The 57,671-nt window shown below is 34.0% G+C and carries 59 protein-coding genes (2 of these 59 only partly in view); 37 read left to right on the top strand and 22 right to left on the bottom strand.

Going from position 1 to position 57,671, the window contains the following annotated elements; translation table 11 throughout:
- On the bottom strand, positions 1–229 hold the 5' end (the start) of the coding sequence (locus FNW38_RS01660) for a Glu/Leu/Phe/Val dehydrogenase dimerization domain-containing protein (RefSeq protein WP_143387700.1). It extends 998 nt beyond the left edge of the window; 229 of the gene's 1,227 nt are visible here — the first part of the coding sequence; its start codon is at positions 227–229; its stop codon lies off the left edge, out of view.
- Between the two features lie 67 nt (positions 230–296).
- Entirely contained in the window at positions 297–1,367 is a 1,071-nt protein-coding gene (locus FNW38_RS01655; protein WP_143387698.1) for an anhydro-N-acetylmuramic acid kinase, read from the bottom strand.
- Positions 1,368–1,599: 232 nt separating this feature from the next.
- Between FNW38_RS01655 and FNW38_RS01650 the strand changes: the two genes are divergently transcribed.
- The 9 genes from FNW38_RS01650 (at position 1,600) to FNW38_RS01610 (ending at position 8,447) form a co-directional block, all read left to right on the top strand.
- Positions 1,600–2,739, top strand: a complete 1,140-nt coding sequence (locus FNW38_RS01650) for an acyl-CoA dehydrogenase family protein (protein WP_143387696.1) — start codon at positions 1,600–1,602, stop codon at positions 2,737–2,739.
- 100 nt (positions 2,740–2,839) lie between these two features.
- The gene (locus FNW38_RS01645; RefSeq protein ID WP_143387695.1) at positions 2,840–3,517 is read left to right on the top strand and encodes a Crp/Fnr family transcriptional regulator; all 678 of its coding nucleotides are present in this window, start codon (positions 2,840–2,842) and stop codon (positions 3,515–3,517) included.
- A gap of 106 nt (positions 3,518–3,623) precedes the next feature.
- Positions 3,624–3,989, top strand: coding sequence for a YHS domain-containing (seleno)protein (locus FNW38_RS01640; protein WP_235891375.1), 366 nt, complete (start codon positions 3,624–3,626; stop codon positions 3,987–3,989).
- Positions 3,990–4,142: 153 nt separating this feature from the next.
- Complete coding sequence (locus FNW38_RS01635; protein ID WP_143387693.1) at positions 4,143–4,532, top strand: DoxX family protein; 390 nt, start codon at positions 4,143–4,145, stop codon at positions 4,530–4,532.
- Position 4,533: 1 nt separating this feature from the next.
- Positions 4,534–5,022, top strand: a complete 489-nt coding sequence (locus tag FNW38_RS01630; RefSeq protein ID WP_143387691.1) for a DinB family protein — start codon at positions 4,534–4,536, stop codon at positions 5,020–5,022.
- Positions 5,010–5,720, top strand: a complete 711-nt coding sequence (locus FNW38_RS01625) for an NRDE family protein (protein ID WP_143387690.1) — start codon at positions 5,010–5,012, stop codon at positions 5,718–5,720. The genes FNW38_RS01630 and FNW38_RS01625 overlap by 13 nt, the downstream gene beginning before the upstream one ends.
- Before the next feature lie 11 nt (positions 5,721–5,731).
- On the top strand, positions 5,732–6,766 hold the full coding sequence (locus tag FNW38_RS01620; protein WP_143387688.1) for an ATP-grasp domain-containing protein: 1,035 nt from the start codon (positions 5,732–5,734) through the stop codon (positions 6,764–6,766).
- 4 nt (positions 6,767–6,770) lie between these two features.
- Complete coding sequence (locus FNW38_RS01615) at positions 6,771–7,412, top strand: hypothetical protein (protein WP_143387687.1); 642 nt, start codon at positions 6,771–6,773, stop codon at positions 7,410–7,412.
- 57 nt (positions 7,413–7,469) lie between these two features.
- Positions 7,470–8,447 (top strand): M28 family peptidase, encoded by a 978-nt coding sequence (locus FNW38_RS01610; protein ID WP_143387684.1) that lies wholly within the window; start codon positions 7,470–7,472, stop codon positions 8,445–8,447.
- 6 nt (positions 8,448–8,453) lie between these two features.
- On the opposite strand, the gene FNW38_RS01605 is transcribed toward FNW38_RS01610, so the two are convergent.
- Positions 8,454–9,023, bottom strand: coding sequence for a GNAT family acetyltransferase (locus FNW38_RS01605; protein ID WP_143387683.1), 570 nt, complete (start codon positions 9,021–9,023; stop codon positions 8,454–8,456).
- 132 nt (positions 9,024–9,155) lie between these two features.
- On the opposite strand from FNW38_RS01605, the gene FNW38_RS01600 reads away from it, so the two are divergent.
- Genes FNW38_RS01600 through FNW38_RS01590 form a run of 3 tightly spaced genes read left to right on the top strand, consistent with a single transcriptional unit; the run spans position 9,156 to position 10,846 of the window.
- Positions 9,156–9,833: an SDR family NAD(P)-dependent oxidoreductase gene (locus tag FNW38_RS01600; protein ID WP_143387682.1), complete on the top strand. Its 678-nt coding sequence runs from the start codon at positions 9,156–9,158 to the stop codon at positions 9,831–9,833.
- 30 nt (positions 9,834–9,863) lie between these two features.
- Positions 9,864–10,217, top strand: coding sequence for a four helix bundle protein (locus FNW38_RS01595; protein WP_143387680.1), 354 nt, complete (start codon positions 9,864–9,866; stop codon positions 10,215–10,217).
- Positions 10,218–10,243: 26 nt separating this feature from the next.
- On the top strand, positions 10,244–10,846 hold the full coding sequence (locus FNW38_RS01590; protein WP_143387679.1) for a SprT-like domain-containing protein: 603 nt from the start codon (positions 10,244–10,246) through the stop codon (positions 10,844–10,846).
- Between the two features lie 14 nt (positions 10,847–10,860).
- Here the strand turns inward: FNW38_RS01590 and FNW38_RS01585 are convergent, their stop codons facing one another.
- The 5 genes from FNW38_RS01585 to FNW38_RS01565 all read right to left on the bottom strand — a co-directional run bounded on the left by FNW38_RS01585 (position 10,861) and on the right by FNW38_RS01565 (position 15,194).
- Positions 10,861–11,622, bottom strand: a complete 762-nt coding sequence (locus FNW38_RS01585) for an ABC transporter ATP-binding protein (protein ID WP_143387677.1) — start codon at positions 11,620–11,622, stop codon at positions 10,861–10,863.
- Positions 11,619–12,368 (bottom strand): MlaE family ABC transporter permease, encoded by a 750-nt coding sequence (locus tag FNW38_RS01580; protein WP_143387675.1) that lies wholly within the window; start codon positions 12,366–12,368, stop codon positions 11,619–11,621. Before FNW38_RS01580 ends, FNW38_RS01585 begins: the two co-directional genes overlap by 4 nt.
- Positions 12,369–12,436: 68 nt before the next feature.
- A complete protein-coding gene (locus FNW38_RS01575; RefSeq protein WP_143387673.1) occupies positions 12,437–13,285 on the bottom strand; it encodes a glycosyltransferase family 2 protein in 849 nt (282 codons plus the stop codon).
- A 59-nt stretch (positions 13,286–13,344) separates the two neighbouring features.
- Complete coding sequence (locus FNW38_RS01570) at positions 13,345–13,899, bottom strand: methyltransferase domain-containing protein (protein WP_143387671.1); 555 nt, start codon at positions 13,897–13,899, stop codon at positions 13,345–13,347.
- A 236-nt stretch (positions 13,900–14,135) separates the two neighbouring features.
- On the bottom strand, positions 14,136–15,194 hold the full coding sequence (locus FNW38_RS01565; protein WP_143387669.1) for a 3-oxoacyl-ACP synthase III family protein: 1,059 nt from the start codon (positions 15,192–15,194) through the stop codon (positions 14,136–14,138).
- Between the two features lie 375 nt (positions 15,195–15,569).
- On the opposite strand from FNW38_RS01565, the gene FNW38_RS01560 reads away from it, so the two are divergent.
- On the top strand, positions 15,570–17,018 hold the full coding sequence (locus FNW38_RS01560) for an IS1182 family transposase (protein ID WP_143387668.1): 1,449 nt from the start codon (positions 15,570–15,572) through the stop codon (positions 17,016–17,018).
- Positions 17,019–17,247: 229 nt separating this feature from the next.
- Here the strand turns inward: FNW38_RS01560 and gcvP are convergent, their stop codons facing one another.
- A complete protein-coding gene (gene gcvP / locus FNW38_RS01555; protein ID WP_143387666.1) occupies positions 17,248–20,097 on the bottom strand; it encodes an aminomethyl-transferring glycine dehydrogenase in 2,850 nt (949 codons plus the stop codon).
- A gap of 136 nt (positions 20,098–20,233) precedes the next feature.
- On the opposite strand from gcvP, the gene FNW38_RS01550 reads away from it, so the two are divergent.
- Entirely contained in the window at positions 20,234–21,046 is an 813-nt protein-coding gene (locus FNW38_RS01550) for a hypothetical protein (protein ID WP_143387665.1), read from the top strand.
- A gap of 126 nt (positions 21,047–21,172) precedes the next feature.
- Entirely contained in the window at positions 21,173–22,288 is a 1,116-nt protein-coding gene (locus FNW38_RS01545; protein WP_143387663.1) for an ATP-binding protein, read from the top strand.
- Between the two features lie 157 nt (positions 22,289–22,445).
- Here the strand turns inward: FNW38_RS01545 and FNW38_RS01535 are convergent, their stop codons facing one another.
- The 4 genes from FNW38_RS01535 to FNW38_RS01520 form a co-directional block, all read right to left on the bottom strand.
- Entirely contained in the window at positions 22,446–23,153 is a 708-nt protein-coding gene (locus FNW38_RS01535; RefSeq protein WP_143387661.1) for a YqjF family protein, read from the bottom strand.
- Positions 23,154–23,229: 76 nt separating this feature from the next.
- Positions 23,230–25,257, bottom strand: coding sequence for a M3 family metallopeptidase (locus tag FNW38_RS01530; protein WP_143387659.1), 2,028 nt, complete (start codon positions 25,255–25,257; stop codon positions 23,230–23,232).
- Between the two features lie 296 nt (positions 25,258–25,553).
- A complete protein-coding gene (purE, locus tag FNW38_RS01525) occupies positions 25,554–26,039 on the bottom strand; it encodes a 5-(carboxyamino)imidazole ribonucleotide mutase (protein WP_143387658.1) in 486 nt (161 codons plus the stop codon).
- Between the two features lie 92 nt (positions 26,040–26,131).
- Complete coding sequence (locus FNW38_RS01520) at positions 26,132–27,289, bottom strand: 5-(carboxyamino)imidazole ribonucleotide synthase (protein ID WP_143387656.1); 1,158 nt, start codon at positions 27,287–27,289, stop codon at positions 26,132–26,134.
- A 217-nt stretch (positions 27,290–27,506) separates the two neighbouring features.
- On the opposite strand from FNW38_RS01520, the gene hpt reads away from it, so the two are divergent.
- From hpt to obgE, 4 genes are all read left to right on the top strand, one after another.
- A complete protein-coding gene (gene hpt, locus FNW38_RS17680; protein ID WP_144064334.1) occupies positions 27,507–28,037 on the top strand; it encodes a hypoxanthine phosphoribosyltransferase in 531 nt (176 codons plus the stop codon).
- Positions 28,038–28,052: 15 nt separating this feature from the next.
- On the top strand, positions 28,053–28,625 hold the full coding sequence (locus FNW38_RS17675; RefSeq protein ID WP_144064335.1) for an adenylate kinase: 573 nt from the start codon (positions 28,053–28,055) through the stop codon (positions 28,623–28,625).
- A 223-nt stretch (positions 28,626–28,848) separates the two neighbouring features.
- Complete coding sequence (locus FNW38_RS01510; RefSeq protein ID WP_143387654.1) at positions 28,849–30,123, top strand: hemolysin family protein; 1,275 nt, start codon at positions 28,849–28,851, stop codon at positions 30,121–30,123.
- An 84-nt stretch (positions 30,124–30,207) separates the two neighbouring features.
- Positions 30,208–31,209 carry a GTPase ObgE gene (gene obgE, locus FNW38_RS01505; RefSeq protein ID WP_143387653.1) on the top strand — a complete coding sequence of 334 codons (1,002 nt, stop codon included), beginning with the start codon at positions 30,208–30,210 and terminating at the stop codon, positions 31,207–31,209.
- Between the two features lie 71 nt (positions 31,210–31,280).
- Here obgE and FNW38_RS01500 read toward each other — a convergent pair whose 3' ends face one another.
- Both FNW38_RS01500 and FNW38_RS01495 read right to left on the bottom strand, forming a co-directional pair.
- Positions 31,281–32,273, bottom strand: a complete 993-nt coding sequence (locus tag FNW38_RS01500; RefSeq protein ID WP_143387651.1) for a glycosyltransferase family protein — start codon at positions 32,271–32,273, stop codon at positions 31,281–31,283.
- Between the two features lie 100 nt (positions 32,274–32,373).
- Positions 32,374–33,189, bottom strand: a complete 816-nt coding sequence (locus FNW38_RS01495; RefSeq protein ID WP_143387649.1) for a UDP-2,3-diacylglucosamine diphosphatase — start codon at positions 33,187–33,189, stop codon at positions 32,374–32,376.
- Between the two features lie 153 nt (positions 33,190–33,342).
- Here FNW38_RS01495 and FNW38_RS01490 point away from each other — a divergent pair, with 153 nt between their 5' ends.
- From FNW38_RS01490 to FNW38_RS01460, 7 genes are all read left to right on the top strand, one after another.
- Positions 33,343–34,029: a tetratricopeptide repeat protein gene (locus FNW38_RS01490; protein ID WP_317129730.1), complete on the top strand. Its 687-nt coding sequence runs from the start codon at positions 33,343–33,345 to the stop codon at positions 34,027–34,029.
- Positions 34,030–34,093: 64 nt separating this feature from the next.
- The gene (locus tag FNW38_RS01485) at positions 34,094–35,449 is read left to right on the top strand and encodes a UDP-N-acetylmuramate--L-alanine ligase (RefSeq protein WP_144064336.1); all 1,356 of its coding nucleotides are present in this window, start codon (positions 34,094–34,096) and stop codon (positions 35,447–35,449) included.
- 10 nt (positions 35,450–35,459) lie between these two features.
- Positions 35,460–37,136 (top strand): hypothetical protein, encoded by a 1,677-nt coding sequence (locus FNW38_RS01480; RefSeq protein ID WP_143387645.1) that lies wholly within the window; start codon positions 35,460–35,462, stop codon positions 37,134–37,136.
- Positions 37,137–37,277: 141 nt separating this feature from the next.
- Positions 37,278–37,736: a GNAT family N-acetyltransferase gene (locus tag FNW38_RS01475; protein WP_143387644.1), complete on the top strand. Its 459-nt coding sequence runs from the start codon at positions 37,278–37,280 to the stop codon at positions 37,734–37,736.
- An 11-nt stretch (positions 37,737–37,747) separates the two neighbouring features.
- Positions 37,748–38,443 (top strand): RadC family protein, encoded by a 696-nt coding sequence (radC, locus tag FNW38_RS01470; protein ID WP_144064337.1) that lies wholly within the window; start codon positions 37,748–37,750, stop codon positions 38,441–38,443.
- Positions 38,444–38,452: 9 nt separating this feature from the next.
- On the top strand, positions 38,453–39,142 hold the full coding sequence (locus FNW38_RS01465; protein ID WP_144064338.1) for a YjjG family noncanonical pyrimidine nucleotidase: 690 nt from the start codon (positions 38,453–38,455) through the stop codon (positions 39,140–39,142).
- A gap of 89 nt (positions 39,143–39,231) precedes the next feature.
- The gene (locus FNW38_RS01460) at positions 39,232–39,993 is read left to right on the top strand and encodes a hypothetical protein (RefSeq protein ID WP_144064339.1); all 762 of its coding nucleotides are present in this window, start codon (positions 39,232–39,234) and stop codon (positions 39,991–39,993) included.
- Positions 39,994–40,053: 60 nt separating this feature from the next.
- Here the strand turns inward: FNW38_RS01460 and FNW38_RS01455 are convergent, their stop codons facing one another.
- Entirely contained in the window at positions 40,054–41,331 is a 1,278-nt protein-coding gene (locus FNW38_RS01455) for a replication-associated recombination protein A (protein WP_144064340.1), read from the bottom strand.
- Positions 41,332–41,577: 246 nt separating this feature from the next.
- Here FNW38_RS01455 and FNW38_RS01450 point away from each other — a divergent pair, with 246 nt between their 5' ends.
- Entirely contained in the window at positions 41,578–42,357 is a 780-nt protein-coding gene (locus tag FNW38_RS01450) for a rhomboid family intramembrane serine protease (RefSeq protein WP_144064341.1), read from the top strand.
- A gap of 33 nt (positions 42,358–42,390) precedes the next feature.
- Here the strand turns inward: FNW38_RS01450 and rlmB are convergent, their stop codons facing one another.
- The 6 genes from rlmB to FNW38_RS01420 form a co-directional block, all read right to left on the bottom strand.
- Positions 42,391–43,143, bottom strand: coding sequence for a 23S rRNA (guanosine(2251)-2'-O)-methyltransferase RlmB (gene rlmB / locus FNW38_RS01445; RefSeq protein WP_144064342.1), 753 nt, complete (start codon positions 43,141–43,143; stop codon positions 42,391–42,393).
- A 66-nt stretch (positions 43,144–43,209) separates the two neighbouring features.
- Positions 43,210–43,707: a lipid-binding protein gene (locus tag FNW38_RS01440; RefSeq protein WP_143387632.1), complete on the bottom strand. Its 498-nt coding sequence runs from the start codon at positions 43,705–43,707 to the stop codon at positions 43,210–43,212.
- A 10-nt stretch (positions 43,708–43,717) separates the two neighbouring features.
- The gene (locus FNW38_RS01435) at positions 43,718–44,455 is read right to left on the bottom strand and encodes an immunoglobulin-like domain-containing protein (RefSeq protein WP_143387630.1); all 738 of its coding nucleotides are present in this window, start codon (positions 44,453–44,455) and stop codon (positions 43,718–43,720) included.
- A gap of 8 nt (positions 44,456–44,463) precedes the next feature.
- The gene (locus tag FNW38_RS01430; RefSeq protein ID WP_144064343.1) at positions 44,464–45,897 is read right to left on the bottom strand and encodes a SusD/RagB family nutrient-binding outer membrane lipoprotein; all 1,434 of its coding nucleotides are present in this window, start codon (positions 45,895–45,897) and stop codon (positions 44,464–44,466) included.
- A 10-nt stretch (positions 45,898–45,907) separates the two neighbouring features.
- Entirely contained in the window at positions 45,908–49,114 is a 3,207-nt protein-coding gene (locus FNW38_RS01425; RefSeq protein WP_143387626.1) for a SusC/RagA family TonB-linked outer membrane protein, read from the bottom strand.
- A gap of 84 nt (positions 49,115–49,198) precedes the next feature.
- On the bottom strand, positions 49,199–50,734 hold the full coding sequence (locus tag FNW38_RS01420; protein WP_235891089.1) for a BamA/TamA family outer membrane protein: 1,536 nt from the start codon (positions 50,732–50,734) through the stop codon (positions 49,199–49,201).
- Positions 50,735–51,088: 354 nt separating this feature from the next.
- On the opposite strand from FNW38_RS01420, the gene rpsL reads away from it, so the two are divergent.
- From rpsL to rplV, 10 genes are all read left to right on the top strand, one after another.
- Positions 51,089–51,472, top strand: coding sequence for a 30S ribosomal protein S12 (gene rpsL, locus FNW38_RS01415; protein WP_007136570.1), 384 nt, complete (start codon positions 51,089–51,091; stop codon positions 51,470–51,472).
- Between the two features lie 73 nt (positions 51,473–51,545).
- Positions 51,546–52,022: a 30S ribosomal protein S7 gene (rpsG, locus tag FNW38_RS01410; RefSeq protein ID WP_035668130.1), complete on the top strand. Its 477-nt coding sequence runs from the start codon at positions 51,546–51,548 to the stop codon at positions 52,020–52,022.
- A gap of 10 nt (positions 52,023–52,032) precedes the next feature.
- Positions 52,033–54,189 carry an elongation factor G gene (gene fusA / locus FNW38_RS01405; protein WP_143387622.1) on the top strand — a complete coding sequence of 719 codons (2,157 nt, stop codon included), beginning with the start codon at positions 52,033–52,035 and terminating at the stop codon, positions 54,187–54,189.
- A gap of 11 nt (positions 54,190–54,200) precedes the next feature.
- Complete coding sequence (rpsJ, locus tag FNW38_RS01400) at positions 54,201–54,506, top strand: 30S ribosomal protein S10 (protein WP_011963470.1); 306 nt, start codon at positions 54,201–54,203, stop codon at positions 54,504–54,506.
- A 155-nt stretch (positions 54,507–54,661) separates the two neighbouring features.
- Entirely contained in the window at positions 54,662–55,279 is a 618-nt protein-coding gene (rplC, locus tag FNW38_RS01395; protein WP_143387621.1) for a 50S ribosomal protein L3, read from the top strand.
- Complete coding sequence (gene rplD, locus FNW38_RS01390) at positions 55,279–55,908, top strand: 50S ribosomal protein L4 (RefSeq protein WP_143387620.1); 630 nt, start codon at positions 55,279–55,281, stop codon at positions 55,906–55,908. The genes rplC and rplD overlap by 1 nt, the downstream gene beginning before the upstream one ends.
- A 6-nt stretch (positions 55,909–55,914) precedes the next feature.
- Complete coding sequence (rplW, locus tag FNW38_RS01385; RefSeq protein WP_104000023.1) at positions 55,915–56,205, top strand: 50S ribosomal protein L23; 291 nt, start codon at positions 55,915–55,917, stop codon at positions 56,203–56,205.
- Between the two features lie 6 nt (positions 56,206–56,211).
- Positions 56,212–57,036 carry a 50S ribosomal protein L2 gene (gene rplB, locus FNW38_RS01380; RefSeq protein WP_059114053.1) on the top strand — a complete coding sequence of 275 codons (825 nt, stop codon included), beginning with the start codon at positions 56,212–56,214 and terminating at the stop codon, positions 57,034–57,036.
- A 6-nt stretch (positions 57,037–57,042) separates the two neighbouring features.
- Complete coding sequence (gene rpsS, locus FNW38_RS01375) at positions 57,043–57,321, top strand: 30S ribosomal protein S19 (protein WP_007136562.1); 279 nt, start codon at positions 57,043–57,045, stop codon at positions 57,319–57,321.
- A 6-nt stretch (positions 57,322–57,327) separates the two neighbouring features.
- Positions 57,328–57,671: the 5' portion of a 50S ribosomal protein L22 gene (gene rplV / locus FNW38_RS01370; RefSeq protein ID WP_035668120.1), read on the top strand. It continues 70 nt past the right edge of the window; only the first 344 of its 414 coding nucleotides appear in the window; the start codon lies at positions 57,328–57,330; its stop codon lies off the right edge, out of view.

The raw sequence follows: 57,671 nt of genomic DNA, 5'->3' as shown, positions 1-57,671 counted from the left end.
TAGCACCGCCGATAGCAGGTCCTGAAACTGAAAATTTCACTTCCATTGTTTTTGCCAAAGATAAAACTTCATTCATATCTAACCCTTTTCTCATACGAGTTCCACCGCCAGCAGCACCACCACGAAGAGAATTAATTACAGTCCAACCTTCGGCTTCTGTTTCGGCATCTTTCCAATGGAAAACTATCTCAGGTTCTTTATTTTCGAATTTCTTTAATAAATCTTTCATTTGTTGCGATATGTTTAATTTTGACAAATATAAAAAATAGAATAATGCGAATTATGTATTTTTAATATTATTTTGAGTAATAAATATTTCCAGAGCTATGATCCATTTCAGAACCCGTAACACTGCTCAAAACATTGATTTCTCCTCGCAATTTTAATACACCAAGCAACGCAAAAATCAACGCTTCTTTGAATTCCAGAATTTTAGTTGAAGGAATTATGATTTTCATTTCCGGTAAATAGTACTGAATACGTTCGATAAGAAAATTATTGTAAGCGCCGCCACCAGTTATGAAAAGACTTCCTTTTTTATTTGGCAAAGCCAAAGCGATTTGCTGTGCTACATGTTCAGTGAAAGTGCATAATTTGTCTTCAATAGCAATTTCGAAACTTTCGATTAAAGGTAAAACGATTTCTTTTACAAACTCAAAACCTAATGATTTCGGGTATTTCTTTTGATAAAAATCTAAAGCATTTAACTCATTTAGTAAATTAGTATCGATTTTTCCAGTTCTTGAAATGTTACCTTTATCATCATAATCTAATCCCAATTGATTAGCATAAAAATTCAAAACGGTGTTAACTGGTGAAATATCAAATGCAATTCGTTGCTTGTTTTGTTCAAAAGATACATTCGAAAAACCGCCTAAATTCATGCAATAATCATATTGAGGAAATAAAATTCGGTCGCCAATAGGAACCAAAGGAGCACCTTGACCACCAAGTTGAACATCCTGTACTCTAAAGTCGCAAACTACCGTTTGGGGAATTAAAGAGGCCATTTCGGGTAAATTACCAATTTGGAGTGTAAAACCATTTTGTGGTTGATGCAAAATAGTATGTCCATGGGAACAAACGGCATCCAGGTTTTCGATTTTATGTTTTTCGATAAAATCTGTAATAATGGAAGCGAGAAGTTGCGTATAGTTCTGATTTAATTTTTCGAGTTGTTCTTTAGAATAATCTACCGCAGATTTTAGGCTTTTTATCCAACTTGAACTATAGGCTATAGTTTCACTTTCAAGAATTTCGAAAGTCCATTTATTGTTCTTTACACTAAATTGAATATGTGCTAAATCGACTCCATCAAGCGAAGTTCCTGACATTACTCCGATAACGTTATAGTAATCTTCTTTCATTGAATAAATTTATAAATCAAAATTGATAATTTCATAATAAAAAAGTATCTTTGGATGCTTTTTTTAAATAAAAAGTAATTTAATGTGTGCAACTCAAAATAATCATCAATTTTAAAACAAAAAGTAAAAAATATAAAAAACTTTCTTAAGCTGTAAATTTAAGGATTGTAATTGAGTAATTTTACTTTTATTTGTAGAGTTGAAATTTTAATAAAATAAACGATATATAGTTATGGATTTTAATCTAACCGAAGAGCAGTTAATGATTCAGCAAGCAGCTAAAGATTTTGCTCAAAACGAATTATTGCCAGGTGTCATAGAAAGAGATGAATTTTCTAAATTTCCAACGGAGCAGGTGAAAAAAATGGCTGAGCTTGGTTTTTTAGGAATGATGGTGGATCCTAAATATGGTGGTTCCGGATTGGATAGCATTTCTTATGTTTTGGCGATAACTGAAATTGCAAAAATAGATGCATCTTCTGCAGTTGTAATGTCTGTAAATAACTCTTTAGTTTGTGCAGGTTTAGAAAAGTATTGTAATGAAGAACAAAAAATGAAATATTTAGTTCCTCTTGCCAAAGGAGAAGTAATAGGTGCTTTTTGTTTGTCTGAACCTGAAGCGGGTTCTGATGCAACTTCGCAAAAAACGACTGCAATCGATAAGGGAGATTATTACTTATTGAATGGAACCAAAAACTGGATTACTAATGGATCTTCAGCTTCAACATATATTGTAATTGCTCAAACCGATATTGAAAAAGGACATAAAGGGATTAATGCTTTTATTGTTGAAAAAGGTTGGGCAGGTTTTGATATCGGTCCAAAAGAGAAAAAAATGGGAATTCGTGGTTCGGATACCCATTCTTTAATGTTTAATGATGTTAGAGTACCAAAGGAAAACCGAATCGGAGCAGATGGATTTGGATTCAATTTTGCGATGAGTGTACTAAATGGCGGAAGAATAGGAATTGCTTCCCAAGCATTGGGAATTGCCACTGGTGCTTATGAATTGGCCTTAAAATATTCACAAGAACGTAAAGCTTTTGGAAAAGAAATTTTCAAACATCAAGCTATCGCTTTTAAATTAGCGGATATGGCAACTCAAATTATGGCTGCCAGAATGTTGTGTTTTAAAGCCGCTTCTGAAAAAGATTTAGGAATGGATATTTCTCAATCTGGAGCAATGGCCAAGTTATTTGCTTCCCAAACTGCGATGGATACTACTATTGAAGCAGTTCAAATTCATGGTGGAAATGGCTATGTAGCCGAGTATCATGTGGAGCGCATGATGCGTGATGCTAAAATTACTCAAATATATGAGGGAACTTCTGAAATTCAACGTATAGTAATTTCAAGAACACTAGTTTCTTAAATAAAATTTTATAGCTATTAAAACCCTTTCCAATTTCGATTGGAAAGGGTTTTGTTTTTCAAATCGTTTTTTTAATATATTTACTGAAAGATTTACTTTCATGTACGAAGATTTAAAATATTGGTATTTGCGCGATTATAAATTGTTTCGGACTTTGAGTTTTGGACAAATCAAGCAATTGTGCATTATTACCGGTTTTAAAAAAGCCCAGAAAGGCGAAATTATTTATTTTTTCTCTTCAGATGTGCCAAGAATTTTTCTGCTGAAAAAAGGAAATATTAAAATCGTAGCAGTTGATGAAGACGGAAATGAAACTATAAAAGATATTATTCAAAAAGGGGATTTATTCGGAGAGCTGACTTTAGAAACCGATGATCAAACGAATGAATATGCAAAAGTACTTTCTGATGACGTGGCTATTTGTAGTTTTCTAATGGCTGACTTTGAAGATTTATTGTTGCGAAATCCAAGTTTGGCACTTTCTTATACCAAATTTGTGGGTTTAAAAATGAAACGGATCAAGAACAGTTATTCTAATTTGATTTCTAAAGATGCCAAAACCAGATTGTTTCAGTTTCTAAAAGATTGGGCTGAAAAAGCAGGTAAAAGGATAGGGAATAAAGTAGTGATTGAAAATTATCTGACACAAAACGATATTGCACAGATTATTTGTACTTCAAGACAGACTGCGACTCAATTACTCAATGAAATGGAAACTAACGGAACACTGATTTATAACCGAAAAGAAATCATTATTTCGGATATCTCAAAACTGTAGTTTCAATTATTTCGTATCTATTGTAAAGTAGCTGACAAATGGCTTTTTTGATTCTAAATATCTTTGTTTAAGAAATAAACGAAGTTTCTTTTTAAATTAAAATACAATGAAATCGAAGATTCATGAATGCCAAAAAAGCAATTTTAAATTGTGGCGTAAAAAACAAATTCTCTATATGTTCGTTAGTATTATTTCATTAACAACAGTTGCACAAAACGAAAATAGTCGATTAACTCATTTCAATTTAGAACGTAAAGTTGCCTTACAAGGTTACGACCCAGTCGCTTATTTTAAACAAGGTAAAGCTGTGAAGGGGAAAAAAGAATTAACGGCATCGTATGAAGGGATTACATATAATTTTTCGATACCAGTAAATAGAGAATATTTCTTGAAAAATCCTTTAAAATATGAACCACAATTTGGAGGCTGGTGTGCTTATGCGATGGGGATTCCGGCGAAAAAGTGGAGATAAACCCACAAACTTTTAAGATTGTTGACGAAAAATTATATTTATTTTATAATGCTTATTTCAATAATACATTGAAAAGTTGGAATAAAGACCAAGCTGATTTAAAGTCAAAAGCAGAGAGTAATTGGAAAAAAATAATCAAATAAAACTGGAATCATGAAAACAACTATTTTATCTTGGGTTTTACGTATTACAGTGGCAGTAATTTTGTCACAAACGTTATATTTTAAATTTACTGCCGCCGAGGAAAGTATTTATATTTTTACTGCTTTGGGAGTAGAACCTTATGGAAGAATTGGTACTGGAATTTTAGAATTGATTACTGTAATTCTAATTTTAATACCCAGAACTACATTGTTTGGAGCATTATTAGGTTGCGGAATAATGGTTGGTGCTATTTTTTCACATCTATTTGTTCTTGGAATTGAAATAGAAAATGATGGTGGAACGCTATTTGCGTTGGCTAACATAATCTTATTTAGTTGTCTTACTTTAATTTTTTTAAATAAAGATAAAATACCAAATTTGTTAAAATTAAAACTCTGATATGCTGATACCTTCTATTAATAATAGTCTAAACGAATTGATTAATTTGCTCAATCAATTATCTGAAACTGAATACTCAAATTCATGTGCTGAATTGAGCAATGCCAGTATTGGTGAACACACGAGGCATATTATAGAAATGTTTCAGTGTCTTGAAAATCAATACGATTTAGGGATAGTGAATTATGATAAGAGGGAGCGTAATGTTTTGATCCAGAACGATGCAAACTTTGCAATTCAGCATATTTTAACTATTCAAAACGATTTAGAAAAACAGAATAAAAATATTGAGTTGCAACAGATTATTGATGGAGAGGAAATTCGAATTCAAAGTAACTATTATAGAGAGTTGCTTTATAATTTGGAGCATTGTATTCATCATCAGGCGCTGATAAAAGTAGCTATTTTACAATGTGAAAATGTCATTGTTGATGAAAATTTTGGTGTCGCACGTTCTACAATCGAATATAGGAATCAATGTGCACAGTAAGTTTTGTCAATGTCAATGATACAATTATCATTACCTCAAATCGAGATGAAAAAGTAATCAGGCCAAGTGCAATACCACCTAAAGATTATACCATTAACGGAAAAAATCTAATTTTTCCAAAAGATTCAAAAGCTGGAGGAACTTGGTTTGTTGTCGATGCAAATGGGGCAGTTTTGGTTTTATTGAATGGAGCTGACGAAAAACACAAAGTAGAACTTCCTTATAGAAAAAGTCGGGGTTTGATTGTTTTGGATATTATTAGTAGGGTGTCACCAAAGGACTTTTGGAATGAAATTGATTTGGAAAATATAGAACCTTTTACATTGGTTTTATTCCAAAATATGGAGCTGTTTCAATTGCGATGGAATGGTAATCAGAAAGAAGCGACTTCTTTAGATATTCATAAAAATCACATTTGGTCTTCGTCAACCTTGTATCCGGTTGCAATTCGGGAAAAACGTTCCGATTGGTTTTATACTTTTTTGGATGCAAATCCAGAAATTTCAGAAGCCGAGATGCTTCATTTTCATCGCTATGCCGAAGAGAAAAACCAAGTAAACGGATTGGTTATCAATCGAAATGACGAAATGAAAACCTTGAGTATTACCCAATCTGTAATCGAAAAAAATAAAGTCGCTATCTTGCATTGCGATTTGATTACACAAAAAGATTATAGGACCTCATTTATCACTATTTAAAATTTTCTCAATTGAAATTACTTTTTCATAAGATTACGCATTGGGAATATTGGCCGTTTCAGATTGTTTATATTCCAATTTATTTTCTTTGGGCATTTTATTCGCTTAAAGCAAAATCGATTTTTTTCTTCAACGCTTCTAATCCAACCATAAAAAATGGTGGATTTATGATGGAGTCTAAAAAAGCTATCTACGATTTAATTCCACAACGGTATTATCCAAAAACCGAACTCATAATAGAAGGAACTTCACTGGAAGAAATTTTAAAAATAATCGAATTTTCGGGAATAAAATATCCATTGATAGCAAAACCAGATATTGGTTTGCGTGGTTCGGGAGTCAAGAAAATAGATACTGTTGCCGACTTAAAAAGATATGCAGAAAAGGCAAATTTTGATTATGTAGTACAAGATTTAATTCCTTTCGAAAATGAAGTTGGAATTTTTTATGTGCGTTATCCACACGAGAAAAAGGGTGAAATAACTGGTATAGTTTCCAAAGAATTTCTGATTATTTCGGGAGATGGAATTGCAACTATTGAACAGTTAATCAGGAAAAATCCGCGTTACGAATTGCAACTTAAAGTATTGAAACAAGAATACGGCAAGAAATTATTGAAGGTTCTCCCAAAAGGTGAAAAACTAAATTTAGTGCCTTATGGGAATCATGCCCGTGGCGCGAAATTTATTGACGGAAGCCATTGGATAACCCCAAAATTAACCGATACCATTAATGAAATGTGTTTGCAAATTCCGGGTTTCTATTTCGGAAGATTAGATGTTATGTATACTACTTTGGATGAATTAGAACAAGGAAAAAACTTCTCTATTGTTGAGTTGAATGGAGCTGCAAGTGAACCCACACATATTTATGACCCGAAGCATTCTTTGCTATTTGCTTGGAAAGAACTCGCCCGCCATATTACGTATATGTATGAAATAAGTGTAGTAAATCATAAAAATGGAAGTCCATATTTAGCGCACAAAGCAGGTATGAAAGAATATTGCTTGCATTTAGAGCAAAGCAATAAAATTGTAAATTTCTAATAAAATGAAAGTTGTAAAAAATATTCTCGTTGGTTCCTTAGTGAGCTTTATTGGCTCAGTTCCACTGGGATATTTAAATATTATTGGGTTCAAAATTTACTCTGAATTAGGTATAAATAGTTTGATTTTTTATTTGTTGGGTGTTATTTTGGTTGAGTTTTTTGTCATTTACTTCACGTTGATTTTTGCAAATCAATTGGTAAACAATAAAAAATTGATGAAAGTGATCGATTTTTTTGCTGTTTTCTTTTTGCTGTTTCTGGGGTATTCTTTTTATGCTCATTCGAATCAAACAGTAGAAAATCATAATGATTTAGAAAAATTTATTATGTATTCGCCTTTTCTCATTGGTATGTTTTTGAATGGTATCAATTTTCTTCAATTACCATTTTGGACAGGTTGGAATCTCTATTTGATTAATGGGAATTATATTGCTATCGAAAAAAGACTTAAATATTATTACGTTTTTGGAACTTTAGTAGGGACGTTTTTTGGAATGCTGGGGTTAGTAACTATTCTAAATTTGTTTTCCCAAAACACGGCTAGTTTCTCAAGATATATATTGCCTGTAATTATTCCGTTATTTTTTGTAGTTTTAGCTCTAATTCAAATGTATGCGGTCTACAAAAAATATTATAAGAAATAAGATTTTGATCCTATCTATTTAAAGAAGATTTACTCCTTAACCAAAGAATTATAAACTATGAAAAATACACTTTTACTTCTTCCATTCGTTTTATTCGGATGTTTATCAACTTCTTCTATCACGGCCCAAGCCACAAACGATACCCGATTAAAACTATTAGAAGCTGAATATAAAGTCAAAGAAAATGATGTTGCAGAAACGTTGAAATATTTGACTTCTGACGAGTTAGAAGGTAGGGAAACCGGAACAAAAGGAATGGTAAAAGCGGCTGATTATTTGGAGCAGTTTTTTAAAAACAACGATGTAAAGCCTTATTTTAAATCGTATCGCGATACGTTATCAACTTTCAAAGAAACGGCATTCAATATTGTAGGTTTTGTTGAAGGTACTGACGCTGTTTTGAAAAATGAATTTATAATTCTAAGTGCGCATTATGATCATATTGGAATTGATAAAAAGGGAGTCAATGGAGATTTTATAAATAATGGTGCCAATGATGATGCGTCAGGAACAACTGCAGTTGCTGAAATGGCTAAATATTTCAGTGCTGTTAAAAACAATAAAAGAAGTGTTCTTTTCGTGTTTTTTACAGGAGAAGAAAAAGGATTGTTAGGTTCTAAACATTTAGCTAAAAAGCTGAAAGCACAAAACTTTAATTTATACGCGCAATTCAATATTGAGATGATTGGAGTGCCAATGAAAAGAGATTATCTAGCTTATATTACTGGTTTTGATAAATCGAATATGGCGAGTAAAATCAATGAATATACCGGAAAAAATACGATTGGTTTTCTTCCAAAAGAAGCCGAATACCAATTGTTTTACAGATCAGATAATTATTCTTTTTACAATGAGTTTCATGTGCCTTGTCAATCTGTGAGTACTTTCGATTTTGAAAATTTCGAATTCTACCATCATGTTTCGGATGAATTTAAAGCTATGGATTTATCTCACATGACTTCGTTTATTCAGGAGTTATTACCTGCGGTTACGCAAATGACCAATGCTCCAACACACGAAATTCACATGAATTAGTGAGTTTTAGATAACGGGTTTATTCATGTCATAAGCCAAAATAAAATAATTGTTATTGTTGAATTGAAAATCAGCGATGATCGTCCATTTTAGTTTTTCGGTATGCGCTTTTGTAGATGGAATATTGGTTTTATTGATAAAGGTCAAAGCCAATGGATATCGTTGTACAATATTGATTCTCATAAATTCGAAAAGTGGTGTTATTAATCCTTTTCCTCGATATTCCTTATGAATACAAATAGGTCCATACTGAAAGCTATTGGTTGTAGTAATATCGAAATCTAAAAATTTAAGATTAGGAAATAATGTAGTCATATAATTGAATATGGACCATTGGTTGAAAAAATCCCAGCCTCCTGCAAAAATATAAGCGATGATTCTAGTATTGTCTTTGGCGATAAACAAGCCTTGTTGTCCTATGACTTCGGTTAGTTGAGGGATTGAAAACGGCGTAGTGACAAACCCTGAAGCTTTTTCTTCTTCGGATAAATTAGATACCAGATACAATTCCTGTAATGCCAAAATTCCATCAATATCATGCAGTTTTGCTATTTCTAATTGTATGTTTTCTGTCATTTGCTGCGAATTCAAATAGTATTTTGTTTCGGCAAAATTAAGCATAATTATAGAAAACCTTATTTTTATATTTGAAACAATACCTACAGCTAAAATGATGCTTTTTTTAGTGTTTTTGTTTATTTTTGCTACATGAAAAATATTATTATTACAGGAACTAGTAGAGGGATAGGATATGAGTTGGCATTGCAATTTGCCAAGGCTGGACATCAAGTGTTAGCCATTTCAAGAAAAATTCCGCAAGCTTTATTAGGGAATGAAAATATCACTTGCCTTTCGGTTGATTTATCTAATGAATCAGAATTAGAGAAAGTGCAAGATTTTCTTTCTAAGTCTTGGAAACAAATTGATGCGGTCATTCATAATGCAGGAAGTTTATTGTTGAAACCATTTTCAGAAACAACTCAGGAAGATTTCGAAAATATCTATAAAGTCAATGTTTTTGGAGTTGCTAATTTGACTCGCATTTGTTTGCCTTATTTACAAAAAGGAAGCCATGTAGTAACAATAAGTTCTATGGGCGGAATTCAGGGAAGTTTGAAATTTGCAGGACTTGCAGCTTATAGTTCCAGTAAAGGTGCTGTTATTACATTATCAGAATTATTAGCTGAGGAATATAAAGAAAGAGGTATTGCTTTTAATGTTTTGGCTTTAGGTTCGGTTCAAACAGAAATGTTAGCTGAAGCTTTTCCAGGCTATCAAGCTCCAATTACAGCGAGTGAAATGGCGGATTATATTTTTAATTTTACGCTGACTGGAAATAAATATTTCAACGGAAAAGTGTTGCAAGTATCTTCTACGAATCCGTAACTTAGAGTTATAAATTTTAAGTTATGAATTATGAGTGAAAGTATTGTAAAAACAAAGAGTTTTGAGTTGGCAATTAGAGGTGTGAATTTTTACAAATACTTGGTCGCTGAAAAGAACGAATATATTATGAGTAAACAATTTTTGCGTTCAGTTACTTCTGTTGGAGCAAATGTCCGTGAAGCGGTAAATGCGCAAAGCAAGCCTGATTTTATTCATAAGTTGTCAATAGCTCAGAAAGAATGTAATGAATCTCTTTATTGGTTAGAGCTTTTAAAAGAAACCAATTATATTTCCGAGATAGAATTTGAATCAATTTACAAACAGAATAATGAAGTTTTGAAAATTATACGAAGTATTATAATAACCTCAAAGAAAAACTCATAACTTATAATTCCTAACTCATAACTATTTTGAGCGAAACCTTAGCAAGATATATTCCAGAACATGCTGTAAAACCAGTTTTTGAACTTATTGTTGTCAATCAAGTGCATCTTAAGATTGTAAATGAAAGACAAACGCGTCATGGTGATTATCGAAAAGGCTTAAATGGGAAGCATGAAATCACGGTAAATTCAAACCTGAATAAATACAAGTTTCTGATTACGCTGATTCATGAAATTTCTCATTTGGTTGCGTTTGAAAAATTTGGAAGGAATATTAAGCCTCATGGAAACGAGTGGAAGTATTCATTTCAAAGGTTGATGATTCCATACATTCGTCCAGAGATTTTTCCAAATCATTTATTGCCGTTGTTGGCGAGACATTTCAAAAACCCAACAGCCAGTAGCGATACCGATGCTACTTTAGCATTGGCATTGAAGCAATTTGACCAGCAAAACGACAAAAATTATGTGTTCGAAATTCCTTACGGCAGTGTTTTTCGAATCCAAAACGGAAAGATTTTCAAGAAAATAGCCATAAGAACCAAGCGTTTTGAATGCCTTGAAGTGAGTTCAGGGAAAACCTATCTTTTTAATCCAAATGCGGAGGTAGAGTTATTAAAAACAAGTTAAATTTGGCGTAATTTTTATTCCTTCAAATAAGCTTCTCGTACTTTTTTGAATAAATTCGAAGAATAGACAAAGTCCACTACAGCTTCGTTATCGGTTCTGAAAATTTCTTCTTTAGTTCCTTCCCAAGCTTTTAAACCATCTTTCAAGAATAAAATTTTCTCCCCAATTTCCATAACCGAGTTCATATCATGCGTGTTTATTACGGTTGTGATATTGTACTCTTCGGTAATTTCTTTGATAAGATTATCTATCAATATAGCCGTGTTTGGGTCTAATCCAGAATTGGGTTCGTCACAAAACAGGTATTTCGGATTGTTTACGATAGCGCGGGCAATTGCCACACGTTTTTGCATTCCTCCTGAAATTTCCGAAGGTAATTTTTTATGTGCGTCAGTAAGGTTAACTCTTTTTAATACAAAATCTACGCGTTTCTGAATTTTTGAATTATTGTCTTTGGTGAACATTTTTAACGGGAAACCTACGTTTTCAGCTACGGTCATGGAATCAAACAAGGCACTTCCTTGAAAAACCATTCCTATTTCAGTTCGTAAATCTCGTTTTTCCTCTGGGCTTAATTCAGAATATATTCTACCGTCAAATGAAATTGTTCCAGATTCGGGTGTATGTATGCCTAAAAGACTTTTTAGCAGAACGGTTTTGCCAGATCCACTTTGTCCAATAATTAAATTTGTTTTTCCGGTTTCAAAAACTGTCGAAACACCTTTAAGAATTTTGATGCCGCCAAATGATTTTTCTACGTTTTTTACTTCTATCATGAGCCTAATAACAGTTGTGTTAATATATAATTGAAAGAAATTATTGAAACCGATGTCCAAACAAATGATACGGTACTTGCTCTTCCTACTTCAAGTGCACCGCCCTTCATGTAATATCCGTGAAAAGAAGGAATGGTTGCTAATAACATCGCGAAAATCAATGTTTTTAGAAAAGCATAAACGATATGAAATGGAATAAAATCCAATTGCGCACCATTTATAAATTCGGCGCTTGAGGTAAAACCACCATAAACACCAGCCATCCAGCCACCTAATACTCCCAGGAACATACTGATTCCAATGACAAATGGATATAATAGTAAGGCAATTATTTTTGGAAAAACTAAATAGTTTAACGAATTAACGCCCATGACTTCTAGTGCGTCAATTTGTTCTGTCACTCTCATGGTTCCAATACTTGATGTGATAAAAGAACCCATTTTTCCAGCCATAATCACCGAGATGAAAGTGGGTGCGAATTCTAATATTACCGATTGTCTGGTTGCAAAACCAATAAGATATTTTGGGATTAATGGATTGGTCAAGTTTAAGGCAGTTTGAATGGCAACAACACCTCCAACAAAGAAAGAAATGAAAGCCACAATACCCAAAGAACCAATAATTAAATCGTCAATTTCCTTGAAAATTAGATTTCTCATCACAGACCATTTAGTTTGTTTATTGAAAATTTCTTTCAGCATTAAGAAGTATCTTCCTATCTGCGTTATATATCGAATGAGCATCATAGTTTTGCGATTATGGGCTAAATTACAAAAATAGTTATGAGTTATAAGTTTTGAGTTCGTAGTTTTCGTTAGAAAATTTTTTCTTTCATTTTCTTCAAACGATAATTCCGAATGAATTTTGCTTGTTCTGCAGTTACCAATAAAGGGGTTTTAGCAGCTTTGGCTTTCCAAAAACCTTTGATGTAATCTAAAAAAAGGAAAGGTTTCTTTTTCATCATAGCCAGTTTTGCCGAGGCAATCGCCGTGATTAAAAAACCGTAACCTAAGGTGTAAAAAGCTTCACCTTGTTTGTAACGTGCTGTTTTGTTATAATTAGCTCCAGTTGGTTTTAGATGTTTTACGATTAATGAAGCATCAGTAGCTATTTTCCAGCCATAAAATTTAGACAATAATTCATCAACGGTGTCCCAACCCATTGCAGGTTTTAAGTTGTCTATTTGTTGAAAACATGCTTTTCTATAGGCTTTGAATGCGCCTCGAATATGGTCTTTATCGGTTAGGTTTTCCAGAATCCATTCGCCGTTTTTTTCGATATAGGCAAATCCGCCGGCCATCCCTATTGTTGCATCTTTTTCGAAAATGTTTAAAATAGTTTCAAAATAATTGTTAGGTAGAATTAAGTCGGCATCCAGTTTTACTATGACGTCATAATCTTCGTCCAATGTTTCAAAACCTTTGTGAAACGCCTGAATGACTTTACTTCCCGGAAGATGTATCGCACTTGAAGTTTTGTTTACCAAAGTAATAAACGGATTTTCTTTGACGAAAGCTGTTACGATTTCGGCTGTTTTGTCGGTAGAATTATCATTGACCACCACCACTTTTTTTGGTAAAACAGTTTGCGAAATCAAAGATTCCAAAGTTAAAGCAATAAATGCTTCTTCGTTATGAGCCGGAATAACAATGTAATAATTCATTTTTCTTGAGGGACTAAGTTTCTAAGATGCTGAGATTTTTAGCTTAAAAATTGTAGAGTCTAGGCTCCCTTCCCTTCGGGGAGGGTTGGGGAGGGGATTTTTTCAGCGTAAACAATATAATATCGGTTGGTGAACTTACGTAATAAGGGACGAATGCCAAATTTCTTAACGGGATTGGTCCATTTTTCTCGGTCGATTATTTTCCAGCCTGTTTTTTCCAATAGCCAGTCCAATTGCCAATCTTCAAATTCATGGTAATGTCTGTCCCACATATCTGTTTTGCTTCGATATGCTGGTGAAAACCACAAACGCATTGGGATAGATATAAAAAGCTTATCGGATTTTATTTCTTTTAAAATAGTAAACGGATTGAGTAAATGTTCAAAGATTTCGAAAGCAGTTACGACATCCTGTTTTTCATTTGAAAGTACGGTTTGGTCGATATCTAAGTCTTCTCCTGTTGTGTTTTTAACAGCAAATCCTTCAGATTTCATGATTTTAGAAAAAGGGTTTTCTACGCCTAAATCTAATATGGTTTCATCCGTGGAGATGTGTTTTTTTAGAAATTCTAAAGTGTGTTTGAATCTTTTATTGGGAAACGTTTTTTCGTACATGTTTTTTTGATTTTGCCGCAAGGGCACGAAGCCACAAATATAGTAATAAATGTGTTTTTGGACATTGTTTTTTAGCCCGGATAGGAATGAAAATCCCGGAGCTTCAAAATGTAGTTTTTCAAGGTGTAAAAAGCGACTAAAAGAAGCTTTCTTACACCTTAGAAAAACAAGTTTTGTAGTGAGGAATTGTAATGTATAGCCGGATTAGCTCCTGATTACCAAATTCATTATAATGATTAATATCTGTAAACAAATGCGTTGATATTCATTCCCGCTCCAACGGATGCAAAGATAAGAACGTCGCCTTTTTGTATGGATTGGTTTTCTATTTCTCCACGAATTAACAAGTCAAAAAGGGTAGGAACGGTTGCCACACTGCTGTTTCCCAGTTCGTGAATGCTCATTGGCATGATGTCTTTGGGTACGGGTCTGTCGTATAATTTGTAAAAACGTTGGATTATCGCTTCGTCCATTTTTTCATTGGCTTGATGGATAAGGATTTTTTTTACGTCGTCAATGTCTAATCCGCTTTTGTCCAAACAACTTTTCATTGCAGCCGGAACTTGGCTTAATGCAAATTCATAAATCTTGCGACCATACATTTTTATGTAACGAATGTCTGGATCTAAATCAGGATTGTATGATTTACCAAAGAACAAATAATTGGCTTCATCATTTGCATAAGTAGCACTTTCATAAGCCAACATTCCTGTTTCATCATCAGAAGCTTCAATAATAGAAGCGCCTGCGCCATCAGAATAAATCATGGAATCCCTGTCATGCGCGTCGACTACTCTCGAAAGGGTTTCAGCGCCAATTACCAGACAGCGTTTTGCCATTCCCGATTTGATGAAAGCATTGGCCTGCATAACCCCTTCTATCCAGCCTGGACATCCAAAAAGGATATCATAGGCAACACATTTTGGGTTCTTTATTTGGAGCTTGTGTTTCACACGGGTGGCCAAACTTGGAATCATATCGGATTGATTTGTTCCGCATTTTACATCGCCAAAGTTGTGTGCAAAGATGATATAATCTATTGTTTCTGGATCAATTCCAGCATTTTCTATTGCTTTTTGGGAGGCAAAAAAAGCTAAATCAGATGAGGTGTACTGATCTTCGGCATAACGTCTGTGTTCAATTCCTGTTATTCCCTTAAATTTATTAATGACAACTTCGTTAGGATAACCAAAGGCGGTTCCATCTTCGTTTAAAAAAACATGTTCGCCAAAGTCTGTATTACTTACTTTTTTCTCAGGAATATAACTTCCTATTCCAGTTATTTTTATTTTCATCGGGTTATTTTTCCAAAAATTCAGGCTAATTTAATGATTAAAAAGTTATTACACTCATAATATTTACTATGCATGCATATAATTATGAAATAATAATTTATTGGCAAAAATATTGATTATTTTTTTACAAATTGCAAAAATCGATGCGATATTTCTTTACTAATTGTTGCGATTGATAAAATGGATATTTTAAGAATTTGCATTGTACTATTTTCTGAATTTTGTATAAATTTTGAGGTATAAAAAAAATGTCCCGATTTCTCGAGGCCACTGAAAAAGTCTTTTTACGAATATATTGTTAATAAAAAGGAGTAGAAATCAAAGTTTTCTGCTCCTTTTTTTCGTATTTTTAACTGTAACCATAAGGCCTTTTAGATGTTAGTTCAGCAACAAAAAATTCAGTTCAGTTCGTATTCTTCGTTATATGATTTAATTGTTCCCAAGGATAATATGCTAAGGAAAATTAATGAGTTGATTGATTTTTCATTTATCTACGATGAGTTGCTAAATAAGTATTGCGCCAATAATGGTCGCACAGCAGAGAGTCCTGTGCGTATGTTCAAGTATTTACTTCTGAAAACAATTTATACCGTTTCAGATGTTGATGTAGTTGAGCGTTCCCGTTTTGATATGTCTTTTAAGTCTTTTTTGGAAATGGCACCAGAGGAAGATGTCATAAATTCAAGTTCCTTGACAAAATTTAGAAAACTACGTTTGAAGGACACCGACCTATTAAATCTATTGATTGGTAAAACGGTATCTATAGCTGTTGAAAAGGGCATCATACGCTCCAAGTCTATTATAGTTGATGCCACACATACTTTATCGAGATCAAATCCATTTTCGGCAATTGAAGTATTGCGTGAACGTTCCAAACTACTACGAAAAACGGTTTATTTATTTGATGACCAATGGAAAGAACGCATGCCAGAGAAGAACAACACCAATGAATTGGAAAAGGAATTGGCCTATTGTAAAGAGTTGGAGAAACGGCTGGAAAAAGAACAATCTTTATGTTCCATACCTGCCGTGAAAGAAAAATTAAACTTGCTAAAAGAAACGATAGAAGACACTCAGGAAAATTTTACGTTATCAAAAGATACAGATGCTAAAACGGGTCATAAATCCGCTGATAGTTCCTTCTTTGGATATAAGACTCATTTAGCAATGACTGAAGAACGTATCATTACAGCAGCTGTAGTAACATCAGGAGAAAAAGGAGATGGACCAGAATTACCTAAACTTTTAGAAATTAGTCAAGAAAATGGAATTGATGTAGATACAATTATTGGCGATGCAGCCTATTCAGGGAAAGAAAATCTTAAACTCACAAGTGAACAAAACATTAAAGTAGTAGCGCGTCTAAATCCTTCCATAACACAAGGATTTAGAAAAGACGAAGATAAATTTGATTACAATAAAGATGCCGATATGTTTGTTTGTCCTGCAGGTCATATGGCTATACGAAAGGCTCTTCAGGGTAAAAAAAACATTGGAACGAATCAAGTACAAACCTACTATTTTGATGTCGAAAAATGCAAGTCTTGTCCTTTAAAAGAGGGTTGTTATAAAGACGGAGCCAAGACAAAAACATATTCTGTATCGATAAAATCAGACTTACACCAAGAACAAATCAGCTTTCAAGACACTGACTATTACAAAGAAAAAGCAAAACACCGATACAAAATAGAAGCGAAAAACAGTGAATTAAAAAATGTACATGGTTATGATAGAGCAATATCGTATGGCATTACCAATATGCAAATGCAAGGAGCGATAGCAATTTTTGCAGTCAACTTAAAAAGAATACTGAAATTAATGTAGGAAATGCAAGCTACACGCGCATTATGCAAAATGAACCTCTATCAGTCAAAAATCGGCTGATACAACCTACAATAAAAAACAGTTACAAAAAGAAAAACGCTTGTAAGGGATGTTTAAAAATCCTGTTACAAGCGTTTTTTTATTGTCTAAAAAACGACGCTAATCAAAATAAGCGATGTTTTTCAGTGGCCTCCATTTCTCGAGACATTTTTTTGAATTAATTTAAAAATTAATTTTCCATATAGGCCTCTATGGGCGCACAAGAACAAACTAAATTTCTATCGCCATAAGCATCATCTGCTCTGCGAACAGTTGGCCAGAATTTATTTTCAGCAATATAATCCAATGGGAAAGCTGCTTGCTCACGAGTGTAAGGGAAGTCCCAAACATCAGTAGTTAGCATGGCTAAAGTATGTGGAGAATTTTTTAAGACATTATTTTTGTCTTCCAGAGTAGAAGCTTCAATTTCTTTACGTATTGAAATCATCGCATCACAAAAACGATCTAATTCCTCTAAGTTTTCACTTTCAGTTGGTTCAATCATTAATGTTCCCGCAACTGGGAAAGAAACGGTAGGGGCATGGAAACCATAATCCATTAAACGTTTTGCAATATCAGTAACTTCAATTCCTTTTTGTTTGAAAGGACGACATTCCAAAATCATTTCGTGAGCTGCACGACCCATTTCTCCGGAATACAACGTATCATAATGGCCGTTTAATTTCTCTTTAATGTAGTTCGCGTTTAAAATCGCATATTGAGTAGATTGTTTCAAACCTTCAGCACCTAACATTGAAATGTAACCATAAGAAATTAAACAAACTAAAGCGGAACCCCAAGGAGCTGCAGAAATAGCCGAAATAGCATTTTCTCCTCCCGTTGGAATTACTGGGTTTGATGGTAAAAATGGTACTAATTGTGGAGCAACACATATTGGTCCTACACCTGGTCCACCACCACCGTGAGGAATAGCAAACGTTTTGTGTAAGTTCAAGTGACAAACATCAGCACCAATAGTTGCAGGGTTCGTAAGTCCTACCTGGGCATTCATATTGGCACCATCCATATAGACCTGTCCGCCGTTATCGTGGATCAATTGTGTGATTTCTTTAATAGCACTTTCAAATACACCGTGAGTTGACGGATACGTTACCATCAAACAAGAAAGATTGGCTGCGTGAAGAATTGCTTTTTCGCGTAAATCTTCTACGTCGATATTTCCGTTTTCTAAAGTTTTGGTAACAATAACTTTCATTCCCGCCATAGCTGCTGATGCCGGATTAGTTCCGTGAGCTGATGATGGAATTAAAGCAATGTTTCTATGATGATCTCCTCTTGACTGGTGGTACGCACGAATTACCATTAATCCTGCATATTCTCCTTGAGCACCTGAATTGGGTTGTAAAGTCGTTCCTGCAAAACCGGTGATAACATTTAATTGTTGTTCTAGTTTGGCTAACATTTCCTGGTATCCTTGTGCTTGATCAAGTGGTGCAAATGGGTGAATGTTATTCCATTGCGGCATGCTTAAAGGCAACATTTCTGAAGCTGCATTCAGTTTCATGGTACAAGAACCTAATGAAATCATCGAATGATTCAAAGCCAAATCTTTTCGTTCCAACATTTTGATGTAACGCATCAAAGCGGTTTCCGAATAGAATTTGTTGAAAACATCATGTTGTAAGAACGTTGATGTTCTGTTTACGCTTTCTGGAAAATGATTGGTTTCTGATAAACTTTCAATTGTTGTTGCCTGAGTCTCTTTTGCGGAAGCAAAAACAGCAATAATTTTATTTAGATCAGCAACGCTTGTCGTTTCATTCAAAGAAATAGAAACGGTATTTTCGTCAATGTAATAAAAGTTGATTTCGTTTTGTTCAGCAATAGCTTTCACTTTTTTGGCATCAGCCTTAACAACAATAGTGTCAAAGAAAGCAGTATTAGTTTGTTGGAAACCTAATTTTTCTAATTCGTTTGCCAATGTAGCTGCCGAAGCATGTACTTTATTAGCGATATATTGCAAGCCTTTTGGGCCATGATAAACCGCATACATTCCTGCCATAACTGACAATAAAACTTGTGCGGTACAAATATTTGAAGTGGCTTTATCACGTTTAATGTGTTGCTCACGCGTTTGCAACGCCATACGCAACGCACGATTGCCATTAGTGTCAACAGTTACACCGATGATTCTTCCCGGCATGCTTCTTTTGTATTCGTCTTTTGTAGCAAAATAGGCAGCGTGTGGACCACCGTAACCTAATGGAATTCCGAAACGTTGTGTAGTTCCTAAAACTACTGCAGCGCCCATTTCTCCCGGAGGAGTCAATTTTGCCAAACTCAAAATATCAGCAGCAACAGCCACTTTTATTTCGTTTGCGGCAGCTTTAGCGATAAAATCGGCATAGTCATGAATTTGTCCAAATTTCCCTGGATATTGAAGAATAGCTCCAAAATAGTCCGTTGAAAAGTCGAAATCTTCATGATTTCCAATTACTAATTCAACACCAATTGGCGTAGAACGCGTTTGTAAAACTGATAAAGTTTGAGGTAATATTTCTTCGGAAACGAAGAATTTACAAATATTATTTTTCTTTTGATCACGAGAGCGAACATCAAAAAGTAATGCCATAGCTTCTGCAGCAGCAGTTCCTTCGTCCAATAAAGAAGCATTGGCGATTTCCATTCCGGTTAATTCGATAACCATAGTCTGGAAATTCAAAATTGCTTCCAAACGGCCTTGAGCAATTTCTGCTTGATAAGGTGTGTAAGCAGTATACCAACCTGGGTTTTCAAAAACGTTTCTTTGGATAACTGCAGGGATAATTGCTGCATTGTAACCCAAACCAATGTAGGATTGAAAAACTTTATTTTTATTCCCTAATTTTTGAATGTGATTTGCAAATTCATATTCGGTCATTGCAGGATCTAAATCCAAATCAGCTTTTAGACGAATATCACTAGGAATTGTCTCGAAAATCAATTGATCCAGCGTCTCCGCTCCAATGGTTTTCAACATATGTTGTAGGTCGTTTTCTCTTGGACCAATGTGTCTTAAAGCAAAAGCATCTGTTTTCATATAAAAATGTAGGTGTTGTTTTTTTAGTGGTGCAAAATTAAGTATTATTAATAATCTAAAAGGTATTTTGGGTCTCCTTTTTTATTGATTTTTCAGCTAAATGACAGATTTGCTCACAATTGATTAATTTTGTCTCATGAAGATTTTCAAAGAACTATTCAATTTTTATATCAATAGCAGTATTCACGTGGGATTGTCGTGTTATGCCTTAGTGCGAATGACACAACACATGTTTCACATTGCTGCGGATGAACCAATAGCTAATTTTGTTTTTTTTGGAACAATTGTAGGATATAATTTCGTAAAATATGATGCTTTGGCCAGGGCCAAAAAACTAATGATGCGCAAGGAGTTAAAAATAATTGCCGTATTTAGTTTTTTTGCGCTTCTTTTGGTTGGTTTTTATTTTTTTCAGCTGCAACGGATTACTCAAATCGTAGCAATTGCTTTTTTGAGTATCACTTTGTTGTATACGCTTCCGTTTTTTCCAAATAAAAAAAATGCCAGAAATTGGGCAGGAGTTAAAATCTATATTGTGGCGTTGTGTTGGGTAGGAGTAACTTTGGCTTTGCCTATTTTGAATGTCAATGTGTCGATAACGCTTGATTTCTATCTAAAATGCATTCAGCGATTTATCTTGATTTTTGTATTGGTGCTTATTTTTGAAATTATTGATTTGGCCAATGATGACCCGCATCTGCAAACCGTACCGCAACAAATAGGAGTAAAGCGAACCAAAATATTGGGATTGTTACTTTTAATTCCGTTTTATTTTCTGGAATTTCTAAAAAGTAATTTTGATGAAAATCAATTAATTGTCAACTTGATAGTAGTGGTTATGATTTTGTTATTTCTGCTTTTTGCCAATGAAAAACGCTCGAAATATTATACTTCGTTTTGGGTGGAAAGCGTGCCAATTGTTTGGTGGTTGATGGTTTTGTTGTTTTAGAAAAACTCAAATTCGGTGAATATGTTCACCAAAAACAGTATAAATTTGGTGAATACGTTCACCAAAAACAGTATAAATTTGGTGAATACGATATAATTGTACTATATTTGGTTAAAATTTACGGTTATGATTAGTAGAGATTTAATGCCAATAATAGAGAAGAATTTAGGGAAGGGCAAAATTATTGTATTAATAGGCCCGCGACAAGTTGGTAAAACTACATTGATTAACGCTTTATTAAAGGATATTCCGTTTCTATTTCTTGATGGTGATGATGCGGTTGTAGTTGATACTTTAGCAAAAGCAAATACCGAAACCTTAAAAAGTATTATTGGAAATTATAAATACGTTTTTATTGATGAGGTACAGCGTATTCCTGCGATTGGTTTAAAACTAAAGATTATTGTTGATCAAATCAAAGATGTGCAAGTGCTTGTTAGTGGTTCTTCGGCTTTTGATATTAATCATGTCACACAAGAACCATTGACGGGACGCAAATTTGAATACCGTTTGTATCCCATTTCCTGGAATGAATTTGAAACGAATGTAGGTTATATAAAAGCGCAGCAGCAATTGGAGTTGCGGTTGCTTTATGGAATGTATCCAGATGTGATAAATAACTTTGGTAATGAATATGAAATTTTGAAAAACCTTGTTTCTAGCTACTTATATAAAGATGTTTTGAGTTTAGCGGGTATCAGGAAATCGGAAGTTTTAGAAAAAATATTACAAGCCTTAGCTTTTCAGGTTGGTTGCGAGGTAAGCTATAATGAAATAGCACAATTAGTTGGTGTAGATAAAAATACGGTTAATAATTATATAGATTTGTTGGAGAAGGCTTTTGTGATTTTTCGACTAAATAGTTTTAGCAAAAACTTGAGAAATGAGATAAAGGCAAACAGAAAAATCTATTTTTACGACAATGGTGTTCGGAATATGTTGATTGGAAATTTTAATTCCTTAGAATTTAGGCAGGATAAAGGGGCATTGTGGGAAAATTTTTTAGTTTCAGAGCGAGTAAAACAGTTGTCCTATTCTCAAAGTTTATCAAAACCTTACTTTTGGAGAACCACACAACAACAGGAAATAGATTATATTGAAACTAATGCTGATGCAGTGAGTGCTTTTGAATTCAAATGGTCTTCCACTAAAAAAGCGAAGTTGCCTAAATCATTTCAAGAAGCGTATCAATCCAGTTTTTTGGTGGTAAGCAAGGAAAATTTCAGGGAGTTTTTGAAATAAATTTAAATAGTATCGTCTTTTTGGGTGGAAAGCGTACCAATTGTTTGGTGGTCGTTACTGCTCGTTTTCAGATAAATTTTTCAATATTTTATTTCTTTCGATAAGAAAATTGATTAGATGATTTTTCTAGTCGAATTTTTACGGCAGCCATCAAAATTTAGATTTTTCGTTTGTTTTCAATAGTGATTTTAGAACCAATGGCAAGAATGACTGATGTAGGTTTTAAATCCCTGATAAAAGCAAATTCTTTTCCATAAACGCTTTCGAAATCAATCAAGGATGAATTGTTGATTACTTCCAGTTGTCGCCATCTGGGATGAGTAACTTGGTATTCAAAAGTTTCGTTTTCATTTATTTTGTTATAACCAAAATAATGCTCGGTGATAAATTCAGCTTCAGAGCCTGGTTCAATCGCAATGGGATTTTTATTGGTTTCTACATGAATGGTATTCCAGTTATTATTCACTTTCCATTGGTAAATAAATTCCATGGTGTTTTCATTAACTTTCAAAGTGTGTTTCATGGGTAAAGTCTGATAATGCTCGTTGTAGAAGGTATTTGCCACGAATGATATGGCGTATTTTGGGACAATTTCACTAATAAAAACCGTACCTCTTTTCCAAACTCCATTTTCAAAGCGTCTCACATAAAACCGAAGATTGATCTCTTCAAAATCAGAATGAAAAGGGATTTTCATTCCTAAAAATCTCACGTTTTCAAATAGGAAACCAATAAAACTAACATAACATTTGCCGTTATAGAGATCTATTTCGGTTCCTTTTGGAACATATTGTTCTAATATTTGAGGATTAACTTCATAATTAATCATTGCTAAATTATTCCATTCGGCTTTTAGAAAACTCATAGTTTCTTTACGTTTAATTTTCAGAAAAATTAAAAAACCCGAAGCACTTGAACTTCGGGTTTTAAATAGTTGTTGTTTAAACCAATCCCGCTCTTTTTAACAACGCTTCCGGTTTTGGTTCTTGTCCTCTAAAACGTTTGTACAAAATCATCGGGTGTTCTGTTCCGCCTTTAGAAAGTACATTTTCCTTGAACTTGGTGGCCACTTCTTTATTGAAGATGCCGCATTCCTGGAAATATTCGAAAGCATCAGCATCGAGAACTTCTGCCCATTTATAACTGTAATATCCAGAAGAATACCCACCTTGAAAAATATGAGAAAAGGAAGTGCTCATCGCATTTTCCTTTACATCAGGGTATAGTTGTGTAGCGGCAAATTGTTCGGTTTCAAAAACTTTGATGTCTTTAATATTTGAAGGATCTTGTGCGTGCCATCCCATATCTAACAATCCAAAACTCAATTGGCGCATCGTTGCCATTCCTTCCTGAAAACTGGCGCTTTCTTTAATTTTATGGACTAATTCCATTGGAATCATTTCGCCAGTTTGATAATGATAAGCGAATAAAGCTAATGCTTCCGGTTCGTAACACCAGTTTTCCAGAATCTGACTTGGTAATTCCACAAAATCCCAATATACACTTGTTCCAGATAAACTTGGATAAGTTGTGTTCGCTAACATGCCGTGTAAAGCGTGACCAAATTCATGAAACAAGGTTGTGACTTCATTAAAAGTTAATAATGATGGTTTTGTTTCTGTAGGTTTTGTGAAATTACACACAATGGAAATGTGTGGTCTTTCGTTGATTCCTTTTTTTATGTATTGCGATTTAAACGACGTCATCCAGGCTCCGTTACGTTTGCCTTTTCTTGGAAAGAAATCAGCATAAAATACGGCAACTAATTGGTCGTCTTCATCTTTTACTTCGTAGGTTTTTACTTCTTCATGGTATTTATCCACTTCGAAAATTTCTTCGAAAGTGATTCCATATAATTTTTGCGCTACTGCAAAAGCACCGTCCAACACTTTCTCTAATTGGAAATAAGGTTTTAATATTTCATCATCTAAATTGAATAACTGCTGTTTCAATTTCTCCGAATAATAGGCGCCATCCCATTTCTCCAATTGTTCAATGCCGTTTAACGCTGTTGCGAAAGTGGTTAATTGTGCAAATTCTTTCAAAGCTGCCGGCTTGGCTTTTTCCAATAAGTCATTCGAAAATGTTTTCACTTTCTCCGGGCTTTCTGCCATTCTTTCTTCAAGTACAAAATGGGCGTGAGTGGCATATCCTAAAACTTGTGCTCTGTCAAAACGCAATTTAGCAATTTTAAGCACGATTTCTTGGTTGTCAAATTCGTTGTTTTGAAAACCTTTGGCGCCAAAAGCGATTGCCATTTTCTTGCGCAATTCCCGATTATCGGCATACGTCACAAACGGAACATAGCTCGGGTAATCTAAAGTAAAAATCCAGCCTTCCTTTTCTTGGCTTTTGGCCAATGAATGAGCGGCTTCTATAGTTCCTTCCGGCAAACCAGCTAAATCGCTTTCATTGGTAAGGTGCAATTGAAAAGCATGGGTTTCATCCAAAACATTTTCGCCAAACTGCAAACTCAATTTCGATAATTCTTTGTCGATTTCTCTTAATTGGCTCTTTTTGTCTTCCGGCAGATTAGCTCCGTTTCTGGAGAAACTTTTGTATTTTTTATCTAAAAGTGTGGTTTGCTCGGGATTTAGATTCAATTTTTCTCTTTGCTCGTAAACTGTCTTTACTCGCGCGAATAAATCAGGATTAAGACGAACATCATTTCCAAATTCAGACAATAAAGGAGAAACTTCTTGAGCGATTTTTTGAATTTCATCATTTGTTTCTGCTGAATTCAAGTTGAAAAAAATACTTGAAATTCTATCCAAAACATCGCCACTAAATGCCAATGCTTCAATAGTGTTTTGGAAAGTTGGTTTTATAGGATTTCGTACAATGGCATCGATTTCAGCTTTTGCCAATTCGATTCCTTTTTGAAAAGCAGGAAGAAAATCTTCGTTTTTGATTTTCGAAAAAGGGGCTGTATTATACTTTGTATTGAAATGGTGGGTTAAGATGCTCATTGTGTTATTTTTTATCCTGCAAGGTTTTTGAAACCTTGTAGGTATGATTTTAATTGTCAAAAAAACTTATAAGGTTTCAAAAACCTTGCGGGATTCGGAAACGAGATAATTTTGTAGCCCCGATTACTTCACTTGATTTCTATTTTCATCGGAGTTCAGTGAACTTCGTTTGCAGTGAAAATCCTTTTATTTTTTTCTTTAAAAAATAAAAGATTGCAACGAATAGCGGGACACGAGCGATAGCGACTGGCGAAGCAAATAGCTCCTGAAAAAGAACAGAGTAGTTTTGAAATTATTTATTCTTTTAGACTCTCGGAAGCTATGTCTACGGCTTCTTTCAATCCTGTTTTATATAATAGTATTCGGTCAAGGACACTTTTGTTGTGACTTCCTATGATTTGAGCGGCAAGAATTCCGGCATTTTTTGCACCGTTTAACGCAACAGTCGCTACAGGAACGCCACCCGGCATTTGAAGAATAGATAAAATACTATCCCAACCATCAATTGAATTACTGGATTTTACAGGAACGCCAATTACTGGAAGTGGAGACATCGAAGCCACCATTCCGGGTAAATGTGCGGCGCCACCAGCACCAGCAATAATAACCGAAATCCCACGATGATGTGCATTTTTACTAAAATCGAATAATTTTTCTGGGGTTCTGTGCGCAGAAACAATATCAACTTCTGTTTCTATGTCAAATGCTTTTAGAATATCTATGGCTTCTTGCATTACGGGCATATCAGAAATGCTTCCCATTATTACGGCTACTTTGCTCATTATATTTTATTTAAAGATTGAAAAATTTAAAGATTGAAAAATTAATATCAAGTTTGATGAAAATCTTTTAATCTTTAAATCATTAAATTTTTTTAATTATTTGAAATTACTCGAATCGTGTTTTTTACTTTTTCAGCAATTTTTCTTGCCTCATCAATATTTTTATTTACAATAGTAACATGCCCCATTTTTCTAAAGGGACGTGTTTCTTTCTTGCCATAAATGTGAGGCGTAACGCCATCCCAACTTAATATTTTTTCAATATTTTCGTAAACTACATCTCCAGAAAAGCCTTCTTCACCAGATAAATTTACCATAATACCGGCAACTTTACTATCTGTGTTTCCCAAGGGTAAATTGAGAATAGCTCGTAAATGATTTTCAAATTGTGAGGTGTAACTGGCTTCTATAGAATAATGCCCAGAATTGTGCGGGCGGGGAGCAACTTCATTAACTAGGATTTCATCATCTTCAGTTTGAAACATTTCTACGGCTAAAAGACCTACATGATTGAACTTCTCAGAAACATTCAGGGCGATTGCTCTTGCTTTTTCAGCAACTTTTGCATCAATTCTAGCAGGACAAATCACATATTCTACCTGGTTTGCTTCTGGATGAAATTCCATTTCTACTACAGGATAAGTTTTTATTTCACCTGATGGATTGCGACAAACAATAACCGCCAATTCATTTTTGAATGGAACCATTTCTTCAGCAATACATTCTACATTGGCTAAATTATCTAAATCTGAAATTTGTCTAATGACTTTTACGCCATTTCCGTCATAACCAAATTCAGTGCATTTCCATACAAAAGGTAATTTTAATTTGGAATCGAGAATGTTAACAATTAAGCTTTTTAAATTGGCAAATCGTTTGTAATTTGCTGTTGGAATAGCATGTTTTGTGTAAAAATCTTTCTGAATTCCTTTGTTTTGAATCAGTTTCAATGTTTTAGGAGAAGGATATACTTTTAATCCTTCTTCCTCGAGTTTCACTAAAGCCTCAAGATTAACCAGCTCGATTTCAAAAGTCAAAACGTCAACTTTTTTGCCAAAGTTATACACGGTTTCAAAATTCATTAAATCGCCTTTGAAGAATTTATCACAGGCTATTTTACATGGAGCTTCATTACTTGGATCAAGAACATAAGTTTGTATGTCGAATTTTCGGGTATCAAACAACAGCATTTTGCCGAGTTGTCCGCCACCGAGAATTCCCAGTTTGAAATCAGAAGAAAAATAATTCATTATGTTGTTGTTTGTTAAGAGCAAAGATACTTCATAATGATTGAATAGGAAAATGCTATTTTATTTTCTTCGGAATTTATATTGCATCATTTATTACTTTTGATACATTTTAAGTTGGTTTTTTGTGAAATTTACTTAAAATTACAAATTAATGCCCATTTATCAATTGTCAAATCCGAATTCTGTATCTTTGCGCATTATTTTAAACACGAAAATAATGATACAACTTCACGATAAACAATTTGTTCCGTTTATTTCTGCCAAAGAAATTGACTTTGCAATCGCAAAAATGGTTACGCAAATAGAAGACGATTTTGCTGATGAAACACCAGTATTTGTTGGTGTATTAAACGGCGCTTTTATGGTGGTTTCTGATTTTATGAAACTGTATAAAAAACCATGCGAGGTATCTTTTATAAAAATGGCTTCTTACGAAGGGACTTCTTCCACAAACGAAGTGAAACAATTAATTGGGTTGAACCAAGATTTGACTGGACGCACCGTTATTATAATAGAAGATATTGTAGATACCGGAAATACTTTAGTAGAGCTGAAAGAATTATTCAAAAAGCAAAATGTAAAGCATTTTAAAATTGCGACACTTTTTTTCAAACCGGAAGCCTACACAAAAGACATGAAGATAGATTACGTTGGGATTAGAATTCCTAATAAATTTATTGTAGGATATGGCTTAGACTATGATGGTTTAGGAAGAAATTTACCCGAAGTATATAAACTAAAAGAATAACTACGCAACAACATTATGACTAACATTGTTTTATTTGGAAAACCAGGAGCAGGAAAAGGAACTCAAGCAGAATTTTTGAAAGAAAAATATAAATTAACGCATATATCCACTGGTGATGTATTTCGCTTTAATTTAAAAAACGATACAGAACTTGGCAAACAAGCAAGAGTATACATGGATGCTGGCGATTTAGTACCAGATGAATTGACTACAAAGATGCTGATTGATGAGGTAAATAAACATCCGGATACAAACGGAATTTTGTTTGACGGTTACCCAAGAACAATTTCACAAGCCGAAGCTTTAGATGCATTTCTTACTTCAATTGGTTCCAAAGTGGCTGCAACAATTGCACTCGAAGCCGATGATGAAATTTTAATTCAACGCTTGCTGGAAAGAGGAAAAACAAGTGGTAGAATTGACGATCAAGATGAAGAAAAAATCAGAAATCGCTACCAGGAATACAACGAAAAAACAGCGCCATTAATGGGGTATTACAATGAACAAGAGAAGTTCTACGCAGTAAATGGAATAGGAACTATTCAGGAAATTACGGAACGCTTAAGTAATGTGATTGATAATTTATAGGAGCAATTCCAGCTGTACATTACAAGTCCTCGTTAAAAAACTATTTTTCTAAGTCATAAAAGGAGCTTCCTTTGGTCGCTCTTTTTTGACAAGAAAAATTAGCCTTTTTAACTCCGGGCTTTTCACTGCCATCTGGGCTAAAAATCCAGATTGTAGACAATAGATTTCAGAAAGTAAAAATCCAGAAATCAGATTTTAATAAAAAAACGAATCAACTAAAAAATTGGAAATACTAATAATATTTTTCCTAATACTATTAAATGGGGTTTTCTCTATGTCAGAAATCGCATTGATTTCAGCACGAAAGAATAGATTAGAGACTGCGGCAAAAAAAGGAAATAAAAGCGCTAAAATCGCATTGGATTTAGCGAATTCACCAAATAAATTTTTGTCAACAGTACAAATAGGAATCACCCTGATAGGAATTCTTACCGGTATTTATAGTGGTGATAAAATAACCAAAGATGTAGAAGCATTTATAATAGGATTCGAAATGATAAAATCTTATGCACATTCTGTTGCCGTAGGTTTAGTTGTTGTGATTTTGACTTTTTTCTCCTTAGTATTGGGAGAATTGTTACCTAAAAGAATAGGCTTGAATCATCCGGAATCCATCGCCAAAGCCGTGGCATTACCCATGAAAATTGTTTCGATTGTTACAGCGCCATTTATTTGGTTGTTGACTCATTCAACTGATTTTTTATTGGATGTTTTGCAAATAAAACCCACCGCTGACGGTAAAGTAACCGAAGAAGAAATAAAAGCAATTATCAAAGAAGGAACTGAAGGAGGAGAAGTACAGGAAATAGAGCAAAACATTGTGGAGCGCGTTTTTCATATTGGAGACCGAAAAATAAACTCATTGATGACGCACAGAAAGTCGGTGGTTTTTTTACCTTTGCATTCTGATAAAGAACAGGTTAAGGAGTTTATGCTTAAGGAATTACATTCTATTTATCCTGTTTTTGATAAAAATTATGATGATATTGTAGGTGTCGTTAACCTAAAAAATATTTTTGCTCATTTTGAAAATGAAAATTTCAATTTAGCGGATATAATGACAGAAGCTCCTTTTATGATGGAGCAAACTACGGCATATATAGCTTTGGAAAACTTCAAAAAAACAGGCATTCATTATGCATTTGTCTCTGATGAATATGGTGTTTTTCAAGGTGTAATTACTTTGAATGATATTTTGGAAGCCTTAGTTGGTGATGCATCTGACTTTTATAAAGATGATTTTCAATTGATTGAAAGAGAAGACGGATCTTGGTTGGTTGACGGACATTATTCGTTGCATGATTTCTTAACTTACTTTGAATTAGATGAATTAATCAATGATTACGAAGTGACCACGGTGAGTGGATTAATAATGACGGAACTCTCTCATATTCCAAAACAAGGAGAGAAATTAATATGGCAAAAATTTGAGTTGGAAGTCATCGATATGGATGGCGTGAAGATTGATAAAGTGATGGTGAAAGCCATAAAAGGTTAAATTTAGTTTAAAGTTTAATGTTTAAAGTTGTTGTTGTTCACCCAAACTTTAAACATTAAACATTAAACTTTTAAACAAAAAAAAATGACTGAAGGGAATTTTGTAGATTACGTTAAAATATATGTTTCTTCCGGAAAAGGAGGAAAAGGATCTACGCATTTGCATAGAGAAAAGTTTATTGAAAAAGGTGGTCCTGATGGTGGTGATGGTGGTCGTGGAGGACATGTTTTTTTGGTTGGAAACAAAGGTCTTTGGACATTGTTTCACCTTAAATTTGCACGACACATCAAAGCAGGTAATGGTGGAGATGGTAGTGGAGACAGAAGTACGGGTGCTGATGGAGATGATAAATACATCGAGGTTCCACTAGGAACTGTCGTAAAAGATAAAGAAACCGGAGAAATATTATTTGAAATTACCGAAGATGGTGAAAAACAAATACTTTCTCGTGGTGGAAAAGGAGGATTAGGGAACTGGCATTTTAGAAGTTCAACCAATCAAACACCTAGATACTCACAGCCGGGATTACCCGGAGCAGAGATGGACGTTATTCTAGAATTGAAAGTTCTTGCAGACGTTGGTTTGGTAGGTTTTCCTAATGCAGGAAAATCAACATTGTTGTCAGTATTGACTTCAGCTAAGCCAAAAATTGCTGATTATCCGTTTACTACTTTAAAACCAAATCTTGGAATTGTAGCGTACAGAGATTTTCAATCTTTTGTAATTGCTGATATTCCTGGAATTATTGAAGGTGCTGCGGAAGGGAAAGGGTTAGGACATTATTTTTTACGTCATATTGAACGTAATTCGACTTTGTTATTTTTGGTTCCTGTGGATACGCCAGATATTAAAGCCGAATATGATATTTTGGTAAACGAATTGACGAAATATAATCCGGAAATGCTTGATAAAGAGCGTTTATTGGTGATTTCAAAATGCGATATGCTTGATGATGAGCTAAAAGCGGAACTCAAAACAGAATTAGACGTTGCTTTCAAAGATATTCCTTATATGTTTATTTCTTCTGTGGCTCAACAAGGATTGACAGAGTTAAAAGACAAGTTGTGGAAAATGTTGAATGATTAACGACAAATGTTTTATACAAAAGAGATGCTCTGGAAACAGAGCGCCTTTTTTGTTATTTGTAATTTATTTGATTAGTTACTGTTATAAGTGTCAAATAAGAATTGCAAGGTTTCGGGGATATTATTGGCTTGTATCTTCGGGTATTTTATAGAGGAATCAAGCCAGTTTTCTATTACTAAATAAAAATCATCACCAACATCATAAAGGACAGGAACCCCCAATTTTTTGAGAGCAGCCGCATTGCATTCTTGTTCATAATGCTTCCGAATAGGAATAGAGAGTATTTTTTTTCCTAGATATAAAGCTTCAGCAGGAGTTTCAAATCCTCCACCAGTGATAACTCCTTCACACTTTATTAGACTTTTATTGAAGTATTCTTGATTAACGGGATAATAGGTGACGTTTTTTATAGTGTGTTTGGTTTGTACATCATTCAAAAACCAGTGAAAAGATAAATTAGGTAGTTTGTTGAATGCCTTCTCTAAGCAATCCTGTTGAAAAGAAGGTAAATAAACAGTAATATGGCCCTTGTTTTTGGGTTCGGCATTTACGATTTCATCTTTGATAATTGGAGGAAATATAAAAGAGTCGTATTTGTCAAAATGCAATCCAATATATTGTGGAGAAGGGGCATAATGTTTCAGAATCATTTCTCCCATAATACTTTTCTTTTCCGGTCTTGGAGTCGATTCTGAAATAAAACTGGCTTGGTGTCCAAATTGTACCGAATGTACTTTTTGTAATTTACAGGCAAGCGAAGTAATGGAATCAAAATCATTAATCACAACATCATAATTTTTTAAAGGCAGTGACTTTGCATCGTTGAACATCTGTAGCGGTTTGATGTTTTTTGCAATATCCCAGTAATTCAAACCGCCACATTTACTGTAATGCAGGCTGCAGCCGTCGCTTTTGTACTTAACGGGTAAATCAATATCCAGACTGGCATTATTTCCACTCATGAAAAAATCCACGGTGCCAAACTTTTGTAAATAAGGGTATAATTGAATCGCTCTGCTGATATGTCCATTGCCAGTCGCTTGAATAGCATAAAATATTTTCATGTGTTTTATTTAGATTGTATTGAATACAAATTTCTATTTCAAAAATGTATCGTTAGAATAAGAAAACTTAATGGTTTGATAAGTAAGGTGCCTGAAATAGCTAGGATAAAATTTTGGTGATGATGTCATTGACAATTTTCTCTTCTTTGTTCTCATGGTGTAAATAGTCGGTTTTTTTGTATTGATAAATACTCCACTTCTCTTTTTTGTACTCCAATGCAGTTAGGTTTTCAACCCAATCGCCGCTGTTTAAATACATAACTTTCCCATGTTCGTTTTCGACTTCCTTCATTTGAGGTTTGTGTATGTGTCCACAAACTACATAACTGTATTTTTTTTGGATGGCAATTTCTGCTGCGGTAGTTTCAAAATTGGACACAAATGAAACCGCTTTCTTGACACTGTCTTTAATCATTTTAGAATAGCTTCTTTTCTCTTTTCCCAAAAGCACTAAAACCCAATTGATAAAGCTATTAATCAAAATCAATAAATCATATCCTTTTCCGCCAAGTTTGGCCAATATTTTTGCATATCCTTTTGTAGAGGAATCGAAGACATCTCCGTGAAAAATCCAAGTTTTTTTTCCGTCTAATTCCAGAATTAATTTATCTGCCAATTCAAAATTTCCTAAAATAAAATCGGAATATTTTCTCAAAGCTTCATCATGATTTCCGGTAATATAAATAACATGGGTTCCTTGATTTGACATTTTTATGATTTGTCTCAATACATTCATGTGTGAGGCAGGGAAATAGCTTTTGCTAAAACTCCACATATCAATGATATCCCCATTTAAAACCAACATTTTTGGTTGAATTGATTTTAAATATTGGAGTAATTCTTTGGCTTGACAGCCATATGTTCCTAAGTGCACATCACTTAATACAACTAAAGGAATTTTTCTCTTTCTTTTCATAATTTGTTTTGACGAAATTAATTACTCTATGTTATGGTAATGTTTCTTATGTATTATTATTTCTCTCAAGATGATTTGGTTTGTTAACTTTTTTAAGATTAAAAAAAGCTGTTTAATACTTTAAAATTTCCTTATTTTTGAAAGATGAAAAAAATGGCATACTTCTTTTTATTACTTCCTTTGATGATTTGGTCTCAATCCAATTTTGATAAAGCAGAGAAATTTTTCAAAGAAGAAAAATTTGATCAGGCACAGTCAATTTTTGAATCAATTTTAAAGACTAACCCTTCTGATTTGAAAACCATTGAATATCTGGGAGACATAGCCGGACGAAATAAATCTTGGGATAAAGCGATTGGTTATTATAAAGAGCTAAAACAATCGAAACCTTCGGAAGCCAATTATTATTATAAATATGGAGGGGCTCTTGGAATGAAAGCTACTCAGGTCAATAAATTCAAAGCACTTGGCATGATTGACGAAGTTAAGGGGTCTTTTGAAAAAGCAATAGCTTTCAATCCTAAGCATATTGAAGCACGCTGGGCATTAATAGAATTGTATATTCAGTTGCCCAGGGTAGTTGGGGGCAGTGAGTCTAAAGCTATAAAATATTCAAATGAATTATTGCGATTATCACCCGTTGATGGTTATTTGTCAAGAGGGCATATTGACGAATATTTTAAAAGATATAAAGTTGCAGAACATCAGTATAAAAGGGCAATAACTGTAGGCGGATCAAAAGCAAGTTATCTAAAGTTAGCTAATTTGTACAAAAATAAAATGAACGAACCAGAAAAAGCCAAATCTGTTTTAGCAGAATATAAAAATAAAAAAGGATAAATGAGTTAATAAATAATTGATTTTGACTTATTTCGAATACAACAACTATAAACCATAAACTAAAATGCGTACACATTTTATAGCTATCGGTGGCAGTGCCATGCACAATCTCGCTTTAGCATTACACAACAAAGGATATCAAGTTACAGGAAGTGACGATGCTATTTTTGAACCATCAAAATCAAGATTAGATAAAAAAGGAATTTTGCCGCCGGAATTGGGTTGGTTTCCTGAAAAAATAACTAAGGATATTGAAGCAGTAATTCTGGGAATGCATGCCAAAGCGGATAACCCAGAATTGTTGAAAGCACAGGAATTAGGTTTGAAAATATATTCTTATCCCGAATTCCTTTACGAACAATCCAAAAATAAAACACGTGTAGTAATTGGTGGTTCTCACGGGAAAACGACCATTACTTCAATGATTCTTCATGTGATGCATTACCATGATATAGCGGTAGACTATATGGTTGGTGCACAACTGGAAGGATTTGATACGATGGTGCATCTTACTGAAGGAAATGATTTTATCGTATTAGAAGGGGATGAATATTTGTCTTCACCAATAGACAGAAGACCAAAGTTTCATTTGTATCAGCCTAATATCGCTTTGATTAGTGGTATAGCTTGGGATCATATTAATGTTTTTCCAACGTATGAGAATTATGTGGAACAGTTTGAAATTTTTATTGGTAAAATTACCAATGGTGGAATTTTAGTTTACAATGAAGAGGATCCTGAAGTGAAACGTGTCGCCGAAGCCGCTACGAACCCAATCCGAAAACTAGCGTATCATACTCCAAAATACACAGTAAGCGATGGAGTGACGCTTCTTGAAACTCCTGAAGGCGACATGCCAATTGAAGTTTTTGGAGCGCATAATCTTAATAATTTGGCTGGAGCCAAATGGATTTGCCAAAATATGGGTGTCGATGAGGCTGATTTTTATGAAGCTATTGCCAGTTTCAAAGGCGCTTCAAAACGTTTGGAGAAAATTGCCGAAAGCAAAACTAAAGTTGCCTATAAAGATTTTGCCCATTCTCCAAGTAAAGTGGCTGCAACTACAAAAGCGGTGAAAGAACAATATCCAAACCGAACTTTGGTCGCTTGTTTAGAATTGCATACGTACAGTAGCCTGAATGCTGAATTTTTAAAAGAATACGAAGGCGCATTAGAATATGCGGATAAAGCCGTTGTTTTTTATTCACCAGATGCTGTCAAAATTAAGCAACTCGAAGAAGTGACTTACGAACAAATTGCTCAGGCTTTCAATAGAGAAGATTTAATCATTTATACGAATCCAAAAGATTTTAAAGAGTATCTGTTTAATTTAGATCTTGATAATTCTGCTTTGCTGTTGATGAGTTCTGGTAATTACGGTGGTTTGAATTTTGATGAAGTGAAGGATTTGATAGAGTAAAATTTTTGTTATGGAAGAAAGATTAACATTTCTAAATTTTTCAAAAAAAATTAGTTCTGCTTTATTAAAAAAAAGCGAAAAACTTATAGTTAGGGATATAGATGAAGAAAAACCAAATTCATTTGTTGCCTATGTCGATCAAGATAAGGATAGTTATGATGTTGCAATTGAAGTTTCTGATAAAAATGAAATAATAAATTCAAGTTGTGAATGTAATAGTAAAGGTTTTTGCATTCATAAAATCGCATTTTTAAATTATTTATCCAAAAAAAATGCAAAAAAAGTCAAATCTCCCAGAAAGAAGAAACGTACTCAATCAGAAGAACTTATCGAAGAGTTAGACCAAAATGCTTTGAGAAATTGGGTAATTCAATTATTAAAAAAGAATAAAGATTTAGAGTTGCTTTTTGTCAATGAATTTTCAATTTCAAAAGTAGAATATAGCAAATCTGATGTTAAATTATTGATTGAAAATTCTATAAAATCTGTTATAAAGAACAAGAAAAATGTTGAAATTAATGAACTAAAAAAAATAATTGAATTATTAGAGATCACTTTAAAACCTGTAATAGAATATTGCAAAGCAGATCTTTCTAATAAAGAAAGATTAGAGATGATACTGTTTGTTATTGAGGAGCTTATAGATTTTAATAATCGAATTTTTACTACTAGTGTGCGATTGATTCGCTATATAGAGAAAATTCCTAATGAAATAATTGCTGAAATTACCTCGATTACTGATGAAAATAAATGGGAAGATGTTATTGATTTGAATTTTAAAATTATTTTTTATGATTCTAAACAATCTATAAGTAATATGATTTTTGATTATATGGTTTCGCTTTATAGAAAAGAAGAATCTAATATAGAACGGAAAAAATATTATGCTAAAAAACTAAAGGAATTTTTCTTGTACGTAAATAAAAATGAAATAAGATTAGGTATTGCTATTTCTAATTTCGTAATAGAGGTTATTACAGAAAATAATCTTTTCGAAGAATTATTCCAGTATTTTAAGCCTGTTAGATATGAAAATGATTTTAATCTAACTTTAATAGACAGTTTGATTGCAATAAATCAAATTTCCTTAGCTGAAAATTATGCCACTCAGCAAGTAGCTAATAATTATTATGTAGAATTTAATTTTGAATACTGGAAACGTTTAAAAACTATTTATACTCTACAAGAGAATGAAAAAAAGCTAGTAGCTATATTAATGAGTACCATAAATATCGATTTTAACTTTGAGGACTATCTGAAGATAAAAGACTCTATTCCAGTATTAGAATTTAAAAAATTTAGGTCGAATTTATTGGGTAAAGCTAAAAGGGGTTTTGACAAAAATAAACAAGCGGTTGTGTTTTATTTTAAAGTTTTATTTTCTGAAAAAAGTTTTAATAAAATGATTGAAAATATTTGTTGCTATACAGATTATGAGTTGGTCTATCTATATAAAGAAGAATTATATTTGACTGATAAATTGGGTTTCTTGGATAAATTAACCACTATTGAAAGTAAATGGTTTTCTCAAAAAGGAATCAATATAAATTTTGAATATAGAGAAAAACTTATGGATTGGGTTTTAACTAAATACGATGAAATAATTCTCACAACATTTTTAAAAAACAAGTATAATTATGGTAATACTGTTTTCTATAAAGAAATGGTTAAAAAAATAAATTATTGATTTTAGTAAATTGCTAATAAAAGTCGCTGCAAAATATCTTTTTCATGTCTTATAGGCAAATGGTTAAAGACCAAGAAGGTTTGAGGTTATTTATTAAAATTGAATTGTAATGATGTAAAGGAATTTTAGCTTAATAAAGATATGAATAACAAAATAGAAATTATTAAAACTACCAGTGAGAATCCAGATTTTGTAACTCTCATTGCGGCATTAGACAAGAGTTTGTGGGAGCGTTATCCAGAATTAAAAACAAATTATTGGGGGAATAATGTAATTGAATTAAATCCTAATGTTATAATTATTTATCTCGAAAATAAACCTGTTGCCTGCGGTTGTTTTAAGAAATATGATAAAAATACGATTGAAATAAAACGTATGTTTGTTTCTCCCGAAGCACGGGGTTTGGGTTTAGCTCAAAAAATATTACAAGAACTGGAATTTTGGGCTCATGATTTAGGTTATGCCGCATCTGTTTTAGAAACGTTATATAGACAAAAAGAAGCCATTAGTTTGTATCAAAAAGTGGGCTATGTTATTGTAGATAATTACGAACCGTACGTGGGTTTAGAAAATAGTATTTGTATGAGAAAACAAATTTAAGAGAAAAGCCTATGTCCGAAAATTCTTTTTTTCCAATAACCAATTGGTCCGAAGACGACAAACCACGTGAAAAATTGATGCTAAAAGGCAAAAGTGTTTTGAGTGATGCGGAACTGATTGCTATTTTGATTGGTTCAGGAAGTCGAAATGAATCTGCGGTTGATTTGAGTAAACGGATTTTAGCGAGTGTCAATAATAATCTGAATGCATTAGGAAAGTTGTCTATTTCACAGTTAATGAATTTTAAAGGAATAGGAGAGGCTAAAGCCATTTCGATTATTGCAGCTTTAGAATTAGGAAGACGAAGAAGGGCAGAGGATGCAGTTGAATTAACAAAAATTACTTCCAGCAAGACAATTTTCGAAATCATGCAGCCTATTATTGGTGAATTGCCACACGAGGAATTTTGGATTGTATATTTGAATAATTCAAACAAAGTCATTTCAAAATCACAATTGAGTAAAGGTGGTATTACAGGAACTCTGGTTGATGTACGATTAGTTTTCAAAACGGCGCTTGAAACGGGTGCAACGGGATTGATATTATGCCATAATCATCCTTCGGGAACATTGATACCAAGTGACGCCGACAAACAAATCACCCGGAAGCTAAAACTAGCCGGAGATAGTTTGGAGATAAAAGTATTGGACCATCTTATTGTGACTGAAACTAATTATTTTAGCTTTGTTGATGAGGGAATATTTTAGAAATTAAAAATGAAACATACCATTATAAAAGACGTTTTCTTTGATTTAGATCATACGCTTTGGGATTTTGATAAAAATTCGGAGTTGACATTTGAGACTATTTTTAATAGAAATCACCCAACAATTGAAACCAAAGAATTCATTGAAAAATATGTTCCCATAAATCAAGCGTGTTGGAAATTATATCAATACGACAAAATTTCCCATGATGAATTGCGTTACAATAGATTGAAACATTCTTTCGATGCATTAAACTACGCTATTTCCGATGAAGAGATAGAAAGTATTGCTCAAGAATACATTCAGTTATTGCCTGAAAACAACCATCTTTTTGACGGGACTTTTGAGGTTTTGGATTATTTAAATCAAAAATATAAACTTCATATCATTACTAATGGTTTTGCTGAAGTGCAATTTAAAAAATTAAATAATTCAAATATTGGGAGTTACTTTCAAACGATTACCAATTCGGAAATGGCAGGAGTGAAAAAACCAAATCCTATTATTTTTGAATATGCTCTTGATTTGGCCAAAGCCAAAAAAGAAAACAGTATTATGGTTGGGGATTGTATTGAAGCGGATGTTCAAGGAGCTCTTGATGCAGGATTAGATGCGATTTTTTTTAACGAAAGTAACGTTCCTATAGAACAGAATATTAAACAAGTCAATCATTTGTTAGAATTAAAAAAATATTTATAAATTATGAAATCGCCATGATTCAAAAAAACACAATCATAAATGAAGAATGGCGATACCATATTCCATTAAAAAACAAATATTATATACATATGAAAACAAGATTCCTATTTCTAGTAGTATTAATTTCGAGTTACTGTTTCTCGCAATCTGTGAATGATTATAAAGTCGTACTTATACCTTTAAAATTTGATTTTGTAAAAAGTGATAATCAATATCGACTTGCCACTTTGTCTAAGTTTAATTTAAGCAAGGCTGGTTTTCAAGGGTTTTATGATAATGAGCCATTGCCAAAAGAAAATAATGATAGGTGTAGTTTGTTGTATTTTGATGTTGTGAAAGAAAAATCATTTTTAACAACGAAACTGTATATCACTTTCAAGGATTGTAATGGGAAAATCATTTTCAAATCTGATATTGGTATAAGCAAAGAAAAAGACTTTCAATTGGCTTATACCGAAGCATTAAACAAGGCTTTTATATCTGTTTATGCTTTACAATATAAATATAATGACGCTGGTAATAGTAATCCAATTGCAGTTTCTAAACCAAGTCCATCACCAGTTTCCCAAGTGGCGCCAGTGGCTTTACCTATAGATGAAGCTGATAATTCACAGAATGTAATTGTTGATAATTCGAAAATGCTTTACGCACAGCCTACAGCTACTGGTTTTCAACTAATCGATAGTGCACCAAAAGTTATTATGAAAGTATTTAATACTTCTGGAAAAGATTGTTTCATTGCAGCAAAGGGAAATATCCAAGGTGTTTTAATTGCAAAAGACAATCAGTGGTTTTTTGAATATTATCTTAATGACAAATTAATTTCAGAAAAAATAGAAGTTAAATTTTAAATCTTTTATAAAATGAATCAGTTTGCCGTAGAGATGCACATCAGTGCATCTCTTCTAATTTTAATACCCATATTTATCTTTCCAACGGTTTTTTAGGAATTCACGGATCGTGTTTTCTCTAGAATTAGTTCCTGGGACATAAATAGCCTTATTGCTTATCTCATTGGGTAAAAATTCTTGTTCTGCGAAATTATTGGCAAAATCATGCGAATATTTATATTCCTCACCATAACCCAATTCTTTCATTAATTTGGTAGGAGCATTGCGCAAATGAATCGGAACTGGCAAATCGCCTGTTTGTTTCACCAGTTGTTGTGCCGTTCCTATCGCAAGATAAGAAGCATTGCTTTTTGGGGATGTTGCTAAGTAAATGGCACATTGGCTTAATATAATCCTGCTTTCAGGATAACCAATAGTTGAAACTGCCTGAAATGCATTATTGGCCATAATAAAAGCTGTAGGATTGGCATTTCCTATGTCTTCACTGGATAGAATGAGCATTCGTCTGGCTATAAATTTTACATCCTCCCCGCCTTCAATCATTCGAGCTAGCCAATATACAGCTCCGTTTGGATCACTTCCGCGAATTGATTTTATAAAAGCCGAAACAATATCATAATGCTGTTCACCACTTTTGTCATATAAAACGGTATTTTGTTGCACCAATTCAAAAACCCGATCGTTGGTGATTATAATCTCAGCTTCATTCGAAGCGTTTACGACAAGTTCAAAAATATTTAATAGCTTGCGTCCATCACCTCCGGAAAGTCGCAAAAGTGCCTCTGTTTCTTTCAAAACAATGTTTTTTGTTGCTAGAAATTCATCCGTTTTCATGGCGCGTTCCAATAAGGTTTCCAAATCAGCTTTAGTAAAAGCATTCAAAACATAAACTTGGCAACGCGAAAGCAATGCGGGAATAACCTCAAAACTCGGATTTTCAGTAGTGGCGCCTATTAATGTAATCCAGCCTTTTTCTACGGCAGCTAATAATGAATCTTGTTGGGATTTACTAAAACGATGAATCTCGTCTATAAACAGAATAGGGTTTTTTGCAGTAAATAATCCGCCGCTTTGTTTTGCTTTTTCAATAACATCACGAATATCCTTCACGCCTGAATTGATAGCACTTAAAATATAAAACGGTCGCTTAGATTCTTGCGCAATAATTTGTGCCAAAGTCGTTTTTCCCGTTCCTGGCGGTCCCCAAAAAATCAGAGAAGGAATTATTCCTTTTGTAATTTGTTGTGTCAATGATCCGCTTGGTCCTACCAAATGGGACTGACTGATATAGTCTTCTAATTTTTGTGGTCGAATGCGTTCTGCAAGTGGTGCTTCCATTTTGTAAAATTACTATTTTTCAAACTGAACTTGTTTCAGTTTCTAATTTTTTTTAGGAGCTAATTCCAGCTGTCCACTATATCTTTTTATCTCGTTAAAAAAACGAGATAAAAAGGATGCCGTTTCCATCTGGGCTAGGCATCACAATTTAAAATGTCTTTTTAGTTTTAGTATGACAAAATAGCATTAAATTGCTTTTGGATAAATTTTTGATTTTAATTTAAAAAGAACACGAAACTAAAACTAATGGATAATCATTTCAAATTTACTAATTCGGTTGTTGGACTTCCACTTTTTTTTGTAGTGTTCCTGTGGTTTGTTTTTTGGCTTGAAATCCGATTTGATTTTGATTTTGTTGAAAATGGTATTTATCCAAGAGAACTTTCCGGTTTACAAGGCGTCTTATTCAGCCCTTTCATTCATGGTGATATTGAGCATTTGTATAATAATTCAATTCCATTATTAATTTTATTGGCAGCTTTGCAATTTTTTTATGCGAATCAGTCTATAAGAGTCATTGGATTTGGAATTTTACTTTCGGGAATTATTACTTGGGTTATTGGAAGGGATAATTACCATATTGGAGCTAGCGGATTGGTTTATGTCTTGGTGAGCTTTATTTTTTTCAAAGGAATACAAACAAAATATTATCGCTTGGTCGCTTTGTCGCTTGCTGTTATTGTTATTTATGGTGGTTTAGTTTGGTATGCTTTTCCTAGTCCCGAGACCTCGGGAGACAAAAAAATTTCTTGGGAAGGTCACTTGGCCGGATTGATAACGGGTTTTGCTCTTTCTTTGATTTATAAAACACCAGAGTATAAAAAGTTAATTAAATACGATTGGGAAAAACCAGATTATAATCCTGAGGAAGATCCATTCATGCAACGTTTTGATGCCAATGGAAACTTTATGAATCTTCCAAAAGAAGAAACAATTGAGGAATTAGTTTCTTATTATTCCTCAGATTTTCCTGTAGATTATACAATCGTCTTAAACGAAAAAAACGAATCAAAACCGCAGTCTTGATTCGTTTTATTTGTTTATCTAGGCTCCCTTCCCTTAGGGAAGGGTTGGGGATGGGATTCTTTGTCTTACCGCTTCATATAAAAAAGCACCGCAAGCTACCGAAACATTTAAAGAACCAATAGTTCCAAACATAGGTAGTTTTGCCTTTTCATCAACTATTTTTAAAACCGAAGGATTTACCCCGCGATCTTCTGATCCCATAATAATGGCGACAGGTTCATTTAGCGAAATGTCATAAATATTTTGATCTGTTTTTTCAGTTGCAGCAACAGTTTTAATGCCACTGGCCTGTAAAAGAAAAATAGCGTCTTTAATGTGTTCCACTTTACAAATAGGAATGTTAAAAACGGCTCCGGCGGATGTTTTTACAGTGTCACCGTTGACAGGAGCAGAACCTGCTTTTTGAACAATGATTCCGTTTACTCCGGTACATTCGGCTGTTCTGATGATAGCACCAAAATTACGTGCATCCGATATTTGGTCCAAAATTAAAAATAACGGTTTCTTTCCATTTTCTATTACTGATTCTATCAATGATTCTAAATCAAAAAAGGAAATTGGAGAAATTGTCGCCACTGCACCTTGATGGTTATTTGGTGTCAATCTGTTTAGTTTTTCAACAGGAACATAAGAAAAATTAATATTACCACGCTTCATCACTTTCATCAAGTCTTTCATCAGTTCGCTGCTAGCTTCCTTTTGAATATAGACTTTGTCTACTGTTGCGCCCGCTTGTATGGCTTCAATTATTGCTCTAATCCCGAATATTTGGTGTTCTTTTTCCATGGTGCAAATATATAAAAAAAACCATCCCGAATAGTGGGATGGTTTTTCAAATTTATTATTTAATTTCTAGTATTCATCTTCTTTGAAACCAGTTCTTTTGTGACCTTCATAAAGAATATCATATCCGTCAGCATCATAATCAAAATGAGCTCTGAAAGAAATTTTATCTACAACATGACCTGCTTTAGATAATCCTGCTCCTTTTTCAATTTTACCGTCAGTTATAGTTACAACACTATCATCAATAAGATTAGGTTGTGCTACTGCTGTAAATGTTCCATTGGCAACATCCATGGTTATTTTACATTTAATCCAATAGCCACTTTTTGCATCGTCAATCCACATGGTATTATCGTTAGCAGAAGTGTTATAGGTATGATGTAAAGCATGTGTGCCTAAAGAAGCACCATCGCTGTCCGAAAGGTCAATATACCAATCTCCAGCAAATTTTTCCGTAGTTGTTCCGCCTGGATTTGGATCACCACCCTCATCACAAGAAGCGAATGAAGTAAATATAAGAATACCGAAAAGTATTTTTATAATATTATTTTTTATGTTTCTCATTTTTAATATATTAAAGTTGAACTTGAGTTAATGTGGATACAAATGTGTATGCAGTTGGGGCAAGCCAAGAACAGGTTAGGACAATTTTCTTTGCAACCGGATCAACATTCAAACCTGTTATATTGGCTGTTCCTCCAAAACCACTGTTGGTTAGAGGATTTCCTGGGAAAGTAAAGGTGTTGGTTGCAATATTAACGGCATTGATTGTTCCTCCAGGCGTAATGTAATCTATACCGAACCCTCTATGGTATTGATACCAGCCTCCAAAAGCGTCTGAAACTTCATAAGTGCCGTTAGCGTTTTTCCAGATGTAAATATATTTGATGTTTTTTGCAGTGCTAGGTGATGACCCATTTCTGCTTACATTACAAGTGTATACACCTTCGATGCTATTTACCAAATCGCCTGTTTTATACACAATTACCCTTCTTGTGGCACTCGCTTTGAAACCATCTTTATTGGTTGCGGTATAGGTTTGAGAATATTCATCAGCAATATTAGTGTCAATAGAAGTACCTCCTCTATAATTACCAGATCCAACACTGGTGAATGGTATTGGTGCGTCATTTTCAGTTGCTATTGCGCCTGGATCAGTGTAAGTGCTGCCTAAGGCAACAAAAATCGGGTCACTTCCTAGAACTGTAATTAAAGGATAGTTTGTTATTGAAGATACATTTGCAGTATCGACATCATCACAAGCCACAAAAAAAGTGCTTGCAACTATTAAAAGAGCTATTATTTTTTTCATGATTTTGATTATTTATTCCACCAAACTGGGGTTGTTATTGGTATCAAAGTTGGTGCGTTCGGATTAGCATTTCTTTCAGAAAGAGGGTAAGCAATTCTTTTAGGGAATAAACCTGCAGTTGTACCATTTACTGCATAAGCAAATTGTCCTGACACATAAGATGTATTAGATTGAGCAACTGCAGAAGTTTTAGGATAGCCTGTTCTGTTTTTTTCGAAAAATGCTTCAAAACCATTACCAGGAAAACTAGCTACCCATTTCTGTGTAATTATTGCTTCCAATTTTTGATCAAAAGTACCAGCCGTTGGATAGGCATAAGCACCAGAAACAAATGCAGCACCATTTAAACTATATCTGCTGAAATTAGCACTTATAGCTGCGTCATATAAAGCTTTTGCGCCAGTTCCTGATTTGTATCTTTCTAATGCTTCGGCTTGTAATAAGAAGCTTTCTTCTTTGGTCATCAAATAAGCAGGGGTAGTAGCACTTAGTTTTACAATTGCGATGGTACCAGCACCTACCGGATTCGTGAAATCTCCTTGATTTAGAGAATTTCCTGGCAAATAATATGCTGCTTTTCTTGTGTCCGCATTGTCATCAAAGAAAGAAGCTAGCGTAGTACTCATTCTTAAATTGGTAGCAACATTTAATCTTCTGTTATTGTATTCAAACAAAGGGTTACTTTGATTGATAGCATCTGTAAATTGAGTCATTCCAGCATCAACATCCAAAAACGTTACTCCATCAGCTAGCATTTTAGTAATACCTGCATCTGCAACAGCTTTATTTTTTTCTGTTTGTCTCATGTAGATTTTCAACTTTAAAGTATTTGCTAATTTTGTCCATTTGGTCATGTCACCAGCAAATATAAAGTCATCACTTGCAGGATTGGATCCTGTTGAAGCTGACAAATCTTTTGAAAGGGCATCATTCAAATCTTGAATCATGAAATCATATACTTCTTGACCAGTATTGAATTTTGGCTCTAAGATTGAATTATTATTGGCTTCTTTATATGGAATGTTTCCGTAGAAATCCGTTAATATCTGAGAAGCTTGTACTTCTAAGGTAGTCGCTATTAAATAGTATTTCCAGTTTCCTTCTGTCAAGGCTCTTTTCTTGACATTTCTAATGTCTCCTAAAGCATCAAACATACCGTCCCAAGCAAAATTGTAGTCTGCAGTTCCAATAGAATAATTATCAATGTCTTTGTATTGATTTGCCGCATTACTTTGTGTCCAGTATTGTGACCACATACCGCCTATGATTGCTAATGAAGCTCCTTCAGATCCTATTAATCCTACAATGCCAGAAGGTAATTGTGCTGAAAGTGGAGCGCTGTTTGGGTCTAGCAAATCCGGATCCCTATTGATGTCTAAATCAGTGCTACATCCTATAAATGTAGTTGATAATACTAATATACTTATTAAAAACTTTTTCATTTTTGTTTTTTTAGAATGTTAATTTTAGGCTAGCTCCATACGATCTTTGTGATGGATTCGCACCAAACTCTCCTTGTTCACTTAGTAAACCATCACCAAATGTTGACAATTCTGGATCAATATACGGGTTTTCATCTGGTGTCCATAAAGCTAAATTTTTACCAAATACACTAAATGCCGCATTAGTTAATCCCATTTTTTTAATAATAGACGAAGGAACATTGTAAGTCAAAGAAATGTCTCTCAACCTAACAAATGTTTTGTCAATAACATGAAATTGTTCTACTCCAGGATTATTTCCTGTATTGTAAAAATCTGTTACGTTTTCTAAACTAACTGAAGTCGTGTTTTCAGCATAACCAGTTACATTACCGCCAGCATCTACAACTTCTACTACAGAATTAGGTATGATGAATGGGTTTCTGTCGTTATAAGTTGTCTCGATACCGTTTCCTGTAAAGTGTGAAAGCCTTTTAGTATAAGAATACATTTCGCCACCTTGTTTCCAATCGATACCAAATGAAAGCGCTAAATTTTTATATGATAGTTTGTTTTTGAAACCCATAATGAAATCCCTTTGAGAATCTCCTACGATTTGTTCATCATCTGTAACTTTATAATATCCAGTTGCACCATCAATAATATATTGTCCTAAATCATTCGTTTTAGGCACAAAAGTACTAAATACACCCAAAGGTTGTCCAACTTGTGCATTAAAACTAACACCATAATTAGAAGCAAGTTGTATTTTATCAACATTACCTACAACGTCAGTTACCTCAGAATTATTTTTTGTAAAAGTAGTTGTAAAATCCCATTGAAAATTATTTGTTTTTACAGGAATTACATTTAATACAAGTTCAATACCTTTGTTTGTTACATCTAGAAGATTTGTTGTTTGAGTAGTAAATCCTGTAGAAGTTGCTACTGGTCTTCTAAATAATAAATCGGTGGTAGTCTTGTTATAAATAGAAGCGTCAATATTTACTCGTTTGCTAAATAAATTAGATTCAAAACCAAACTCTAATTCGCTTGTTCTTTCAGGCTTTAAAGCTGAATTTCCTAGATTTGAGGCATACTCATATCCATTTACCCCTCCAATAGGCAGTAAGATTGCCGCTGAACCCGCAACTTGATTCCCTAATGCGCCAAAGCCCTGAGTTAAAGCAGATTCTGTTTGATACGATCCTGTGTCATTTCCTATTTCTGCGTAACCAGCTCTTAGTTTTAAGAAATACTCGGGAGTGTCAAATACGATTCCACTTACACTTACTGAAGGATAAAAATAAGAATTAGCTCCTTTAGGTAAAGTAGAAGTCCAGTCATTTCTTCCTGTTAAAGTCAAAAATAATTGATTTTTATAAGAGGTTTCAAGCGAAGCATAGGCTCCAAAAGATTTTCTCATAAAGTCATTTTGAAGAACGGCAGGTTTAATAGATGAATTGGATAGTTCGTAAAAATTAGGAATGTCTAAATTAGTAATTTGACCAGTTAATGAAGAACCTTTTCTTTCATTTGAATTGAAACCTAAAAGGGCATTTAAGTTAAAATCTTCAGAAAGGGCAGTGTTATAATTTAAGTTTAAATTAGTGTCAAATTCTGTATTTTCATTTGTTTGTTCTGTAACTCCTCCAACTACTGCATTAGCACCTGCATTCGCTTGAGCCGATCCCGGTTCAAAAGATACAACAGCACCGTAAGATTTGATTTTTTCTGTTCTATAATCACCACCAGCTTGGTAGTTTAGAGAGAATTTCTCGTTTATTTTGTAACCTAAATTAACGTTTCCAAAAAAACGATTTCCGTCAATTTTTGTTGCATTCTCGTAAATCGACCAATATGGATTGTTTGTGTATGGAGAGAAATAGTTACTGTTGTTGTTGTATGGATTATTTTTATAATCTTCTAAATCCACAACACTAACATCTCTTGGGATTTGTAACATTTCCTGAGTTAATGTATTACCTTCTCCGGCATCTGCACCTTGACCAGTATTAACAGCATTTTGATCTTTTTTGATGTAGTTAAAACTAATTTTAGCACTAAGTTTTTCACTAGTTATACCTGAATTAATTCCAAGTGTTTGTCTGTTATATGAGTCAGCACCTGAAGGAATGATTCCGTCTGAATTTACATCTGAAAAGTTCAATGAGAAATTTGAGTTTTCACCACCACCGCTTAATCTCACACTATTTGTAAAGGTGTTCCCGATTTCATAAAAATCTTGGATGTTATTTTCAAGGGCTATGTAAGGTTTGATTTGTTGTGCATTATTTAAAATTGCACCCCATGGTCGAACTTCTCCATTGAAAGCAGGTCCCCATGAACCATTTTCGTTACTGGCATTGTTTGGACTACCGGCCCAACTAGACCAAGATTTTCCATTCCAACCTTGACCAAAATCGTTTTGTAAATGAGGAACTCTGGCTACTTCAGAAAAATCTGATGAAGTTAGGAATTCTACTGAAATTTTTGATTTGTTTTTAGCTGATTTTGTGGTAATTAAAATTACACCATTCGCAGCTCTTGATCCGTATAAAGCAGATGCCGCAGCTCCTTTTAAGATCGACATACTCTCAATGTTATTAGGATCTAAATCACTAACTCCATTTCCTGCGTCAAAACTTCTAGTGTTGCTGCTTGAGCCATTACTGCTATTATTGATAGGTGTGCCATCAACAACGTACAAAGGACTACTGTTTGATAATGAATTGTATCCTCTAATGATCACCTTTGAAGAAGCTCCAACTTGTGCAGGAGCAGTAATGTCTACACCGGCAACTTTTCCAGATAAAGATTCAAATACATTCACGTTAGGGACTTCAGTAAGTTCTTTTGCACCTACGTTTGCAGTGGCATAACCCAAAGATCTTTTTTGTTTTTTAATCCCTAGAGCTGTAACCACTACACCTTCTAATTGTACTGAATCATCTTTCAACTTTACATTTACAGTTGATGAACTAGCCATTACTTCTTGGGTTTTCATCCCAATGTAGCTAAAAATCAAGACTTGGCTTGATGTTGCTTTGATAGAAAATTTTCCGTCAAAATCAGTTTGTGTTCCAGATTTAGTTCCTTTCACTAATACACTCACGCCTGGTAAAGGCAATCCTGCATTGTCAGAAACGACTCCTGAAACAGCTCTTTCTTGCGCAAAAGTTAGTTGCGCCACAAGTACTACTAATAGTACTAAGAATCCATTGAACTTTAGTTTCATTTTTAAATATTTTGAATTAGTGAGACAAAAATCTTAATAATTTGTTAACTTTCCTAACGTTTGAATGATTTTTTATGCACGCATTCAAAATTTAACATTATAACATATATGAATAATAGTGTTATAAAAATTTAATTTTTGGTTTTTCGTGCTTCCTTTTGTTAAGGCTAGTTTTAGTGTTCCGTTTTTTGTTTGCAGCCCCAGTCCTAGTCCCACGCCTATTAAGTTTGTTTTTTGATTGTTTTCTTCTTGAATTGTTTTTTCTTTGTATAAGCCATAATCTAAGATGGAGTGAAGGTATAAACTTGGAGAAAGTGCATAGCGATATTCTGTTAAAATTGATGTTAAAAAATGTGCTTGCAGACTGTTTTCTTCGAATCCTCGTATGGAACTGACTCCTCCAAAACGAAATAGCTCATTTATAATGTAGGTGTCGCTTTGTAAATAATAATTTTGACTTCTGATATTGATGCTGTTTTTGTCATTCAGATAAAAATTATGCATAGCTTCGAGATTGACGTAAAATTGTTGGTTCGCGGTTGTTGCTTCGGACGCATTGTTGGAATCTCTTTTTCCAAGTCCAATGGCAAGGGAGATTGTTGTTTTTTTTGGAAATTTAGAATTGTTGTTGTCGTTTTTCGTGTATTCGAAAGCTGAAGTCAAAAACGAATTTTTATAATCACTCAGTTGTTCGCTGTTGGTATTCTGAATGTCGCTGGATTCGGTTGACAGGTAGCCCAGATAAATTCGGGTGTTGTAATTGATGAAATAACCTAAGTCGATTCCGGTTTTTGTGTTTTGATAGGTGCTGTCTTGTTTGAAAATGGTAAGGTTGGCTTTGAGTGCGATTGGGCTTTTGAATAAATACGGTAATTCTATGCTGGTTCTAAACGTTTTTTGTTTGTTTCCGTCGCTTTTCCAATACAATGAAAATTGTTCTCCGACTCGTAAAGTGTTTTCGAGGTTTATATCTAAATAACCATTAAATACTATTTTTTTGTTCTCATTGTTAGAAAAGCCTATAAAGCCGTCAAAAGTATTTGATTTTCTTTTTTCTAGGTAGACATATATTTTTGTAGTGTCTGTTGTGAGTAAAATTTCTGGATATTTTACCTGACTTACGAATCTGAATTTTTCGAATTCATTATGCACTTGTTCAACAATGTTCTGGTTGAAAGTTTTGTTGTAGTATTTTCGATTGATTTGGGCTATATGTCCTTTCGGAAAGTTTGTTTTGTTTTCCTTTTCGGCATATTTAATTACTATTGCGTTTATTTCTCTTTTTTTGTCAGCTGTGAATTCTAAATCAGCGTAAAGTGTTTGATTATTATTTTGGATGTGAATCAGTTTTAATTTGGCTAATGCAAATCCTTTTTGTTCTAACTTTTGTAAAGCCTTGTTTAAGAATGCTTCTGTTTCTTCATATCGGATAACGATGGTGTCTTTTGTTTTGTTAAGAGCAATCGTGTTTTTTAATTCGATATTTCTACCTATATATATATGTATCGATTTGATTCTGTTTCCGAGCGTTAATTTTGCGATATAGCTGGAATCGTTTATTTTGATATTGTCAGTTACATTGTTTTCAATAAATCCTATTTTAGATAGTTTATCGGACATTCGAATAGTTTCGTCATGGATGGATTTTGTGTTTTTGTGATTGGAATTATACTGCAACGAATCAATAGTTTTCGTTTCTGATTCAGTGTTTCCGATTATTTGCAATTGAAAATTTTGAGCAGAACAACACCATCCAAAATTTAAAAATAAAAATAAAAATAGCAAAGCTTTCAAATCAATATAGGTTTTAATAAATGTAATGCAAATATCTGTGGTTTGGGATAAAAATCAAACGGCAAAATAATCTTATTGAAAATTAATAGTTTAACGTTTGTAGAGTGAAAAATATTTTCTACATTTGCAACCCCGTAAAAAGCGGGAATTTAATATAATAAGAAATTTTTAGTATTAATTATGCCAACAATTCAACAATTAGTAAGAACAGGAAGAACTCAGATAACTAAGAAGAGTAAATCGGTTGCTTTAGATTCTTGTCCTCAAAGAAGGGGGGTTTGTACGCGTGTTTACACTACAACGCCAAAAAAACCAAACTCTGCAATGCGTAAAGTAGCGCGTGTACGTTTGACAAATGGTAATGAAGTAAATGCCTATATCCCTGGTGAAGGACACAATTTACAAGAGCACTCGATAGTATTAGTTAGGGGTGGAAGGGTAAAAGATTTACCAGGAGTTAGATATCACATCGTTCGTGGTGCGCTTGATACGTCAGGAGTAGCAGGAAGAACGCAAAGAAGATCTAAGTATGGTGCTAAACGCCCAAAAGAAGCAAAAAAGTAATTTAAAAAGTTGTTCTCATAGGAATGTGGTTAATCGCAATTGTATGGGTATGACATTTTATTAAAAAAAAGACATGAGAAAAAGAGCGGCAAAGAAAAGACCACTTTTACCAGATCCAAGGTTTAATGACCAACTGGTAACACGTTTTGTGAACAACTTAATGTGGGATGGAAAAAAATCGACAGCGTTTAAAGTATTTTATGATGCAATTGACATCATTGAGTCTAAAAAACAAGATGCAGAAAAACCATCATTAGAAATCTGGAAAGATGCGTTAACCAATGTTATGCCTCACGTAGAAGTACGTAGTCGTAGAGTAGGTGGAGCTACATTTCAGATTCCAATGCAAATTCGTCCAGACAGAAAAATTTCTATGGCGATGAAGTGGTTAATACTTTATTCTAGAAGAAGAAATGAAAAATCTATGGCTCAAAGGTTAGCTTCTGAATGTTTAGCTGCGGCTAAAGAAGAAGGTGCTGCTGTTAAAAAGAGAATGGATACTCACAAAATGGCAGAAGCTAATAAAGCGTTCTCTCACTTTAGATTTTAATTCGTAAGAAATGGCTAGAGATTTAAAATATACAAGAAATATAGGAATTGCTGCTCACATTGATGCTGGTAAAACAACAACAACGGAGCGTATATTATTCTATACTGGAAAGTCACATAAGATAGGTGAAGTGCACGATGGTGCTGCAACTATGGACTGGATGGCACAAGAGCAAGAAAGAGGTATTACAATTACGTCTGCAGCTACAACTTGTGAATGGAATTTTCCAACTGAACAAGGTAAAGTTTTGTCAGAGACATTGCCTTATCACTTTAATATTATTGATACCCCGGGACACGTTGATTTTACTGTTGAAGTAAATCGTTCTTTACGTGTACTTGATGGGTTGGTTTTCTTGTTTAGTGCTGTTGATGGTGTCGAGCCACAATCAGAAACTAACTGGAGACTTGCTGATCAATACAGAGTGCCACGTATTGGATTTGTAAACAAAATGGACCGTCAAGGTTCTAACTTTTTGATGGTTTGTCAGCAAGTTAGAGACATGTTGAAATCTAATGCGGTTGCTATTACTTTGCCAATTGGTGAAGAAAACGACTTCAAAGGTGTGGTTGATTTAGTGAAAAATCAAGCTATTGTATGGCATGAAGAAGGACTTGGTGCGACATATGATATCGTGCCTATTCCTGAGGATATGGTTGCGGAAGTGAAAGAATACAGATCGATTCTTATTGAGGCAGTTGCTGATTATGATGAGAATTTGTTGGAAAAATTCATGGAAGATGAAGACTCTATTACAGAGGAAGAAATCAACATTGCTTTAAGAGCTGCTACTATGGATATGGCTATCATTCCGATGATTGCTGGTTCTTCTTTCAAAAACAAAGGAGTTCAATTCATGTTAGATGCAGTATGTAAATATTTACCATCTCCAATGGATAAAGAAGGTATCGAAGGGATTCATCCTGATGATGCTGATTTATTAGAAGAAGATCAAACTAAAATTTTGCGTAAGCCAGATGTTAAAGAGCCATTCGCTGCTTTAGCATTTAAAATTGCTACTGACCCATTCGTAGGTCGTTTGGCTTTCTTCCGTGCTTATTCAGGACGTTTAGATGCGGGTTCTTATGTTTTGAACACACGTTCAGGAAATAAAGAAAGAATCTCACGTATCTATCAAATGCATGCGAACAAACAAAACCCAATCGAGTACATCGAGGCTGGTGATATTGGTGCAGCAGTAGGATTTAAGGATATTAAAACAGGAGATACATTGTGTGATGAAAAACACCCAATTATTCTTGAGTCTATGAAATTTCCAGCACCGGTAATTGGTATTGCAATTGAGCCTAAAACTAAAGCTGACGTAGATAAAATGGGTATGGCTTTGGCTAAATTGGCTGAAGAAGATCCTACATTTACTGTTAGAACAGATGAGGCTTCAGGGCAAACTATTATATCAGGTATGGGTGAGCTTCACTTAGATATCCTTGTTGATAGAATGAAACGTGAATTCAAAGTTGAAGTGAACCAAGGTGAGCCTCAAGTGGAATACAAAGAAGCATTTACTAAATCTGCTCAACACAGAGAAACGTACAAGAAACAATCAGGTGGTCGTGGTAAATTCGGTGATATCGTATTTAGAATCGAACCAGCAGATGTTGTGGACGGTAAAACTCCAGTTGGATTGCAGTTTATTAATGCGGTAAAAGGTGGTAACGTTCCTAAAGAATATATCCCTTCAGTTGAAAAAGGTTTCAGAGAAGCTATGAAAACAGGTCCTTTAGCAGGATACCAAGTAGATAGTTTGAAAGTGACTTTATTAGACGGATCTTTTCACCCTGTAGATTCAGATGCGCTTTCTTTTGAGTTAGCTGCAAGAATGGGTTACAGAGAGTCAGGTCGTGCTGCAGGTGCTGTTATTCTTGAGCCTATCATGAAAATGGAAGTGATTACACCAGAAGAAAACATGGGAGATATCGTAGGTGATATCAACCGTCGTAGAGGTCAGGTGAATGACATGGGTGACAGAAATGGTGCTAAAACTATTAAAGCTGATGTACCATTATCAGAAATGTTTGGTTATGTTACTACTTTAAGAACTTTGTCTTCAGGTCGTGCAACATCAACAATGGAATTTTCACATTACGCTGAAACTCCTTCGAATATTTCGGAAGCAGTTATCAAAAAAGCAAAAGGAAACGCTTAATCTTTAAGAAAATGAGTCAAAAAATCAGAATAAAATTAAAATCTTACGATCACATGTTGGTAGACAAGTCTGCTGAAAAGATTGTAAAAACTGTAAAAAGTACAGGTGCAGTAGTAACAGGACCAATTCCATTGCCAACTCACAAAAAACTTTTCACTGTACTACGTTCTCCGCACGTTAACAAAAAAGCGAGAGAGCAATTTGAAGTAATGTCATACAAGAGATTAATTGACATTTATTCATCTTCATCTAAAACTATTGATGCTTTAATGAAACTTGAATTGCCAAGTGGAGTTGAAGTTGAAATCAAAGTTTAAGTAGTTTAAGAGTAAAAAGGAACGCTGTTTTTAACCGAAAAATATTTTTTTGGATTGTGTGTAAATAAGTTATACTTTTGCACCACTTTAAAAAAATAGGATTGGGTTAAAAGCTGCGTTCTATATTTATATTTAATAATTAATAATTAATAATTATGTCTGGGTTAATTGGTAAAAAAATCGGCATGACTAGCATTTTCGACGAGAACGGGAAGAATATTCCTTGTACAGTAATCGAAGCTGGACCATGTGTTGTTACCCAAGTCAGAACCAAAGGTGTTGACGGGTACGAAGCGTTGCAACTTGGTTTCGATGACAAAAACGAGAAACATTCCACAAAAGCGGCTTTAGGTCACTTTAAAAAAGCGGGAACTGTAGCTAAGAAAAAAGTCGTTGAATTCCGAGATTTCGCAACTGAACAAAATTTAGGAGATCTTATAGATGTTTCTATTTTTTCTGAAGGAGAATTTGTAGATGTACAAGGTGTATCTAAAGGTAAAGGTTTTCAAGGGGTTGTAAAACGTCACGGTTTTGGTGGTGTTGGTCAAGCAACTCACGGTCAACACAACCGTTTAAGAGCGCCGGGTTCTGTGGGAGCTTCTTCTTATCCATCTAGAGTATTCAAAGGAATGCGTATGGCTGGACGTATGGGAGGAGACAATGTAAAAGTTCAAAACCTTAGAGTTTTAAAAGTAGTTGCTGAAAAGAACCTACTTGTTATAAAAGGATGTGTTCCTGGATGTAACAACTCTTATGTAATCATTCAGAAGTAATGGAAGCAAAAGTATTAGATTTCAACGGAAAAGATACTGGAAGAAAAGTTCAACTTTCTGATTCAGTATTTGGTATAGAACCAAACAATCACGCAGTATACCTTGATGTAAAGCAATATCTTGCTAATCAAAGACAAGGAACGCACAAAGCTAAAGAAAGAGCTGAAGTTGCGGGAAGTACACGTAAGATTAAAAAACAAAAAGGAACTGGTACTGCTCGTGCGGGTAGTGCAAAGAATCCATTGTTTAAAGGTGGTGGAACAGTTTTCGGACCAAGACCAAGAAGTTATTCATTCAAATTGAATAAAAGCTTGAAACGTTTGGCTAGAAAATCTGCTTTCTCAATTAAAGCAAAAGAGTCGAACATTATCGTTCTTGAAGACTTTAATTTTGAAACACCAAACACTAAAAATTTCATCAACGTTTTGAAAGCTTTAGAGTTACAGGATAAAAAATCCCTGTTTGTGTTGGGTGATACAAATAAAAATGTATATTTGTCGTCACGCAATTTAAAGGGCTCTAGCGTGGTAAGTAGCTTAGAATTAAGTACTTACGCTATATTAAACGCTAATAATTTAGTGCTTTTAGAGAGTTCTTTGGAGATAATTGAAGAAAATTTAAGTAAATAATAGGATATGAGCATCATAATTAAGCCTATAGTAACGGAAAAAGTAACCAAAGAAAGTGAAGTTTTAAACCGCTTCGGATTTGTTGTTGACAAAAAAGCAAATAAAGTACAAATTAAGAAAGCTGTTGAAGCTGCTTATGGAGTAACTGTTTTGAGTGTTAACACAATGAACGTAAGACCGGATAGAACTACTAAATACACTAAAAGTGGTTTAATCAGTGGAAAGACTAATGCAATTAAAAAAGCAATTGTTCAAGTACAAGAAGGAGAAACAATTGATTTTTACAACAATATCTAAGATAAAATGTCAGTAAGAAAATTAAAACCTATTACCCCAGGTCAGCGATTTAGAGTTGTGAATGGTTATGACGCCATTACAACTGATAAGCCGGAACGCTCTTTGATAGCGCCGATAAAAAACTCTGGTGGTAGAAATAGTCAAGGAAAGATGACCATGCGTTATACGGGTGGTGGTCACAAGCAGAGATATCGTATCATTGATTTTAAGCGTACAAAAGAAGGGATTCCTGCGACGGTAAAATCAATTGAATATGATCCAAATCGTACTGCATTCATCGCTTTATTAGCGTATGCTGATGGAGAGAAAACATATGTTATTGCTCAAAACGGATTGAAAGTTGGTCAGAAATTAGTTTCTGGTCCTGAATCTCAGCCTGAAATTGGTAATACATTACCTTTAAGCAGAATTCCATTAGGAACTGTTATTTCTTGTATTGAATTGAGACCAGGTCAAGGAGCGGTAATCGCTCGTTCTGCTGGAACATTTGCTCAATTAATGGCAAGAGATGGAAAATATGCTACAATTAAAATGCCTTCTGGTGAAACAAGATTAATCTTGTTGACTTGTTCGGCTACAATTGGAGCGGTTTCTAATTCAGACCACCAATTAGTTGTATCTGGAAAAGCAGGTAGAACAAGATGGTTAGGAAGAAGACCTAGAACAAGACCTGTTGCAATGAACCCTGTCGATCACCCAATGGGTGGTGGTGAAGGACGTTCTTCTGGTGGACATCCACGTTCAAGAAATGGAATACCAGCTAAAGGTTATAGAACTCGTTCTAAGAAAAACCCGAGTAACAAGTATATCGTAGAACGTAGAAAGAAATAATAAGATATGGCACGTTCATTAAAAAAAGGACCTTTCGTTCATTATAAGTTAGACAAGAAAGTTCAGGAAAACATTGCAGGTGGAAATAAAGGAGTGGTTAAGACATGGTCTAGAGCTTCTATGATTACTCCGGACTTTGTTGGGCAAACTATCGCAGTTCATAACGGTCGTCAATTTGTACCAGTTTACGTAACAGAAAACATGGTAGGTCACAAATTAGGAGAATTTTCACCAACTAGATCTTTTAGAGGTCATGCTGGAGCAAAAAATAAAGGTAAAAAATAAGAAGCAATGGGAGTTCGTAAAAGAGAAACAGCAGATGCAAGAAAAGAGGCTAACAAGTCATTGGCTTTTGCAAAGTTAAATAACTGCCCTACTTCACCTAGAAAAATGCGCTTAGTAGCAGATCTAGTAAGAGGTCAGAAGGTAGAAAGAGCACTTAACATCTTAAGATTCAGTTCTAAAGAAGCTTCAAGAAAATTAGAAAAATTGGTTTTATCAGTAATTGCCAACTGGCAAGCTAAAAACCCTGAAGCTAATATGGAAGAAGCTGGTTTATTTGTTAAGGAAATCCGAGTTGATGGTGGAATGATGTTGAAAAGACTTCGTCCAGCTCCACAAGGAAGAGCACACAG

It is taken from the genome of Flavobacterium gawalongense, from assembly GCF_007097265.1.
Classification (GTDB): domain Bacteria; phylum Bacteroidota; class Bacteroidia; order Flavobacteriales; family Flavobacteriaceae; genus Flavobacterium; species Flavobacterium gawalongense.
This window is presented reverse-complemented; position numbering and strand designations above follow the sequence as displayed.

Excerpts from the sequence above, each read along its gene's own strand:
- FNW38_RS01655 (WP_143387698.1), bottom strand. The coding sequence starts at position 1,367 with ATGAAAGAAGATTACTATAACGTTATCGGAGTAATGTCAGGAACTTCG.
- FNW38_RS01650 (WP_143387696.1), top strand. The coding sequence starts at position 1,600 with ATGGATTTTAATCTAACCGAAGAGCAGTTAATGATTCAGCAAGCAGCT.
- FNW38_RS01645 (WP_143387695.1), top strand. The coding sequence starts at position 2,840 with ATGTACGAAGATTTAAAATATTGGTATTTGCGCGATTATAAATTGTTT.
- FNW38_RS01640 (WP_235891375.1), top strand. The coding sequence starts at position 3,624 with ATGAAATCGAAGATTCATGAATGCCAAAAAAGCAATTTTAAATTGTGG.
- FNW38_RS01635 (WP_143387693.1), top strand. The coding sequence starts at position 4,143 with ATGAAAACAACTATTTTATCTTGGGTTTTACGTATTACAGTGGCAGTA.
- FNW38_RS01630 (WP_143387691.1), top strand. The coding sequence starts at position 4,534 with ATGCTGATACCTTCTATTAATAATAGTCTAAACGAATTGATTAATTTG.
- FNW38_RS01625 (WP_143387690.1), top strand. The coding sequence starts at position 5,010 with ATGTGCACAGTAAGTTTTGTCAATGTCAATGATACAATTATCATTACC.
- FNW38_RS01615 (WP_143387687.1), top strand. The coding sequence starts at position 6,771 with ATGAAAGTTGTAAAAAATATTCTCGTTGGTTCCTTAGTGAGCTTTATT.
- FNW38_RS01610 (WP_143387684.1), top strand. The coding sequence starts at position 7,470 with ATGAAAAATACACTTTTACTTCTTCCATTCGTTTTATTCGGATGTTTA.
- FNW38_RS01605 (WP_143387683.1), bottom strand. The coding sequence starts at position 9,023 with ATGACAGAAAACATACAATTAGAAATAGCAAAACTGCATGATATTGAT.
- FNW38_RS01600 (WP_143387682.1), top strand. The coding sequence starts at position 9,156 with ATGAAAAATATTATTATTACAGGAACTAGTAGAGGGATAGGATATGAG.
- FNW38_RS01595 (WP_143387680.1), top strand. The coding sequence starts at position 9,864 with ATGAGTGAAAGTATTGTAAAAACAAAGAGTTTTGAGTTGGCAATTAGA.
- FNW38_RS01585 (WP_143387677.1), bottom strand. The coding sequence starts at position 11,622 with ATGATAGAAGTAAAAAACGTAGAAAAATCATTTGGCGGCATCAAAATT.
- FNW38_RS01580 (WP_143387675.1), bottom strand. The coding sequence starts at position 12,368 with ATGATGCTCATTCGATATATAACGCAGATAGGAAGATACTTCTTAATG.
- FNW38_RS01575 (WP_143387673.1), bottom strand. The coding sequence starts at position 13,285 with ATGAATTATTACATTGTTATTCCGGCTCATAACGAAGAAGCATTTATT.
- FNW38_RS01570 (WP_143387671.1), bottom strand. The coding sequence starts at position 13,899 with ATGTACGAAAAAACGTTTCCCAATAAAAGATTCAAACACACTTTAGAA.
- FNW38_RS01565 (WP_143387669.1), bottom strand. The coding sequence starts at position 15,194 with ATGAAAATAAAAATAACTGGAATAGGAAGTTATATTCCTGAGAAAAAA.
- FNW38_RS01560 (WP_143387668.1), top strand. The coding sequence starts at position 15,570 with ATGTTAGTTCAGCAACAAAAAATTCAGTTCAGTTCGTATTCTTCGTTA.
- gcvP (WP_143387666.1), bottom strand. The coding sequence starts at position 20,097 with ATGAAAACAGATGCTTTTGCTTTAAGACACATTGGTCCAAGAGAAAAC.
- FNW38_RS01550 (WP_143387665.1), top strand. The coding sequence starts at position 20,234 with ATGAAGATTTTCAAAGAACTATTCAATTTTTATATCAATAGCAGTATT.
- FNW38_RS01545 (WP_143387663.1), top strand. The coding sequence starts at position 21,173 with ATGATTAGTAGAGATTTAATGCCAATAATAGAGAAGAATTTAGGGAAG.
- FNW38_RS01535 (WP_143387661.1), bottom strand. The coding sequence starts at position 23,153 with ATGAGTTTTCTAAAAGCCGAATGGAATAATTTAGCAATGATTAATTAT.
- FNW38_RS01530 (WP_143387659.1), bottom strand. The coding sequence starts at position 25,257 with ATGAGCATCTTAACCCACCATTTCAATACAAAGTATAATACAGCCCCT.
- purE (WP_143387658.1), bottom strand. The coding sequence starts at position 26,039 with ATGAGCAAAGTAGCCGTAATAATGGGAAGCATTTCTGATATGCCCGTA.
- FNW38_RS01520 (WP_143387656.1), bottom strand. The coding sequence starts at position 27,289 with ATGAATTATTTTTCTTCTGATTTCAAACTGGGAATTCTCGGTGGCGGA.
- hpt (WP_144064334.1), top strand. The coding sequence starts at position 27,507 with ATGATACAACTTCACGATAAACAATTTGTTCCGTTTATTTCTGCCAAA.
- FNW38_RS17675 (WP_144064335.1), top strand. The coding sequence starts at position 28,053 with ATGACTAACATTGTTTTATTTGGAAAACCAGGAGCAGGAAAAGGAACT.
- obgE (WP_143387653.1), top strand. The coding sequence starts at position 30,208 with ATGACTGAAGGGAATTTTGTAGATTACGTTAAAATATATGTTTCTTCC.
- FNW38_RS01500 (WP_143387651.1), bottom strand. The coding sequence starts at position 32,273 with ATGAAAATATTTTATGCTATTCAAGCGACTGGCAATGGACATATCAGC.
- FNW38_RS01495 (WP_143387649.1), bottom strand. The coding sequence starts at position 33,189 with ATGAAAAGAAAGAGAAAAATTCCTTTAGTTGTATTAAGTGATGTGCAC.
- FNW38_RS01490 (WP_317129730.1), top strand. The coding sequence starts at position 33,343 with ATGGCATACTTCTTTTTATTACTTCCTTTGATGATTTGGTCTCAATCC.
- FNW38_RS01485 (WP_144064336.1), top strand. The coding sequence starts at position 34,094 with ATGCGTACACATTTTATAGCTATCGGTGGCAGTGCCATGCACAATCTC.
- FNW38_RS01480 (WP_143387645.1), top strand. The coding sequence starts at position 35,460 with ATGGAAGAAAGATTAACATTTCTAAATTTTTCAAAAAAAATTAGTTCT.
- FNW38_RS01475 (WP_143387644.1), top strand. The coding sequence starts at position 37,278 with ATGAATAACAAAATAGAAATTATTAAAACTACCAGTGAGAATCCAGAT.
- radC (WP_144064337.1), top strand. The coding sequence starts at position 37,748 with ATGTCCGAAAATTCTTTTTTTCCAATAACCAATTGGTCCGAAGACGAC.
- FNW38_RS01465 (WP_144064338.1), top strand. The coding sequence starts at position 38,453 with ATGAAACATACCATTATAAAAGACGTTTTCTTTGATTTAGATCATACG.
- FNW38_RS01460 (WP_144064339.1), top strand. The coding sequence starts at position 39,232 with ATGAAAACAAGATTCCTATTTCTAGTAGTATTAATTTCGAGTTACTGT.
- FNW38_RS01455 (WP_144064340.1), bottom strand. The coding sequence starts at position 41,331 with ATGGAAGCACCACTTGCAGAACGCATTCGACCACAAAAATTAGAAGAC.
- FNW38_RS01450 (WP_144064341.1), top strand. The coding sequence starts at position 41,578 with ATGGATAATCATTTCAAATTTACTAATTCGGTTGTTGGACTTCCACTT.
- rlmB (WP_144064342.1), bottom strand. The coding sequence starts at position 43,143 with ATGGAAAAAGAACACCAAATATTCGGGATTAGAGCAATAATTGAAGCC.
- FNW38_RS01440 (WP_143387632.1), bottom strand. The coding sequence starts at position 43,707 with ATGAGAAACATAAAAAATAATATTATAAAAATACTTTTCGGTATTCTT.
- FNW38_RS01435 (WP_143387630.1), bottom strand. The coding sequence starts at position 44,455 with ATGAAAAAAATAATAGCTCTTTTAATAGTTGCAAGCACTTTTTTTGTG.
- FNW38_RS01430 (WP_144064343.1), bottom strand. The coding sequence starts at position 45,897 with ATGAAAAAGTTTTTAATAAGTATATTAGTATTATCAACTACATTTATA.
- FNW38_RS01425 (WP_143387626.1), bottom strand. The coding sequence starts at position 49,114 with ATGAAACTAAAGTTCAATGGATTCTTAGTACTATTAGTAGTACTTGTG.
- FNW38_RS01420 (WP_235891089.1), bottom strand. The coding sequence starts at position 50,734 with ATGTCCGATAAACTATCTAAAATAGGATTTATTGAAAACAATGTAACT.
- rpsL (WP_007136570.1), top strand. The coding sequence starts at position 51,089 with ATGCCAACAATTCAACAATTAGTAAGAACAGGAAGAACTCAGATAACT.
- rpsG (WP_035668130.1), top strand. The coding sequence starts at position 51,546 with ATGAGAAAAAGAGCGGCAAAGAAAAGACCACTTTTACCAGATCCAAGG.
- fusA (WP_143387622.1), top strand. The coding sequence starts at position 52,033 with ATGGCTAGAGATTTAAAATATACAAGAAATATAGGAATTGCTGCTCAC.
- rpsJ (WP_011963470.1), top strand. The coding sequence starts at position 54,201 with ATGAGTCAAAAAATCAGAATAAAATTAAAATCTTACGATCACATGTTG.
- rplC (WP_143387621.1), top strand. The coding sequence starts at position 54,662 with ATGTCTGGGTTAATTGGTAAAAAAATCGGCATGACTAGCATTTTCGAC.
- rplD (WP_143387620.1), top strand. The coding sequence starts at position 55,279 with ATGGAAGCAAAAGTATTAGATTTCAACGGAAAAGATACTGGAAGAAAA.
- rplW (WP_104000023.1), top strand. The coding sequence starts at position 55,915 with ATGAGCATCATAATTAAGCCTATAGTAACGGAAAAAGTAACCAAAGAA.
- rplB (WP_059114053.1), top strand. The coding sequence starts at position 56,212 with ATGTCAGTAAGAAAATTAAAACCTATTACCCCAGGTCAGCGATTTAGA.
- rpsS (WP_007136562.1), top strand. The coding sequence starts at position 57,043 with ATGGCACGTTCATTAAAAAAAGGACCTTTCGTTCATTATAAGTTAGAC.